The following is a 57,534-nucleotide window of genomic DNA, read 5'->3' as shown; positions in this document are numbered from 1 at the left end:
CACGGCCTGGGCCACGTCCGGCAGCGACAGCATCGCCCGGTCGATTTCGCCCAGCTCAATGCGCTGACCGCGAATTTTTAGCTGATCGTCGCTGCGGCCGAGATATTCCACCGCGCCGTTATCCAGCCAGCGGGCAACGTCGCCGGTGCGGTACATGCGCTCGCCGGGAGCGAACGGGTCAGCAATAAAGCGGCTGGCGGTGAGGTCCGGACGGCCCAGATATCCCTGCGCCAGCTGAATGCCGGTGAGATAAAGATCCCCCGCCACGCCGAACGGCACCGGGCGCATCATGGCATCCAGAATGCGCAGGCCCGTGTTCCACACCGGGAAGCCGATCGGCACGCTGTTGCCTGCAACTGCCGCCAGCTCAGGGCCATACGCCGGATACCAGCTGACGTCTACCGCCGCTTCCGTCGGGCCATAGAGGTTGTGCAGCGGCACGTGGGTCAGCTGTTCCCACTCGCGGCAAAGTTCCGTCGGCAGCGCTTCGCCGCTGCAGAACACCTGCTTAAGCGTTTTGCAGCAGTCGACGTTTTCCGGCGTCAGTGAGGCAACAAACGCCGCCAGCATCGACGGCACGAAGTGGGTGGTGGTCACGCCGTAGTGGGCGAAGAAGCTTTGCATTGCCTGCGGATCGCGGTGCGCGTCCGGCTCGGCCATCACCAGCTTCGCCCCGGCGATAAACGGCCACCAGAACTCCCACACCGACACGTCAAAGCTGCACGGCGTTTTCTGCGCCACCACGTCGCTCGCGTTCAGAGGGTAGCGATCCTGCATCCACTTCAGGCGGTTGACGATAGCGGTATGGCCGACCATGACCCCTTTCGGACGCCCGGTCGAACCGGAGGTAAAGATGATATACGCCGTCTGCTCCGGCTTCGCCAGCCGCAGCGGCTCAGCACCCGCGGTCGGTAATAGCGTGTTGTAACTAAACGTCTCGACGGAGAGATCGCTAAAGCGCGGAAGCTGTTCGTCAGTGGTAATGAGCAGCGACGGCTTCGCGTCCTCGAGCATCATCCGCAGGCGATCGTCCGGGTAGCCGGTGTCGAGCGGCAGCCATGCGGCGCCCGCCTCCACAATGCCGTGTAATGCTAACGTCAGGAATACCGAACGCGGCAGGGCCACCGCCACGCTGTCGCCCGGCTTCACGCCGCGCTCGCGCAGCTGGTTTGCCAGCGCGACGACCTGCTCGCGCATCTGGCTATAGTTCAGCTCAATATGCGCATCCGCCAGCGCCGGGGCGTCCGGCGTTTTGCTCGCTTGTTCCGCCACCAGATCCGCGAGCGTGGTGGACGGCAGCGCCAGTCCGGTATCGTTGATGCGCGCAAGCTGCGCGTATTCCTGTTCAGAAACGGTTTCCACTTCACCACAGCGCAGGTCCGGGTTGACCGCAAACTGAATCAGCATCGCGTTCAGGCGAGCGACGTGACGCTTCAGCGTCGCTTCATCGTAACGCTGCTTATTGGCGAGGATCTCAATGCTTAATCCACCCTGCTCGTCCGGGAACAACGCCAGCTCCAGATCGTTCACCGGTCCGGTCGCCAGCGTGTGGGTGATGGCCTCCACGCCGTCGATATCAAGCTGATAATCAAACACCTTAACGTTCAGCACGGGACCAAACAGCGCTTCATCACCCGCCGCTTTCCCGCTGTCTCGCACGATCTGCTCGGCGTCGTAGCGCTGGTGGCGGCGCATTTTTTTCAGCTGGTTCGCCAGGCGCAGCGCCAGCGAGGGCAGGCTCTCCTGCGCATTGATATTGACCGCCAGCGGCAGAACGTTAAGCACCGGGCCGGTCGCGGTCAGCGCGGCAGACCCCATGCGGCGCATAAAGATAAACCCGGCGGCGTAGTCCAGGCGTCCGGTAAGACGGCCCAGCCACAGCGCCACCAGCGCAAGCGCCAGTTCAGTACGCTGCGTCTGCCCTGCCGCCTGAGCAAGATGGCTAAAGGCTCGACCGTCGGCGTCAACCTTCAGGCGAAGAATATCGGTCGTGGCGGCGCGGCCCGGCAGCGGCGCGGAAGAGAGCGAGACCGGAGAAGGCAGCTGTTTACGCTGCTCGGCCCAGAAGGCGCCGTCGCGCCGGTACGCCTCGCTGTCGCGATAGCGCTGGTACTCGTCCACCACCTCTGCAAATGGGGTAAACGGGGATTCCGGCGTGGGTTCGCCCTTTTTCCACGCGGCATAAATTGCGGCGATCTGGCGGGTAATGGCCGGGAAGCTGAAGCCATCCACTACCAGATGATGATAGCGCTGATACCAGTACCAGTGGTTTTCACCGACCTGAATCAGCTGGTGAAATGCCAGCGGCTGGCCGCTGTCGACGCGCAGGTTCTGGTTAAGATCGGATTCCATCAGCGCCACGGCGGCGGCGTGGGAATCAACGCGAACAACGGGCGGTTCCGGCAGAATGAAGGTGTCATCCACCCACTGCCACACCTCACCGTTGTCTTCCGCAAAGCGCATGCGCAGGGTATCGGCCTGCATCATGCCTGCGGCAATGGCTTTTGCCAGCAGTGGCGCATCAATATCGCCTTTCAGCTCGGTGTAGTGCGCCACGCTCCAGGCGTTTGGCAGCGTGGACAGCTGTTCCGCCATCCAGATACCCGGCTGGGCAGCGACGAGAGGAAGACGGTTCATGCGTTCTCCCCCGCAAAGTGAGACGGCTCAAGCGTTTGCCAGCGTTCCGCCAGCCACTGCTGGCACGCCTCCTGAGACTGTGCTTCGCACACCACGCGCCACCCTGCCGGCAGTTCGCACTGCTGCGGCCACAGGCTGTACTGCCCCTGGTCATTTTGCAAAATGGCGAACTGTCCCTGCGGATTATCGAAAGGATTGCTGAATTCCATACAGACTCCGTTAGTGAATAAGCGGCTGCCAGAGGGTCATCAGCCCCTGCGTCAGCCCACCGCGCCAGCAAAGCGCGTCGTGTCCGCCGTCAACCTGACGCCAGATAACCGGTTGGTGCGTCTGCATCTCGGCGTAAATCGCCTGATTCGCGCGGAAGATGAGCGGCTCGTTGCGCCCGGCTTCAAGAATGATGCGTAGCCCGCGAGGGGATATTTCGCCGGCTTTAAGTTGTTCGATTAACAGCCCTTCCTGCTGCCCGCCGCGGTGCGGCCACCAGTAGGAGCCGGACTGGCTGAGCACGCAGCCAAAACGCTGCGGCCAGTTGAGGCCTGCATAAAGAGACGCGAGCCCGCCAAAGCTTTGCCCTGCGACCACCGTACGGTCGGCGCGGTCGCTGAACGGCGCGCGTTTTTGGACAAGGGGGAGAAGTTCTTCCTGCACCGCCAGCCAGAAATCGGGATTGCACGGCAGCTCGCGGTTGCGATGCTGCATGTCGATAACATCGATTAAGACGTAGACCGCAGGCGGTAATTTGCGCTCGGCGGTGAGAGACGCCAGCGCAGGCCAGACCGGCATGCTTTCGGCCCAGAACTGCCCGTCGAGCAGCACCGCCAGCGGACGTTCCAGGTTGTCGCCCCCGGTGGTGAAAATCCAGACGCGGCGGCGATTTTTCAGGCGCGCGCTTTCCCACTCAATGCAAATCGGAGGTTGATACGGCGTATCGGGATGATTCCAGCCCGGCTGAACCGGTGCTTGCGGCATCTCCAGCGCGGAGACGGCATGGCCGCGCCCGCCGCTCCAGCTCTGCGGATTCAGCGGGTCTGCAACCGCGTGCGGCAGCAGCCTGCGCCAGCCCTCGCGCAGCGCCATGCGGTCCGGCTGCTCGCCTTCAAACACGACGCTGGCAAAATCGTTTTCATTCACAGAGGGGATAAAGCAGTAGCTTCCGCGCCACTCGGGGCTGAACTCACCCTGCCACTGCCAGACGTCGGTATCGGGAATGCGTTTGAGGGACTGCGGACGGGTATTTTGGTGATGATCGGTCACGCCGGTGACGTAGAGCCAGACGCGTTTGATCGGTGACGTTCTTTGCGTTCCTGCCGGGTCACGCCACCAGAACGTGACGCGATATTTTCCCTTTTCCGGCTTCCATTCAGGCCCGTTTTTAGACTGCCACCACGCCTCACTTCCCGTTGTTAACGCCGTCACCCTTATAACCTCATGTTTAACAGTCTTTTTTGTTTCAGAGCAAATTTTATTGATAATATTATTGATAACTATTTGCATTTGCAATAGCGTAGTGCCCGCGCTGTGGGAAGCGCTCATAAAACAACCACAAAAGCAGGACGTACAATGAATAAGAAGATTCACTCTCTGGCCTTGCTGGTCAATTTAGGGATTTACGGCGTCGCGCTGCCCGCTCTGGCAGACGACAACACCGCCTCTGCGCAGCACGAAGACACGATGGTGATCACCGCCGCCGAGCAGAATCTGCAGGCGCCGGGGGTATCGACCATTACGGCCGATGAGATCCGCAAAAACCCGCCCGCGCGGGACGTGGCTGAAATCATCCGCACCATGCCGGGCGTTAACCTGACCGGTAACTCCACCAGCGGCCAGCGCGGGAATAACCGTCAGATTGATATCCGCGGCATGGGGCCAGAAAACACCCTGATCCTGATCGACGGCAAGCCGGTGACCAGCCGTAACTCTATCCGTCTGGGCTGGCGCGGCGAGCGCGACACCCGCGGTGATACCGGCTGGGTGCCGCCGGAGATGATCGAGCGTATCGAAGTGATCCGCGGTCCGGCCGCCGCGCGCTATGGCAACGGCGCGGCAGGTGGCGTGGTGAACATCATCACCAAAAAATTCGATGACCAGTGGCACGGCTCCTGGAACACCTACTTGAATGCGCCTGAGCACAAGGATGAAGGTTCCACCAAACGCACCAACTTCAGCCTGAGCGGCCCGCTGGGCGGCGACTTCAGCTTCCGCATGTTCGGTAACCTGGACAAAACCCAGGCCGACGCGTGGGACATCAACCAGGGTCACCAGTCTGACCGAACCGGTGCCTACGCCGACACGCTGCCCGCGGGCCGTGAAGGGGTGGAAAATAAAGACATCAACGGCGTGGTGCGCTGGGACTTTGCGCCGATGCAGTCCCTGGAATTTGAGGCGGGCTACAGCCGTCAGAATAACCTCTACGCCGGTGATACCCAGAACACCAACAACGACAACAGCTCCAGCGGCCTGGTGAAGAAGAACTACGGCAAAGAGACCAACCGTATCTATCGCCAGAACTTCGCGGTGACCTGGAACGGCGGCTGGGATAACGGCATCACGACCAGCAACTGGGCGCAGTACGAGCACACCCGCAACTCCCGTCTGGGCGAAGGGCTGGCGGGCGGTCTGGAAGGGCTGTTCAACAGCAATAAATTTACCGACACCGACCTGGCCGACGTGATGCTGCACAGCGAAATCAACCTGCCGATTGATTTCCTCGTTAACCAGAACCTGACGCTGGGCACCGAGTGGAACCAGCAGCGTATGAAGGACTCCACCTCCTTCACGCAAACCCAGCAGGGCGGCATCATTCCGGGCATGAGCAACGACCGCAGCCCGTACACCTCGGCAGAGATTTTCTCGCTGTTCGCCGAGAACAACATGGAGCTGACCGACAGCACCATGCTGACCCCTGCCCTGCGCTTCGACCATCACACCATCGTCGGCAACAACTGGAGCCCGTCACTTAATTTGTCGCAGGGTCTGGGGGATGACTTCACGCTGAAGATGGGGATCGCCCGCGCCTACAAAGCGCCGAGCCTGTACCAGACCAACCCGAACTACCTTCTCTACAGCAAAGGTCAGGGCTGCTACGCCAGCTCCGACGGCGTGGGCTGCTACATGATGGGTAACGACGACCTGAAGGCCGAAACCAGCATCAACAAAGAGATTGGCCTGGAGTGGAAACGCGACGGCTGGCTGGCGGGCGTGACCTGGTTCCGTAACGACTACCGCGACAAGATCGAAGCGGGCTACGCGCCGATCGGTCACACCTCGTCCGGTAAAGTGAAGACGGATATCTACCAGTGGGAAAACGTACCGAAGGCGGTGGTCGAAGGGCTGGAAGGCTCCCTGAACGTACCGGTCAGCGACACCATTAACTGGACCAACAATATTACATACATGCTGCAGAGCAAGAACAAGGAGACCGGCGATCGTCTGTCGATTATTCCAGAGTACACGCTGAACTCGACCCTGAGCTGGCAGGTGCATCAGGACGTGTCGCTCCAGTCGACCTTTACCTGGTACGGCAAGCAGCAGCCGAAGAAGTACAACTACAAAGGTCAGCCTGTGACCGGGTCTGAGAAAGACGAGGTCAGTCCGTACAGCATCGTTGGTCTGAGCGCAACCTGGGACATGACGAAGAACGTCAGCCTGACCGGCGGCGTGGATAACGTCTTCGACAAGCGCCAGTGGCGTGCGGGGAATGCCCAGACGACCGGGAACGCCACCACCGGCGCGTATATGTACGGTGCGGGGGCCTACACGTATAATGAACCGGGTCGAACCTGGTACATGAGCGTAAATACGCGTTTCTAAGGTAAAAACAAAACGGCAACCCAGTTGCCGTTTTTAGTGTTTGCTCCCTCTCCCCGTGGGAGAGGGCCGGGTTGAGGGCATCAGGCCGCACTATTTGTTGATAGAGGGGAAAACATGCGCACAACCCACACCACGTTCATTCTCGCCGGCCACACCGTCCACCACGTCACCTTCGACCCAACTACCTTCACCGACGCCGATCTTCTCTGGCTCCCCCATCACGCAGAGCTTTCAAACGCCGGACGCAAACGAAAAGCCGAGCATCTGGCAGGCCGCACTGCCGCCGCGCATGCCCTCAGTGCGATAAATGAACGCGTAATTCCCGGTATCGGCCCCAGCGGTGAACCGCTCTGGCCGGAAGGCGTCTCAGGGAGCATCACCCACAGCGGCACGCAGGCAATGGCGGTTGTCGTCAGTCATCCAGATGCGCTTGTGGGTATTGATTGCGAAGCCATTCTTCCAGACCGTGAAGCCCGCGAAATCCAGGACGGTATCATTGATGCACAGGAAGCGATGTGCCTGACGCACTCGGGCTACCCTTTTGCGCTGGCGCTGACGCTCACTTTTAGCGCCAAAGAAAGTTTGTTTAAGGCGTTCTTTCCGCAGGTGAAGACTTTTATGGGGTTTGAGTGGGCGAGAGTCACAGAGTTAACGGAAAAAACAATCACGCTGGCGCTTTCGCACCCGGCTGGAGACTATCCTGAGGGTAAACGCTTCACCCTCATCTGGCAGAATAATGATACGAGCGTGTGGACACTGCTAAAAGCCTGATGGCGCAACGCTTATCAGGCCTACAGTAAAGCGGTTTGTAGGCCGGGTAAGCGCAGTGCCACCCGGCATGAGGACAGCGGCGATGCCTTTATACGTTCTTCAGATCAAGGCTCAAACATCCGGGAACATCACGCTATTACCCGGCGCTTCCCTGTGGAGATGGATAAAGTTCAGGTGCCGTTCATACTGATCCAGAATGTCCGTAATCACCTGCTCCTTGCTGTAGTCCATCAAATCATTCCCCTGGCTTCCTTCCAGCAGGAAGGTCTCCAGCCGGTAGTAGGTCGACTTCCCGCTGCGCGCCCGGTAGGTAAACCCGGGCACCGAGTACTGCTGCGGCCAGATCTGGTAGACAAAGTTCTGCTCGTCGCCCATGTGCACCAGCAGATCCAGGTGACCCAGGGTCTCGCCCTCCTCCGGCGGCAGATTTTTGAGCTCCACGTAGGCGCCACGCAGCTTCAGCTCCTGCGCCACCTCTTCCATCGCAGGGAAGCAGACGGTCTCCATCATCTGTTTGGTGTAGCGCGTGCCCGGGTAGTTCATCAGTCGCGACAGGCGTTTCTTCCAGCTCAGCCTGTCCTGCGCTCCCATCGGACGCGGCGCGGTGTCGCGGCTGGCGCTGACGCGGCGGTAGTCTTCCACCTTGAGCGATTTATACAGCCCGGCCATGACAAAGAAGATGACGAAGCTGAACGGCAGCCCCATGATCACCGTGGTGTTCTGCAGCGCCGAGATGCCGTTGGTCATCAGCATGCCGAGCGTCAGCAGGCCGATGGCAACGGACCAGAAGATGCGCAGCCAGTTCGGCGCGTCGCTGTTGATGTCTTTGAGCTTCGAGGTGAAGTTGCCCAGCACAAGCGCGCCGGAGTCCGCCGAGGTGACGTAAAACAGCAGGCCGGTGATGGTCGCCACGGAGGCGCTAAAGGTAAACGCCGGGTACTGCGCCAGCAGGCTGTAGAAGCCGCGCTCCGGGTGCGCCATCGCTTCCTGCGCGAAGGTTGCATTGCCGTGGATGATCTCGTGCAGCGCGCTGTTGCCGAAAATAGACAGCCACAGCAGGGTAAAGGTGAACGGGATAATCAGCGTACCCATTACGAACTGACGAATGGTGCGGCCACGCGAAATGCGCGCGAGGAACAGGCCGACAAACGGCGACCACGCGACCCACCACGCCCAGAAGAACAGCGTCCAGTTGTTCATCCACTCCACCGGGCGGTCGAAGGCGAAGCTGTTCAGCGTCATGCCCATAAAGCGGTTCACGTAGTCGCCCACGTTCAGCACTAAGGCATTGAGCAGAAACGAGGTGTCGCCCATAAACAGCACGAACAGGATCAGGCCCAGCGCCAGCGCCACGTTCAGCTCGGACAGCACGCGGATGCCCTTATCAACGCCAGACGTCACCGAAATGGTGGCGATAATGACGGAGAGCGCGATCAGCGCCGCTTTCGCCGCCATCGAGTCCGGAATATCAAACAGCACGCTCAGCCCGTAGTTGAGCTGCACCACGCCGATCCCGAGCGTTGTCGCGATGCCGAAGATGGTGCCGATCACCGCCGCAATGTCGACGCTGTGGCCAATCGGGCCGTTAATCTTTTTACCGAAGATCGGGTAGAGCGCAGAGCGAATGGTGAGGGGTAAATTATAACGATAGCTAAAGTATCCCAGCGCCATGCCCATCAGGGCGTACATCGACCAGCCCGTCAGTCCGTAGTGGAACAGCGTCCAGACCATCGCCTGGCGCGCGGCCTCCATCGTCTGCCCCGCCCCTTCTGGCGGCTGCATATACTGCGTGACCGGTTCCGCCACGGAGAAGAACATCAGGTCGATGCCGATGCCCGCGGCAAACAGCATTGCGGCCCAGCTCAGCAGGCTGAACTCGGGCTTGGACTGCTCAGGCCCGAGCTTTACCGAACCAAAGCGCGAGCAGGCAATGCAGACCACGAAGACAATATAGAGCGTCGCCGCCAGCAGGTAGTACCAGCCGAAGGTCTTCGACACCCAGTTCAGGGTGCGCCCAATCCACTCGGCAGAAAAATCACGAAAGAAGATCGTCGTCAGGGAAAACAACAAAATCAGCCCGGCGGACGTATAAAAAACGACCGGGTTGATTTTGTCTTTTTCTCTGTCCTGTGAAAGGTCTGTCATCCAGTATCCTCACTGTTTTTGTAACTATTAAAATCCAAATCCGCAACAATTAAGACACATTTTATATTGAACGTCCAATCAAAAACCGCTTTAATGTATAACCAACGCTGATGAATGGAGTGGCAACAATGCCCAAAGTGGGGATGCAGCCGATCCGGCGCAGGCAGCTTATCGACGCCACGCTGGAAGCAATAAATGAAGTGGGAATGCATGACGCGACGATCGCGCAGATCGCCCGTCGGGCGGGCGTTTCCACGGGGATCATCAGTCACTACTTCAAAGACAAAAACGGTCTGCTGGAAGCGACCATGCGCGACATCACCGGCCAGCTGCGCGACGCGGTTTTGAGCCGCCTGCACGCCCTGCCGAACGGCAGCGCGGAGCAGCGTCTGCAGGCGATTGTCGGCGGCAATTTTGATGAAACCCAGACCAGCGGCGCGGCAATGAAGGCCTGGCTGGCCTTCTGGGCGAGCAGCATGCACCAGCCGATGCTCTACCGCCTGCAGCAGGTGAGCAGCCGCCGCCTGCTGTCGAACCTGGTGTACGAGTTCCGCCGCGAGCTTCCGCGCGAACAGGCCCAGGAGGCGGGCTACGGGCTGGCGGCGCTGATCGACGGGCTGTGGCTGCGCGCCGCGCTGAGCGGCAAACCGCTGGATAAGACCCAGGCCCAGTCACTGACCAGCCACTTTATCAGCCAGCATTTACCGACCGAATAACCGAGGAGAATTTATGTCCCGAATGGCAGAACAGCAGCTTTATATCAATGGTGGTTATACATCGGCCACCAGCGGTCGCACCTTCGAGACCATCAACCCGGCCAACGGTGAAGTCCTGGCGACCGTACAGGCCGCCGGGCGCGAGGACGTCGATCGCGCCGTAGAAAGCGCAACGCGCGGGCAAAAAGTCTGGGCGGCGATGACCGCCATGGAGCGCTCGCGCATCCTGCGTCGCGCCGTCGACATCCTGCGCGAGCGCAACGACGAGCTGGCGAAGCTGGAAACCCTCGACACCGGTAAAGCGTATTCCGAAACCTCAACCGTCGACATCGTCACCGGCGCGGACGTGCTGGAGTACTACGCGGGGCTGATCCCGGCGCTGGAAGGCAGCCAGATCCCGCTGCGTGAGACCTCGTTCGTCTACACCCGCCGCGAGCCGCTGGGCGTGGTGGCGGGCATCGGCGCGTGGAACTACCCGATCCAGATAGCCCTGTGGAAATCCGCCCCGGCGCTGGCGGCGGGCAACGCAATGATCTTCAAGCCGAGCGAAGTGACCCCGCTCACCGCCCTGAAGCTTGCAGAGATCTACACCGAAGCGGGCGTTCCGGACGGCGTGTTTAACGTCCTTCCGGGCGTGGGCGCGGAGACCGGTCAGTACCTGACCGAGCATTCGGGCATCGCCAAAGTCTCCTTTACCGGCGGCGTCGCCAGCGGAAAAAAAGTGATGGCCAACTCGGCGGCCTCGTCCCTGAAAGAGGTGACGATGGAGCTGGGCGGCAAATCCCCGCTGATTATTTTCGACGATGCCGATCTCGATCTCGCGGCGGACATCGCCATGATGGCCAACTTCTTCAGCTCCGGCCAGGTGTGTACCAACGGCACCCGCGTGTTTGTTCCGGCTAAGTTCAAAGCCGCGTTTGAGCAGAAAATCGTTGAGCGCGTGGGCCGCATCCGCGCGGGCGATCTGTTCAATGAAACCACCAACTTTGGTCCGATGGTCAGCTTCCCGCACCGCGACAGCGTGATGCGCTACATCGCCAAAGGCAAAGAGGAAGGCGCGCGCGTGCTGTGCGGCGGCGACGTGCTGAAGGGCGAAGGCTTCGATAACGGCGCGTGGGTAGCCCCGACCGTGTTCACCGACTGCACTGACGAAATGACCATCGTGCGCGAAGAGATCTTCGGCCCGGTGATGTCCATCCTGACCTATGACACCGATGAAGAAGCGATTCGCCGCGCCAACGATACCGACTACGGTCTGGCGGCGGGCATCGTCACGACAGACCTGAACCGCGCCCACGGCGCCATTCATCAGCTCGAAGCGGGCATCTGCTGGATCAACACCTGGGGTGAATCCGCCGCAGAGATGCCGGTCGGCGGCTACAAGCACTCCGGCATTGGCCGCGAGAACGGCGTGATGACGCTGCAAAGCTACACCCAGGTGAAGTCCATCCAGGTTGAGATGGGTAAATTCCAGTCCATATTTTAACCGGGAGGTTTATTTGCAATTTGACTACATCATTATCGGGGCCGGCTCTGCCGGCAACGTGCTGGCAACGCGACTGACTGAAGATCCGAACACCACCGTCCTGCTGCTTGAGGCAGGCGGGCCGGACTACCGCTTTGACTTCCGCACCCAGATGCCCGCCGCGCTGGCGTTCCCGCTCCAGGGCAAGCGCTACAACTGGGCGTACGAAACCGAGCCAGAGCCGTACATGAACAACCGCCGCATGGAGTGCGGTCGCGGCAAAGGACTGGGCGGCTCGTCGCTGATCAACGGCATGTGCTACATCCGCGGTAACGCGATGGACCTCGACCACTGGGCAAAAGAGCCGGGCCTGGAGCACTGGAGCTACCTCAACTGCCTGCCCTACTACCGCAAGGCAGAGACCCGCGACGTGGGGCCGAACGACTATCACGGCGGCGACGGTCCGGTGAGCGTCACCACCTCGAAGCCGGGCGTGAACCCGCTGTTTGAGGCGATGGTGGAAGCGGGCGTGCAGGCGGGCTATCCGCGCACCGACGATCTCAACGGCTATCAGCAGGAAGGCTTCGGCCCGATGGACCGCACGGTCACGCCGCAGGGCCGACGCGCCAGCACCGCGCGCGGCTATCTGGATCAGGCGAAACCCCGTCCGAATCTGACCATCCGCACCCACGCCATGACCGATCGCATTCTGTTTGACGGCAAGCGCGCCGTGGGTGTCGAGTGGCTGGAGGGCGAAAGCACCATTCCGTCCAAAGCAACGGCGAAGAAAGAAGTGCTGCTGAGCGCCGGGGCGATTGCCTCCCCGCAGATCCTCCAGCGCTCCGGCGTGGGCAATGCTGACCTGCTGAAGCAGTTTGATATCCCGCTGGTGCACGACCTGCCCGGCGTGGGGGAAAATCTGCAGGATCACCTGGAGATGTACCTCCAGTATGAATGCAAAGAGCCGGTCTCTCTCTACCCTGCCCTGCAGTGGTGGAACCAGCCGAAGATTGGCGCCGAGTGGCTGTTTGGCGGCACCGGCGTGGGCGCGAGCAACCACTTCGAAGCGGGCGGGTTTATCCGCAGCCGCGAGGAGTTCGAGTGGCCGAACATTCAGTACCACTTCCTGCCGGTGGCGATTAACTACAACGGCTCGAACGCGGTGAAAGAGCACGGCTTCCAGTGCCACGTTGGCTCCATGCGCTCCCCGAGCCGTGGGCATGTGCGTATTAAGTCGCGCGATCCGCACCAGCATCCGGCGATCCTGTTCAACTATATGTCCCACGAGCAGGACTGGCAGGAGTTCCGCGACGCGATCCGCATCACCCGCGAGATCATGCACCAGCCCGCGCTGGACAAGTACCGCGGCCGTGAAATCAGTCCGGGTATTGACTGCCAGACCGACGAGCAGCTGGACGAGTTCGTGCGTAACCACGCCGAAACCGCGTTCCACCCGTGCGGCACCTGCAAGATGGGTTACGACGAGATGGCTGTGGTCGACGGCGAAGGCCGCGTTCACGGGCTGGAAGGGCTGCGCGTGGTGGATGCGTCGATTATGCCGCAGATCATCACCGGCAACCTGAACGCCACCACTATTATGATCGGCGAAAAGATTGCCGACGCGATCCGCGGGCGCGAGCCGCTGGCAAAAAGTACGGCCGCGTATTATGTGGCGAACGGGGCGCCGGTAAGACGCTGAGGATATTTCCCCTCACCCGAGCCCTCTCCCTCAAGGGAGAGGGCGTTTATCTTCCCACCCAAAATTTTTTTATTTTCCTGCATCCAGTTTCCATCCTCCCCTCGTATATGCATATGTGAGCAACCCCTTTGCTCCCTAATCCGAGGAAAGATGATGAAAAAGCTAACCCGTGTTGCATTCGTAACCAGCGCTTTACTCTTCTGTGCAGGCGCATCAGCAGCCATGACGTCAGGCTCCGTGATGGTGGGCGGAGCGGAAATGTACCCGAGCAAAAATATTGTTGAAAACGCCGTGAACTCGAAAGATCACACTACGCTGGTGGCTGCCGTCAAAGCGGCCGGGCTGGTGGATACTCTCCAGAGCAAAGGGCCATTCACCGTGTTTGCCCCAACCAATGCGGCGTTTGCGAAACTGCCTGCCGGCACGGTCGAGAACCTGGTCAAACCCGAAAACAAAGCCACGCTCACCAGCATTCTGACCTATCACGTGGTCGCCGGTAATTACGATATGAAAACGCTGGAGCAGAAAATTAAACAGGGCGGCGGCCGCGCGGAGCTGAAGACCGTTAACGGTCAGCCGCTGTGGATCATGAGCAACGGCCCGCACAATATTCAGCTCAAGGATGGTAAAGGTAATGTGGCGAACATTAGCACCTATGACGTTCATCAAAAAAACGGCGTGATCGATGTGATTGATACCGTTCTGATGCCTAAGTAGTTGTCTATACTTCGGAAGTGTGACGTTGCCTTCCGGGAATAATATGGATAACGCGCTGGCTGAACAGCAGCTGAAATTAATGCAGGCGGTCGCAAACGGCGATCGCCGTGCATTTGAACAACTTTATCGACTCACATCGCCACACCTGTTTGCCGTCGCGCTGCGCATGCTGCACGACCGCGCATGGGCAGAAGAGATCCTTCACGACTGTTTTATCACCGTCTGGAGTAAAGCTGAAACCTACAACGCTGCACTGAGCTCCCCGATGACCTGGCTTACGCATATTGTGCGCAACCGGTGTATCGACTGGCTGCGCAGCGGGCAAACCCGGGCGGCCGACCGCGAGGCGCCGTATAACGAAGCGCTTTTGCCTTGCGAGAACGATGAGCAGAATAACTGGCACGACGATGGGCAGGCAGCACGGCTCAGGCAGTGTCTCGAACATTTGAGCAGCGAGCAGCGCCAGAGCATTACGCTCGCCTACTATCAGGGAATGTCTCACAGCGACATTGCCGACTGGCTCCAGCAGCCTCTTGGCTCGGTGAAAAGCTGGATACGTCGGGCAATGGACCATCTTCGGGAGTGTGTCGGGCTATGAATGACGCAGAAAAACGCGACGACATGCTGGCAGCAGAGTATGCCCTCGGCACGCTGCGGGGAGGAGCACGGCTTCAGTTCCAGAAACGGGTTGCCCATGAACCCGCCCTAGCCGCCCGCGTCGCGTACTGGCAGGAAATGTTCAGCACGCTGGATAGCCATCTTGTGCCCGTCCCTCCACCCGAGACGGTGTGGAAAAGAATCGCCCTCGATCTGCCGCCTAAAATGCCTTTACGCAAAAGTCGGCCTTATGTCGGCTGGATGGTTGCAGCCTCACTCGCCGCCCTGGCGGTCGTTGCCTGGTATGCCACCCGAGCCCCGGAACTCGTTCCGCTGATGGTCCTCAACGATGCCCAACAGCACGGGGAGTGGGTCATCAGCGCGGATGCCAGCCGCCAGCACTTGAGCATTGCCCCACTTCGGCCGACGGCCGTCGCGGCGCAACACAGCCTGCAGCTTTGGCTGATCCCAGGCGGGCAGGCGCCGGTCTCCATGGGGCTGCTGCATAACGACATACCGACACGCGTCACCCTCAGGAACACAACTCTCCCTCCTGACGCCATGATAGCCATAAGCCTTGAACCAGAGGGCGGCTCGCCCACTGACCTCCCGACAGGGCCGGTGCTTTACAGTGGCAAATTGTAATCCTCAGGCCCTGTTCGCAGGGCCGCTATCGTTAACCAATTTCATTTATATAATACCCTCGGTTACCTATAAGAATTAAATATTAGCCCTGCAATTAGTTTAATTATTAAAAAACGACATTGACAGACTCTTCCGCACTCCATTAAGTTTTACACGAACATCCTTTTATTCCTGATACACAATATATCAAAAAACGCGTTAATGAATTTGTCATTATTCATTAACGCTTCTCTGCCTTTTATTTTTTGCATCACTCAATAGCGAGATAAGATCATGAATAATAGTGCAAACAAAGTTGTTGTTATCACCGGCGCCAGCAGCGGTATTGGTGAGGCCATCGCCCTTCATCTGGCAGATAAACCTTTTTCACTGGTGCTTGTTGCCCGTCGTCTGGAGAGAATTAATGCCCTGGTGGACCGCATCATCCAGCAGGGTGGCCAGGCGATAGCCGTAAAGGCCGATGTCACCCGTCAGGAAGAGGTGCAGCGCGCCATTGACGCTGCCGTTGCCGCCTACCAGCGCGTGGATGTGCTGATCAATAACGCGGGCTTTATGGCTATCGCCCCGCTCAGCGAGCTGAAAACCGACGAATGGGACAAGATGATTGATACCAATCTGAAAGGGGTGCTGTACGGCATCGCCGCGGCTTTCCCGGTGTTCCAGCGTCAGGGCCGCGGGCATTTTATAAACGTTGCCTCCGTCGCGGGCATCAAAGTGCTGGCCCCTGGCGGCGTGGTGTATAGCGCCACGAAATTCGCCGTCCGCGCGCTGAGTGAAGGCTTACGTCAGGAGGCGGGTAAAACCATCCGCACGACGCTTATTTCTCCCGGTGCCGTCGAAAGCGAACTGCAGTTCGGCAGCTCTGATGCCCCAAGCAAACAGTTCCTGCATGAATTTTACAAGCAGGCTATTCCGGCTGACGCAATTGCCCGCTCCGTTTTATTTGCCATCGAACAGCCGGGCGACGTTGATATTAATGAAATTGTTGTTCGTCCGACGCAGGAAGAATTTTAGCCTGCGTTAAATAATGCTGAATGAGGTGTCATTATGATTAAATCATTAACGTCCTTATCAGATTTAAATATGCGATCGGGTGCCGACATTTTTCTTGACGTGCTGGAGAGTGAAGGGGTGGAATATATTTTTGGTAACCCCGGAACAACCGAACTTCCGCTCATTGATGCCCTGCTTCGCCATGAAAATATTCACTATATTCTCGCGCTTCAGGAAAGCACCGTGGTGGCCATTGCCGACGGCTACGCAAAAGCCTCCGGCAAAACGGGCTTTATTAATTTGCATACCGCCAGCGGCCTGGGACACGGCATGGGGAACCTCATTAATTCGCGGATCATGAAAACTCCGCTGGTGGTCACCGTCGGACAGCAGGACACGCGGCACTACGTCCGCGACCCGCTGCTGTATGACGATATTGTTTCCATAGGCTCCCCGGTCATGAAATGGGCGCAGGAGGTTACCAGCGCCGACCAGCTCCCGGTTCTTGTGCGCCGCGCGTTTCACGCGGCCAGCTACCCTCCGGGTGGCCCGGTCCTGCTTTCACTCCCGATGAACGTCATGGAAGAGCTGAGCGACGCCGGAATACAGACGGCATCCAGAGTGAACTACCACACCGTCGCGGGCTCGCTGGACGAGCTGGCGGAGGCGCTCAGCGAAGTCACCCCGGGCAGGATCATGATTGTGGCGGGAGATGAAGTTCACTCCAGCGGCTCGACGCAGGAGATTGTCCAGCTTGCTGAAGCGCTCAGCGCCCATGTCTACGGCTCCTCCTGGCCCCTGAATTTGCCCTTCCCTACGCAGCATGCGCTCTGGCGGGGCAATATGCCCACCACCGCCAGCGAAATCGCCAGCATCATCAACGCCTACGATGCCGTATTTATCATCGGCGGCAGAAGCCTGATCACCATTTTGTACAGCGAGGGCGAGGCCATTCCGGAAACCTGCGCGGTATATCAGCTTTCGGCGGATATGCACGAGCTTGGCCGCACCTATGCCACTCGCCTTTCAGTGATGGGGGATATCAAACTGTCCCTGCATGAACTGCTGCCAAAGCTTAAGCAGCGACTGATCGCCAGCACGCTGGCCCACCAGCGGCTGCTGGTTGCGGCCCGTGACGAACGGGAGAAGGAGTGGCAGCAGCAGGAAGAACGTCTGGCCGCCGAGCGGCTACGCCCGGCGATCTCCCCGATGGTGGCGGCCTGGGAAGTCATCCGGTCCATTCCGGCGGGTACCACCATCGTGGATGAGGCGATAGCGACCGCCAGGCATGTCCGCCGGTTCATCTCTGACCAGCAGCACCAGCGCTACTACTTTATGCGCGGCGGCGGACTGGGCTGGGGGATGCCTGCCTCAGTAGGGCACTCGCTGGGACGCGGACGGGAGCCGGTGGTCTGCCTGATAGGCGACGGGGCCTCCCTGTACTCGCCGCAGGCGCTCTGGACGGCGGCACACGAAAATCTGCCGGTCACCTTTATCGTCATGAATAACAGGGAGTACAACATCCTGAAAAACTTTATGAAGAGCCAGGCTGACTACAGCTCAACGCGGCTGGGGCGTTTTATCGGGATGGACCTGGTGAACCCGCATATTGATTTTCAGTCGCTTGCCACCGCCATGGGCGTCCACTGCTGCCGGGTAACCGAGGCTGCAGATATCGCCGAAGCGGTAACGCGCGGCCTGCAGTCAGGAAAAACCAACCTGATTGAAATCGCGATTTCCGCGGATTAATCGCGCGCTTACGCTGTACCCTACATAAAAAACTTATAACCGAAACGCCTCAAGCCGCTTTATCTGCCGCCCTTCATGGTCAAAATTCTCCGCCGCCAGCCAGGCGCGCAGCTCCGCGTCTCTTTGTGGCCATTCGCCGTCAATAACAGAAAGCATATCGCTGTCGCGGTTGCGCCCTTTGCGCACCAGCTTCTGGCGCAGGCGCCCTTCCCAGACAAACCCCAGCCGCTCCGCCGCCCTGCGTGAGGCAACGTTCATGGAATCACACTTCCACTCGAGGCGCCGGTAGCCGTGCTCAAACGCATTTTTCAGCAGCAGCCACACCGTTTCGGTGCCGATGCGGGATCCTTTCATTTTGCGCGACCAGGTGACGTGACCAATTTCCACCGAGCCCAACAGCCGCTCGTTAGCCATATAGCTCACCAGCCCCACCGCCCGTTCGGTGCGTAAATCAATGACGGCAAACGGCACCAGCGCATCGTCCATGACTTTCGCCACGATCCAGTGCGCGGTGGCTTCCACGCTCGTGGGCTGCGTGCTGGCAAGCCACGTCCAGTCGCTGTCGTCGCCCAGCGCGTAGGCCTCATAGAGATCGGCCGCGTGGCGATCGGCGTCCAGCGGCTCCAGGCGACAATACTGGCCGAACAGCGGGGTGCGGGTTAATACGCGCGCGCCTTTCCAGTCGGGAACGATATCGTTAACGGTTTGACCATGTTGATTGATTTCGGGCACGGCGGTGACTCCCTGAAAGGTAAGGCATTTGTTATAGCAGGTTAAAAAGCAGGCGAAAAGCAACGTGTTTTAATAGCCCGAGCGCATGCGATATTCCCGGAAGGCATAAGTAAAGCTGAATTTCGACTTTGCGGAATGTCACACTCGACCTAACGTAGCGGAGCATAAAACAATCACAATATATTCTTCTCAGGGATCGCTATGACGAAAAAACTGCTGCCGTTACTGGTACTGACTGCGCTCTCAGGCGCTGTCCACGCCGCTACTCCGCCCAACACGCTGGTGGTTGCCCAGGGGCTTGATGACATCGTGAGCCTCGACCCGGCCGAAGCCAACGAGCTCTCCAGCATCCAGACCGTCCCGAGTCTGTACCAGCGTCTGGTGCAGCCGGACCGCGATAACCCGGAAAAAATCACGCCGATTCTGGCAGAAAGCTGGGAAGCGGACGCGGCAGCAAAAACCCTGACCATCAAGCTCAAGCCCGATGCGAAATTCGCCTCCGGCAACCCGCTGCGCCCGGAAGACGTAATTTTCTCTTACACCCGCGCCGTGACGCTGAACAAATCCCCGGCCTTTATTCTCAACGTGCTGGGCTGGGACGCGAGCAACATCGCCAGCCAGCTGAAAAAGGTGGACGATCACACCCTCCAGCTTCACTGGACGGCGGACGTGAGCCCGTCGGTGGCGCTGAATATTCTCTCCACGCCGATTGCATCTATCGTGGATGAAAAAGAGGTCGCCGCGAACGTGAAGGATAATGACTTCGGTAACGCGTGGCTAAAAATGCACTCGGCGGGCAGCGGCGCGTTCAAAATGCGCGTCTATCAGCCGCATCAGGCCATCGTGCTGGAAGCCAACGACTCCGCCCCCGGCGGCGCGCCGAAGCTGAAAAGCATCATCATTAAAAACGTCCCCGATCCGGCTTCGCGCCGCCTGCTGATCCAGCAGGGTGATGCGGACGTGGCGCGCGATCTCGGTGCAGATCAGATAAGCGCCCTGGACGGCAAGCCGGGCGTGAAGGTGCTGAGCATCCCGTCTGCGGAGCAGAATTACCTGGTGTTTAACACCGGCAACAGCGCCAACCCGCTTCTGAACAACCCGGCGTTCTGGGAAGCCTCGCGCTGGCTGGTCGATTATGACGGCATCACGAAGAACTTGCTGAAAGGCCAGTATTTTGTTCATCAGAGCTTCCTGCCGGTCGGCCTGCCGGGCGCGCTGGAAGACAACCCGTTTAAGTTTGACCCTGCAAAAGCGAAAGACATCCTCGCCAAAGCGGGCATTAAGGACGCGCACTTCACGCTGGACGTGGAGAACAAGCCGCCGTTTATCACCATTGCCCAGTCAATGCAGGCGAGCTTTGCGCAGGGTGGCGTGAAGGTGGATCTGCTGCCTGCCGCCGGGAGCCAGGTCTATGCCCGCGTGCGCGCTAAGCAGCATCAGGCGGCGATTCGTCTGTGGATCCCGGACTACTTCGATGCGCACTCCAACGCCAGCGCCTTCGCGTGGAACGACGGTAAATCCAGCACCGTGGCCGGTCTGAACGGCTGGAAAATCCCGGAGCTGAACAAGGCAACGCTGGCGGCGGTTGCCGAGCCGGATCCGGCGAAGCGTCTGGACCTGTACAAGAAAATGCAGGAACAGCTTCAGCAGAGCTCGCCGTACGTGTTCGTCGATCAGGGCAAAACCCAGATCGTGGTGCGCGATAACGTGGAGGGGTATCAGCAGGGGCTGAACGCGGATATGGTCTGGTACGATCGCGTCACGAAGTAGCCCTTGTTGCCGGGTGGCGCTGCGCTGACCCGGCCTGTGTTATCGGTTTTTGTAGGCCGGGTAAGGCGAAGCCGCACCCGGCATGAAGAGATTTCCCATGCCACATCTTTCCACCCGCGTGCTTCAGGGCCTGCTGACCCTGCTGCTCACGCTCTTCGGGCTGCTGCTCGTCACGTTTGCGCTCTCGGCGTTTTCACCGGTCGATCGCGTGCTGCAGATCGTCGGCGATCACGCCAGCCAGTCGACGTACGATCAGGTTCGCCACCAGCTAGGCCTGGATCGGCCCCTGCCCGTGCAATTCTGGCATTACCTGCAAAACCTTGCCCACGGGGATTTAGGCACCGCCAGCGCCACCGGACAGCCGGTGCTGCAGGATCTGCTGCACGCATTCCCCGCCACGCTGGAGCTGGCAACGCTGGCGTTAATCATCGGCGCCGTGCTCGGCGTGACTGCCGGAGTGCTGTGTGCTCGCTACGCCGGTTCGCCGCTCGATTTAGCCATCAGAACCCTCACCCTGCTCGGCAACTCGGTGCCGATCTTCTGGCTCGGCCTGCTGATGCTGGCCCTGTTCTACGCGAAGCTGCAGTGGAGCGCGGGCCCCGGCAGGCTGGACGATATCTGGCAGTTCACCGTCGAGCCGCGCACAGGCTTTGCGCTGATAGATACCTGGCTTTCCGGCGATCGCGAGGCGTTCCGCAATGCCCTCAGCCACCTGGTGCTGCCGGTGCTGCTGCTGGCCTATTACTCGCTGGCAAGCATTACCCGCCTGACGCGCTCGGCCTGCCTGAGCGAGATGAACAAAGAGTACATCCTGCTTGCCCGCGCAAAAGGTGCTGGGGAGGTGACCATCCTGCTGCGACACGTGCTGCCGAACATTCGCGGCACCCTGCTGACGGTGATCGCGCTGGCCTACACCAGCATGCTGGAGGGCGCGGTATTGACCGAAACCGTCTTCTCATGGCCGGGGATCGGGCGCTATCTCACCACCGCCCTGTTCGCCGGAGACACCACCGCGGTCATGGGCGGCACGCTGCTGATTGGCGTCTGCTTTGTCCTGATCAATAACCTTACCGACCTGCTCGTGCGGGCAACCGATCCCAGGGTACGCTGATGCCGTTATATCTCTTCTTACGCCGGCTAAGCCGCTCCCCTGCCGCATTTTGCGGGCTGGTTGCCATCACGCTGCTGGGGGTTATTGCCCTGTTCGCGCCGTGGCTGGCCCCGGTTGACCCGAACTGGCAGGACGCCGCCGCGCGCCTGCAGGCACCGAACGGCCAGCACTGGCTGGGCACAGACAGCTACGGTCGCGATCTGCTTTCGCGCCTGATTTACGGCACCCGTCCGGCGCTCGGGCTGGTGGCGTTAGTCACCGTTATTACCCTGGCCGCCGGGCTGCTGGTGGGTATTTTGTCCGGCTACTACGGCGGCTGGCTGGAGCGCATCCTGATGCGTTTTACCGACGTGGTGATGTCAATGCCGCGCCTGATCCTCGCCTTCGCGTTTGTGGCGATGCTTGGCCCGGGGCTGGTCAACGGCGCGCTGGCGCTGGCCTTAACCACCTGGCCCGCCTACGCGCGTCAGGCCCGAAGTGAAATTCAGCGCCTGCGCCACAGCGATTACCTGGCCGCCGCGGAGATGATGGGCATCCGCGGCCTGCGCCTGCTGGTCGGGCATATTCTGCCCCTGTGTTTGCCGTCCGCGATTGTGCGGCTGGCGCTGGATCTGGCAGGCATTATTCTGGCCGCCGCCGGTCTCGGCTTCCTCGGCCTTGGCGCACGTCCGCCCATGGCCGAATGGGGAGCGATGATTGCCGACGGCATGCAGGTGATTTTCGACCAGTGGTGGATTGCCGCCATTCCGGGCGGGGCCATCCTGTTTGCCAGCCTGGCGTTTAACCTGCTGGGCGATGGCCTGCGCGACGTACTGGAGCCACAGCATGAATGAACCCCGCGTCATCGTCGATGCGCTGAATATCGACTACCCCGCCGCGCGCGTGGTCAACAACCTGAGCTTTACGCTTGGCAACGAGCGGCTGGCGCTGGTGGGGGAATCCGGCTCCGGCAAGTCCATGTCCGCCCGCGCGCTGATGGGTCTGGTGCGAAAACCCGGTATCGTGAGCGCCAACCGGCTTAACGTGCTTGGCAACGACCTGCTGACCCTGAACGCCCGCCGCTGGCAGGCGCTGCGCGGTAACGGGATTGCGATGGTCCTGCAGGACCCGCGCTACGCGCTGAATCCGGCGAAAAACGTCGTCGCTCAGCTTGATGAGGCGCAGACCCTGCATCAGCGCCTGCCCCGCGCTGAACGCCTGGCGCGCATTCACGACATCCTCCGCGCCGTCGGACTCAACGAACATGTCCTCCAGCGCTACCCCGGGGAACTCTCCGGGGGCATGGGCCAGCGGGTGATGATTGCGATGGCGCTGCTCAACAACCCGCAGGTGCTGATTGCCGATGAACCCACCTCCGCGCTGGACGCCCGCCTGCGCAACCAGATCCTCGAGCTGCTGGTGCAGCAGTGCGAAGAACGCCAGATGGCGATGCTGTTAATCAGCCACGATCTGCCGCTGGTGGCGGAGCACTGCGACCGCGTGCTGGTGATGTATCAGGGCGAAAAGGTCGATGAGATGGCGGCAAGCCATCTCCCGCAGGCGACGCATCCGTACACGCGAACCCTGTGGACCTGTCGTCCAGACGCCAATACCTATGGGCAGATGCTGCCGACGCTCGATCGTTCGCAGCCGTGGAAGGAGGCCAACGATGGCGCTCGTTGAGGTTAACCAGGTGCAGGTCACCTTCGGGGAAAAAACGGCGGTTTCGGCCGCCAGCTTTAGCATTGAGAGAGGCGAGACGTTCAGCCTGATCGGTGAATCCGGCTGCGGCAAATCGACCCTTCTGCGCGTGCTGGCTGGGCTGCAGCGCGAGTGGCGCGGCAGTATTGCGCTACTGGGAGAAGCGTTAACGCCAGGACGACGTTTTGAAGGCGAGCTTCGCCGCAACGTGCAGATGGTATTTCAGGATCCGTGGGCGTCGCTGCACCCGAACCACACCATTGCGCGCACTCTGTCGGAGCCGTTAAAAATCCACGGCGAAACGCAGATTGCCGAAAAGGTGGCGGATGCGCTGCAGCAGGTGGGGCTTTCCGCCGACGCGGGCAGGCGCTACCCGCACCAGCTTTCCGGCGGCCAGCGCCAGCGCGTGGCTATTGCCCGCGCGCTGCTGCTGCGCCCGCAGCTTCTGCTGCTGGACGAGCCGACCTCGGCGCTGGATATGTCGGTGCAGGCAGAGATCCTGAACCTGCTCAACCGTCTTAAGGCCGAGCACGAGATGACCTATCTGCTGGTGAGCCACGACGCGGACGTGATTGCCCATATGTCTGACCGGGCGGCGTTTATGGCGCACGGGGCGATCCAGAAGGTATTTGACCGTGAGGCTATGTTAAGAGGCGAGCACAGGATGGGGTAAACCGTGCGGCGGCGCGGGTTTTCCAGGCCGGGTAAGGCATCGCCGCCACCCGGCCTACAATTACTTCAGCAGCTTCACCGTGGCATCAATGTCGATCTCATCTTCGGTGAAGATCAGCGTCGTGTTCTGGAAGGTGGTGATCGCCAGCTTCTTCACCGTGCGCATTTCGCCCGGCTTTTTATCAGATTTCGGCTTGATGCTGTTCATCAGCAGCCCCACCGACAGCACCGCATTCTCTTTGTCGATTTTGGTATCGGCAGGCTCTTCTTCGCTGAACACCACGAAGGACTTGATCGAGCTGAGCTTCACGCGCTCGCCTGCGATATAGAGATGTTTGCTTTCGGGGATCACCTTCACCGCGTAGGCGGAAAGGCCTTTGTTGTTGGTCGTTGGCTCAAAGGTCACCGCGGCATCTTTCTTAATCAGATCGGGGTTCGCGACCTTAATCACATGAAAATAGCGGTTGTCGCCGTTTTCATCTTTGATAAATCCAAAGCCTTTATCTTTAAACCACGTTGTGATTGTACCGTTCATCGCTGTTACCGCCTGTCAGATCGTAATGACTAAAGTTTTGCAGCGCGCAGTGTAATGCACAATGACGGAGGAGACAAAAAAAAGCCCCTGCACGGGTGCAGGGGAAAACTCATGTCAGAGCTTATTAGAATTTAGTTGAACACCATCCCACCATCGATGAGCAGAGACTGGCCGGTCATGTAGTCGGAATCCGGTCCTGCCAGGTATGAAACGCAGGCGGCGACATCTTCCGGTTCGGAAAGGCGGCCAAGCGTAATGCGTTTGGCAAAAGTCTCGGTTCCGTAGCCGAGCGGTTTACCCGCCGCCTCGGAGACCTGACGGTCGATCTCCGCCCACATCGGCGTTTTCACGATGCCCGGGCAGTAGGCGTTAACGGTGATCCCCAGCGGAGCAAGATCCCGCGCGGCGGTCTGGGTTAGGCCGCGCACCGCGAATTTACTGGAACTGTAGACGGCCAGCTCCGGGTTACCGGTGTGGCCCGCCTGGGAGCAGGCGTTGATGATTTTGCCGCCGTGCCCCTCTTTGCGGAACGCGTCAATCGCCGCCTGAATGCCCCAGATCACCCCTTTCACGTTGATGTTGTAGACCTTGTCGACAATCTCCGGCGTGATGGATTCGATTGGCGTAGACGGCGCGATCCCGGCGTTGTTGACGATCACGTGGAAACCGCCCAGCGCGGTGCGGGCTTTCTCCACCGCCGCAAATACCTGTTCGCGGTCAGAGACGTCCACCTTCACGGCAACGGCGTTACCGCCGTTACGGATGATTTCATCGGCCACGGCTCTGGCCGTCTCCGCGTTATAGTCGGCGATGGCGACGGCAAAGCCATCCTTCACCAGACGAAGCGCAATCGCTTTACCAATCCCCTGGCCTGAGCCTGTTACGAGAGCAACTTTTTGCATTTCTCTGTCCTTATGTTGAGTCACAAAATCTGGCTGAGATGGAGCTGGCCCATCAGCAGCGGGTTATCGCTGTAGTCGACGGGAATGGCCACCACGGCCGGGCCATCCACATCCATCGCCGCACGCAGCGTGGGTTCGAGCGCGTCGGCGCTCTCCACGGCAAAGCCTTTCGCGCCAAAGGCGTCGGCATAGACTTTGAAATCGACCGGGCCGAACTCGACGCCGGAAAGACGCTGGTATTTTTTCTCTTCCTGAATGGCAACCATGTTGTAGCCGTTATCCACCCAGATGATGTGCAGCACGTTAGCGTTGAGGCGCACCGCGGTTTCCAGCTCCATGCTTGACTGCAGGAAGCCGCCGTCGCCGGAGACCGAAACCACCTTGCGGCGCGGGTTGACCAGCCACGCGCCAATCGCCCACGGCAGCGCGACGCCCATGGTCTGCTGACCGTTGGAGATCATCACCTGACGCGCACGGAAGCTGTAGAGGTAGCGGGCGATCCAGATGTGGAAGCTGCCCATATCCACGGTGAGCGTCACGTCGTTATTCACGATGTCCTGCATGGCCCGCACGATGCGCAGCGGGTGCAGGGCAAACTGGTTGAGCGAGGCGCCGCGACGATCGAGCAGATCGCGCTGATGCTGGCGATCGACCAGAATTTCGGAGGCCCGCTGGCTCAGCTCGAGCTTATGGTCGATACGGTTAGCGAGCAGGTTCAGCGTTTCGGCAATGTCCCCCACCAGCTCCAGATCCGGCACGTAGTTACGTTCTTCATAGGCAGGCAGCACGTCAATGTGCACCAGCGTGGCGTCGCCGCTGTTCCACATGGACGGCTCGTACTCCACCGGGCTGTAGCCGATGCAAATAATCAGATCCGCCAGATGGAGCAGCCGGTCGCCCGCCTGGTTATTGAACAGACCGACGCGTCCGGCGAAGCGGGTGAAGTGCTCCTGATTCACCGCCCCGGCGGCCTGATAGGTGCTGGTGACCGGAATACGGCTTTTTTCCAGCAGCTTGCGCAGCGCGGCGCTGTTGGCGGGCTGGCTCGCCATCAGCCCCAGCAGGATGACCGGGTTTTTGGCCTTTTCGATAAGCTTCGCCACGTCGTTAATGGCGGATTCCGGTGCCGGGCCCATCAGCGCCGGGCCGCTGGCAGGCAAAATCGCCCCCGTGGCGGGCTGATCGACAATATCCTGCGGCAGGCTGACGAACGCGCCCCCCGGCCTGCCGTGCTCGGCGGCGCGAAACGCGTTGGAAACCACCTCAGCAATCGCGTCCGGCGCACTCACTTCGACGGCGTATTTGGTGACCGGGCTGAACATGGCGACGGTGTCCATGCTCTGGTGCACCAGTTTGGCTTTATCTGCCCGCTTCACCGCCCCGCCCAGCGCCACGACCGGGTCGCCTTCGCTGTTGGCGGTGGCAATGCCGGTGATCAGGTTCGAACAGCCGGGCCCGGAGGTCACCAACGCCACCCCGGCCTTGCCGGTCAGACGCCCTACCGCCGCCGCCATGAACGCCGCGTTCGCTTCGTGACGCACCGGAATAATCTCGATGGAGGAATCCAGCAGGGAGTCAAAGACCTTGTCGATTTTCGCCCCCGGGATCCCGAACACCTGCTTCACGCCCTGCGCTTCCAGCTGGCCGACAACCAAATCGGCGCCGTGCGCCCACTGACGTGACTGTTTCTCACTGTTCACGATAGTTCTCCTGTTAGTTTTCGACGGAACGGATCGCTGCGTCCAGATTGCTGGGGTGAAGGTTGGCCTGTAAAAACGCGCTGTCGGCGGGCAGGTCGATCATCAGCTTGTGAATTTCACCGAAGGTGAGCACGCCGCTCTCCAGCTGGTAGTCGAGCAGATGCCCCCCGCCCTGACGGTCGTCGGTGATGAAATGTTCGTGGTAGCCCGCCACGTTGATGCCCTGCATATGCTGTGGCGTGCGGAACCCGACCAACACCCCTTCACGCTGGTTAAAGCGGAACACCGGCTGGTCGTCCAGCACGTCGGTCATCGCGCGGTACGGCGGCTTCTGGCGCGGTACGGTGCGGGTGTGGGCGTGGCGGAAATTGCCGTCAATGCGCAGCGCGCAGAACAGGTTATCGGAGGGGATCTGCTGGTCGATCGCGTCGTGGATCTGCTGACGGCTGACCGGCGCATTGAAGGTGATACGATACTGCGGCTGGAACCAGGTCATCACCGCGAACGGCGTTTTCTGCTCCGGCTTCGCGGCCCGGGCGCTGCCGTCGGCGCGCAGCTGGTATACCTTGCTGCTGAAGGCAATCATTTCGCCGTCCAGCTCGTTGAAGGTGCCCAGGCCAAAATCACCGTGCGCCAGCAGATCGGCGATGGTGGTCTCCCCTTCGTACACGCCGCTTAGCAGGGCGCTCATTAGCGATGTCTGGTAGATCACGCTGTCAGGATGCTGGGCGGAAAACCCGCGCAGGGTCTCGCACAAGCTGGCCTCACAGTCGCAGGCAGATGAATGCATCATCGTGCTCGTCCTCTTCAACTTTATTTAGAAAGGTTAAATAAATGTTGACCCGATTCAGCAGAGAGTTCCAATATAGAAACCATGCTGGTTTGAGACGTTTTAGATATGGAACTTCGTTATCTGCGGTATTTTGTCGCGGTTGCACGCGAGCGACACTTCACCAGGGCGGCCGAAGCGCTGGGTATTTCACAGCCTCCTCTGAGTCAGCAGATCAAACGGCTTGAAGAGGAAGTCGGCACGCCGCTGTTCAGGCGCCTGACGCGGGGCGTAGAGCTGACCGAGGCGGGAGAAGCCTTCTACGAGGACGCCTGCAAGATCCTGGCGCTGAGCGACGCCGCGCTGGAAAAAGCTCGCGGCATCGCGCGCGGGCTGAACGGAAACCTGTCGATTGGCATCACCAGCTCCGACGCTTTTCATCCCAAAATTTTCGCGCTGATTCGCCAGTTTCAGGTGCAGAATATGGCGGTGCAGGTTCACCAGGTGGAAGCCAATATGTCGTCGCTAACGACGATGCTGGCGGAGGGTGAACTGGATATCGCCTTCGTGCGCCTGCCGTGCGAGAGCAGCAAGGCGTTCGAGTTAAAAATCCTCGACCGGGAGCCGATGGTGGTGGCGCTGCATCGCGACCATCCGCTGGCGGCGTGCGGTTCGCTGGCGTTAGAGCAGCTTCGGGATACGCCAGTAGTGTTGTTCCCGCAGGAGGTCGCGCCGGGGCTGTACGAGCGGGTTCACGGCTGCTGCGAGCGGGCCGGAATCGACGTGCAGCACGCGCTGCAGTCGTCGCAGCTTTCCTCCTCCCTGAGCATGGTTTCCGCCGGCGGCGGGTTCGCGCTGGTGCCGAAATCCATGGCGGCCATTTCTCCGCCGAATGTCACCTACCACGCGCTGAGCTCGCCGGAGCTTTATACCGATATCGCACTGTGCTGGCGGCGGTTTGAACGCTCGCGGACGGTGAAGCGGTTTTTGACGATGCTGAACGAGGGGTGACGGCAGCGCGGCTGTGCCCGGCGGCGCTGCGCTTGCGCGGGCCTACGGTTGGGGACGTGGTCAGGTTGGGTTTCACACGCCTGATGCTCTCTGTTCAGCTCCCCGTTGACTTATTTACGCTGTGTTTTCATCATCCGTTTCCGGGACAACGCGAGTCCGTTCAGTCTGCAAAGATCGAACGTCACTTGACAACTGCAGCGCTAACCTTAAACAGCGGGACTATTTGCTATGAATCCAAGGGAAAATATTGTCAGTACATTCAGTGAGTTGTCTGCAGAATTACAGCGTGCTGCCGAGTTCTCGCTACAGAATACCAATCAACTGGTGGTGCTATCGATGCGCGCCTTCGCCAGTGAAGCCGGTGTAAAACCCGCCACGCTGCTGCGGTTGGCGCAACGATTAGGCTACAACGGCTGGGGTGAACTCAAGGACGCATTCATTGATGAACTCGGACTGCGCAATGATACATATGTATCAAAGGCCGAGAAGCTGATCGCCAAAGGCACTCAGCCGCAGCTGTATGAAGAGGTGTTTCAGGCGCATCAGGCAAATTTGGCTTTTACACAGCACGAAAACCATCAGGCGATGGAGCAGGCCGTATCGCTGCTGGACGCGGCCCAGAATGTCTATATTTGCGGCTTCCGGGCCAGCTTTCCTATCGCCTGGTCGCTGTTTTATGTCTATCGACTGTTTAATCGTCAAGCGTCGCTCATTGACGGTCTGGCGAGCAACATCGAAGTGTTCACGCGTGAATTAACAGCACAAGATTGCCTGTTACTCACCAGTTTTGCCCCCTATTCCCGTGAGTCGCTGGATGTCCTGCGTGCGGCCCGGCAGGCGGGCGCGACAATCGTCGCCATCACGGATTCTCCCGTCTCGCCATTAGCCCAGGCTGCCGATTGCACGCTGCTATTCTCTGTCGACAGCCCGTCATTTTTCCCTTCCGTAGTGTCCGGCATGGGGCTCGCCGAGTGTTTACTGGCGATGCTGGTCGCGCGACATGGTCGGGATGCAGTGAATAAAATCGAAAATGCTGAACGCTATCTTATCGACTCTGGTGCCTATGTGGTGCCCGGGAAACCCTGAAAAATGATTCATTTGCATTCGGCATAAGAAAACAGAATACATTTGTATCAAAATGAAATTGACGCGATACAAATGGATCCTGCAAGATGCGCTTTATTAGCACAGCGCATTCAGGAGCAGGACCCGCATGACCCATATCATTCACCGCAGTTTACGCAGCACGCCCGCCGTGGCGGTACGCGCCCAGGGGGCGTACATTTTTGATGCACAGGGAAAACAGTATCTGGATGCCTGCGGTGGCGCCGCCGTTTCCTGTTTAGGCCACGCGCATCCGGACGTGCTGGCTGCGATGCATCGCCAGATCGATCGGCTGGCCTATGCCCACACCAGTTTTTTTACCAGCGACACCGTTGAACAGCTTGCTGAACATCTGACGCGCACCGCACCTGGCGATCTTAACTATGCCTATTTCGTTTCGGGCGGTTCGGAAGCGGTTGAAACCGCGCTTAAGCTGGCGCGCCAGTATTTTGTTGAGATCGGACAACCGTCGCGCACCAAATTTATCGCCCGTAAGCAGAGCTATCATGGCAATACCCTTGGGGCGCTCGCGGTAGGAGGCAACGAATGGCGTCGCCGCCAGTTTGCCCCCTTGCTGATCGACGTGATCCGCGTTTCGGCCTGCAATGAATATCGCGACCGCCGCGATGACGAAACCCAGCAGCAATACACCACGCGCCTGCTCAACGAGCTGGAGCACGCCATTATTGAGGCCGGTCCCGACACCATTATTGGTTTCTGTGCTGAAACCGTGGTGGGGGCTACCACCGGCGCCACGCCGCCCACCCCGGGCTATCTTAAAGGCGTGCGCAACCTGTGTGATAAATACGGCATCCTCTATATCGCGGATGAAGTCATGTGCGGCATGGGACGCACAGGCACATTGCATGCGTTTGAACAGGATGATGTGGTGCCGGATTTGGTGACCATCGCGAAGGGGCTGGGGGGCGGCTATCAGCCGATTGGCGCAGTATTAGCGAGCGAGAAGGTTGTCTCAGCGCTGCAGGCCGGTAGCGGTCTGTTCCAGCACGGGCACACCTACATTTGCCACGCGACCGCCGCTTCCGCAGCCCTGGCCGTGCAGCAGGTGATTGAGCGCGATAATTTGCTGCAAGCGGTGAGGCAACAGGGGGCTTACCTGCACAACGCATTGCGTGAAGTACTGGGGGAATTACCCCACGTCGGTGATACGCGCGGGCGCGGCTTGTTTGCGGGCGTTGAGCTGGTGCGCGATAAAGCCAGCAAAACCCCCTTCGATCCTGCCCTGAAGCTGCATGCAGCAATCAAAGCAAACTGTATGTCACGTGGGCTGATGGTCTATCCAATGGGTGGAACCATTGACGGGCAGTACGGCGACCATATCCTGATCGCACCACCGTTTATCGTCACGCCTGGCCAGCTCGACTTTGTGGTAGACACGCTGAACACCGTGATTCGCGAAGAGACCAGCAAATTATGATCAATCGTTTACCGCCGCTGGCGGAGCATGAGTGGGACGACCAGCAGCGCGCTTTGGCCGAAGAGATGATCAACGGGCCTCGCGGTGCGCTGCTGCCACCTTTCGAGCCGCTGCTGCGCAGTCCAGAGCTCATGGCGCATGCGCAACGCATGGGGGAATATCTGCGTTATCGCAGCGCGCTGGGACAGCGCCTGTCGGAACTGGCGATTTTGATGACCGCGCGGCACTGGTCGCAGCCTGTTGAGTGGGCGATTCACGCGCCGATAGCGCGCGAGAAGGGTATTTCTGCCGCGTCGGTGCAGGCGATTAATGAAAAGCGTCTTCCAGAGGATCTGCAGCCGGATGAATGGGCGGTCTATCACTTTTGCAAGGAGTTACAGGAGCAGCAGAAGGTCAGCGATGCCACCTGGCAGCACGCTATCGCGCTCTGGGGCGAGAAAGGCGTGGTGGATCTGATCGGCATCAATGGCTATTACAGTTTTCTCTCAATGGTAATGAACGGCGCACAGACGCCGGTACCCGACAGCCGGGATGAGATTATTCCCGCATAAGCTTTCACTTTAAATCTGGCGCATGAAAGTGCGCCCTGCATATCAACGTTTTATTTTCCCATTCCGCCGATGTATTTCGCCGGGTGACATTCATGCACGCTACTTCACTGACGCCGAGGGTTATCATGTCTGGATTATTCACTAAATTAAAAGTTACGTTAGCGCTGGTCGCTTGCTCCGCCAGTTTTGTGGCACAAGCGCAGGATAAATTAACGGTTGGCGTGGATACCGCCTTTGTCCCCTTTGAATTTAAACAAGGCGATAAATACGTCGGCTTTGATATTGATTTGTGGGATGCCATAGCTAAAAAAATGGATGTCAGCTACGAATTACGCCCGATGGATTTTGGGGGACTGATCCCGGGTTTACAATCACGCAATCTGGATGTCGCCATGGCGGGCATTACGATAACCGACGCGCGTAAACAGGTCGTCGATTTCAGCGACGGTTATTATGATGCTGATTTATTAATGGCGGTGAAAAGCAGCGATAACACCATTACTAAATTCAGCGATTTAGCAGGAAAGAAAGTGGGATTAAAGCAGGGAACGGCGGCGGCCAGCTTTATGAAAAGCAAATATAAGGCGAACTATGTTGAATTCCCGAATATCGACAACGCCTATCTTGATTTGCAGGCAGGTAACCTTGATGCCGTGGTGCACGATTCCCCCAACGTGCTCTATTACGTAAAAACGGCGGGCGATGGCAAAGTGAAATCGACCGGCGAGACTGACAGCATTCTGCCGCAGCACTACGGTTTTGCGATGCAGAAGAACAGCAGCCTGACGCCGAAGATCAACGCTGCGCTGCAGGCGTTACGTGCGGACGGGACGTACAGCAAGATTTACGTGAAGTGGTTTGCTAAACAGCCAAAATAATCCCGCCAGGTCGGAGCGATCCGACCTCGTTGCATCTTAACGGGTAACATATGAATTTCGACAGTAAATATATTTGGGAGTCCCTGCCGCTGCTGTTGCAAGGACTACAGCTGACGCTGATTATTTCATTATCAGGTTTATTGGGTGGTTTTGTTATTGGCCTGCTGGCGGGAACCTGCCGGGCGCTCGGAGGAAAAATATCAAAGACAGTATCTTTAGTCTTTGTCGAGTTAATCCGCGGAACGCCTATTATGGTGCAAGTGATGTTTATTTACTTCGCACTCCCCATGGTGTTACCGATTCATATCGACCCGGTAACGGCGGCCATTACGACCATTGTGATTAACTCGGGTGCTTATATTGCAGAAATCACCCGAGGAGCGATCCTCTCAATTAATAAAGGTTTTAGAGAGGCCAGCCTGGCAATGGGATTATCCCAGCGCAGCACGCTATGGCATGTCATTATGCCGCTGGCATTACGCCGTATGATCCCTGCGTTAGGTAATCAGTGGATTATCAGTATTAAAGATACCTCGCTGTTTATTGTGATTGGTGTGGCGGAATTGACTCGTCAGGGGCAAGAAATTATTGCCGGTAATTTCCGCGCGCTGGAAGTCTGGACCGCAGTGGCAATGATCTACCTGCTGGTGACGCTGTGCCTGAGTTTCCTGCTGAAGCAACTGGAGAAGAGGATCCATATTTTATGAGCATGGTTGAATTTAGCGCGGTGTCGAAAAATTTCGGTGCCACTCGGGTGCTGCACGACATCAATTTAAAAATTGATGCTGGCGAAGTCGTGGTGATCATCGGACCTTCCGGTTCGGGCAAATCGACGCTGCTGCGCTGCATTAACAAGCTGGAGGAAATTTCCTCCGGCACGCTGCTGGTAGCGGGAATGCATATTACCGATCCTCACGCTAACGAATGTGATATCCGCCGTGAAGCCGGGATGGTGTTTCAGCAGTTCCATCTGTTTCCCCACCTGACGGCGCTGGAGAATGTGATGTTTGGTCCGGTTCGCGTACGCAAACAGAGCAAAGCCGCCGCGCGGGAACAGGCGCTGGCGCTGCTGGACCGCGTTGGCTTACGCGAACGCGCCAGTCACTACCCATCAGAGCTATCTGGCGGTCAGCAGCAACGCGTGGCCATCGCCAGAGCCCTGGCGGTGAAGCCGAAAATGATGCTGTTCGATGAGCCGACCTCAGCCCTGGACCCCGAATTACGGCATGAGGTGCTGAAAGTCATGCGCTCGCTGGCCGAAGAAGGCATGACCATGGTGATTGTGACCCATGAAATCGGCTTCGCCCGCGATGTGGCATCGCGGCTCATCTTTATTGATGGCGGTACCATTGCCGAAGATGGTCCACCTGATATGCTGCTGAATAGCAGTCGCAATCCACGCCTGAAAGAATTTTTGCAACACGTATCCTGAACAGAAGTGAATGATAACCCTATGAAAAAAATCGACATTCGTGGTTCCGCTTTTGCAGTAGGTCAGGCGCTTGGCGCGTTCGGACGCGAGGCCTGGCATGCAAAACTGACGCAAACGGCGCTGTGGCAAACCGTTACCGCCATGAAAGACGCAGAACAGACCCGGAGCATGCGCTCGCGGGTGCAGTCTGCGTATCCACTAATCTGGCAGGAGCTGGAGGGATTGGCCGAGGGCCTGGATGCACCGTTTGATGAGGTGTTTGCCTGGAACTGCCGCGGCGATCTGGTGCGCTCAACCTCTGATGGCTGCACCACGGTAGCGGGAAGCACCGCTGTGGGAGAGCTGATTATCGCGCATAATGAAGACGGTTTCCCGCAGCTTCGCAATGACTGCGCCATCGTCAGCATCACCCCGGATGACGGCCTGGCGTTCACCAGTTTTGCTTATCCGGGATCGATTTGCGGACATACCTTCGCCGTAAACGAAAAGGGCGTAGTGAATACGGTGAATAACATACGCGCTTTGCACCGTCCGGACGGCATGCCGCGCCAGATACTTGCCCGCGCTGCGCTGAATGCCGCCAGCCTGGATGAAGCTATCACTATACTGACCTCATCACCACGCGCCGGAGCCTTTCATCATACGCTGGGACAAATGGGAGACAACCGGCTGTTCAGCGTGGAGGCGACGGGAACAGGCTGTTCCGTCACGCCGCTGCGGGATGTTTTCGCCCATGCTAATCACCTTATCCACCCTCAGCTTGATGCGGTTGAGCAGGTAATCACTGACAGCTCCCGGTCACGCCAGCAGCGGCTAAACGCCTGGCTGGATACGCAATCTCACCTTGATGGTACAGCGGCTCTGGGAATTCTTTCAGACCAGCATGATCCCGCGCTCCCGATTTATCGTCTCTCGCCACACGACCCGGATGAAGAGAACACGCTGGCCACGGCCATTTTTACCCTGAGTACGTCGCAGATAAAATGGCAGATATTCACACACGATCGGCAAAAACCCATTTTACAGCAGGAAGGCCCGGCGGCGCTGCGCTAGCGCGGGCCTACAGGGCTGTGATTTTTGTAGGCCGGGTCAGGCGTAGCCGCCACCCGGCAATGCCGTTCTGGAAGCCGCCTCGCAAACCTGCAAGCAACCTTATGTAATTCAGGGGCACCCCCTTTCCTTCATTTTTTCACCGCCGTAAAGTGCCTGCGTTGCGGCACATCCGTAACCGGGCGTAGGAACCCGTTAGCATGACATGACATTTTTGGACAAAGAGGATGCTAAATGGCGACTACCCCTGAATTTTCCTACGCGCTTTCTGAGGAAAGCGCTGTTCATCATCTCATCAACCACCCAATTTCCGATTCCGCGGATCTCTTCGAACTGGCCGATGCCTGCGCCGCTTACGTAAGCGTACTGGTGGAAACTGACGACGCGGTGACGTTTGCCATGCTCTGTACGCGATTACTGGCTGCGCTGAAACGGCTGCGCGAGTGCTGTGACTCGGAACTTCCGCCGTATCTGGTTGAACAGTTGGTTGCGGGGGAAAAGATTACCTCCTGCGTGCCGGACTGCTGGCAGGAAACGACGTTGCAGGTGGATTATGCCGTAGCGTTAACGCTGGCGGTGATGGGCGGAACGCTGCCCATGAGCGTGGCGAAAGAACTGACCGGGCTGCTGCATGATATGGTCTGGCTGCTGGCGGAGTTTGTGAAGGAGCCGTATATCACGGCACACTGAGGCGGGTGATGGAAGGCTGGAATTCTGCTGGGTAAGAAGCAGAATTTCGGCCTCATACAAAATACAATGTTATTTATTGATTGTCTGTTAAGAGCGAAGAGCGGACATCTTTAATGGGTTGATTTTGGTGTTCTTACCTCTATGTAGCCATTTTCTATGGCTACATTTATACAGAAGTAAGGATTAGTCTTTTCCCGGACCATAATTAAATTTTGTACCTTTGCCAATGGCGTAAAACTGTCCGCCAGCTACGTAATGGACAGTACGTAGTTCATCAGGCGCATCATCAAAAATCCAGTGCCCATTCCTGAAAACGCGGTCATCACTCCATGCTCCGACAATTTCCCCCATGAACAAGTTGTGCTGCTTTTCATTTTCTTCATTGGGTATAACCTTACAGACTAGCCAGCCAGCGCAACCTACAACTAAAGGCAGATCAAACTCTTTCTGATAAAAAAGTGGGATTTTATTGTTTTTTTCGGGTGTGTCAGAATAACTGTGACCGCCTGCATATAAAACCATTTCCATCTGATTTACTACTGGGACCTGGACAATGTAATATCCACTTTTTTCGACAAGGCCGCGTGTAAATGCCTGTGGACCTATAAAAGCCATCACTTTGTTATTGCCTACTAATCCCACCCAGGCAGCTGCCATGACATTTTCAATACCATTATTTTTAGCCGATATCATCGTCGTTGGCCCGAGCTGCAATAAACGATAGGCTTTGTTTAATTCTACTGGTTGTATTGCCATAAATTACTCTTCAAAGTTCTGATAAAAGGATACGATAGATTACTTGTTTGATGGTTTGATTATACGATTGGAATAATTGCAAATTAATTGCTAATATCAAAAAACATTATTGCAACTTTCACAACAATCATGAACAAACTTGATGCTCTAAAGTTTTTTATCATCGCAGCTGAGACCCTCAACTTCCGCGAAGCCTCTATAAAGCTTTCGGTTTCACCATCGGTTGTAACACGAACAATCGCTGAGCTGGAGAAACAGCTTGATGAACCCCTTTTCAGACGCAATACTCGCTCGATCTTTCTCACAAGCTTCGGTGAGCTTTTTTTACCTCAAGCCAGGCGACTGCTTGAGGATTCGGAAAAACTATTTCAGACGGCGAAAGATGATAATGAAATGAAGGGCATTGTCCGTATCACGTCGCTTCGATTTCCAAAGCATGAACAAGTATTATATGAACTATTGACTGCGCTACGCCCATATCCTGAATTATTTATCGACTGGCGTTTAGATATGATGAAACTTGATACTATCGAGCATCGTATCGATATAGGTATACGCGTCGGGCGAGAACCTAATCCAAACTTTATCATTAAAAATATCACGCAGGTGGAACATATTTTAGTAGCATCCCCAGAACTCGTTGCGCGCCTGGGAGCTCCAACGGATTTAGAAGATCTTCGGCAACGTTATCCATTCAGTGGTTTACTTAATCCTGAAACGGGAAAAATCTTTGAATTTATGAGTGACGCAGTGAATACCTTTGTCCCTCGTCATATTGAATTTTATACTACGGACCCATACGCAGAAATTCAGGCCGCTTTGGCTGGCAAAACGGTTGTACAGTCCAGCGATTTTATCTGTAGAGAGTACTTAGCAAATGGTCAACTCATAAAACCCCTGCCAGAACTGCGACAGGAGAAATGGCAATTTTATTTATATCGGCCTTATCAGACGGTTACTCCAAAAAGGGTCACAGTAATTTTTTCACTATTAGAAAAAATCTTACGCAAACATTTCGTATCATAACTAACATACCGCGCAACGTCCGCTGCTGGCACAAAGCGGACGCATCTTTCACACACTTCCATATACTCCTGTATGCAAAACCTTCACCCACAGAAATCCTTCTCATCCAATAATTACTGAATACGCTACGCAAATCAAATAAATACCCAAAACCTAACCATGCCATTCACTTTAATTTCTCACCACTACCTCTTAAAGTGTGCGCACTCAATAGATGAGAACCGTAATCACGAGCATGTGGAAACTGCAGCCCATCGTTGTTTCCACATTGTCAACTCACCAACCACAACCTATAATGTTTCCAATCTGGAAACAAAGGGCAAGGATGTACGTAGTCTCAAGAGCGCCTTTCGATACGGCGGCCAGACATTTTCCCAATCGATCACTCGCCCTGGACGACCTTTACCGGGTACTAAAGAAGGAACACTACTCGTCACCAGGCGATATGCGAAAAGCGCTTTCCCAGCCAGGACCGGATGAAATACCGGGAAAAATGATGGGTCATCGATGTGGGCGCGGACATTTAAGAGTAATGTTTTTTCCTGATTTTGAGCGGGGAAAGATCTTCATTAAACACATCAGCACGCACGCAGAGTATGACAAGCTCACGGACCTCTACCGGAGAACGAAAGAATGAATTATGCAGCAGCCATCAAAGCGGCAAACGATCTGACAGACGAGCTCCCCTTCCTGGGCTCAAGCCCGTCGCAACAAGATTACGAGGATGCGCTGGCGCTGGTGGAGTATCTTATCGAGCACGAACCCGATAGCCCGCTGGTGGAGATGCTCACCGCGAAAATCGACAGGTACGAAAGCGAGTCCCCGGAGTTTGCAGAATTTAACGCGCGTATTGCCCGCATTCCGTCAGGCGTTGCGTTATTGCGAACGCTGATGGATCAGTACCAACTCACTCAGAGCGATTTCGAGAATGAGATTGGTAAGAAGTCTCTGGTGAGTCGGATCCTTAATGGACAGCGCACATTGACACTGGATCATATGCGTGCGCTGGCGAAGCGTTTCGGTTTGCCTGTGAGTGCGTTTGTGGGGAAGTGATCGCGAGCAGACTCTGTGCACCCATTTTGCGAAAATGAGTGGTTCACATAAAATAACAAAGGAATGCTGATGAAAACGATTGAAGAACTACGAAACGAGCTTCTAAAAATAGGTGAGCAACTTGGGGGAGGCACAAGACCAAATCATTACTTCTTTATCCCTGATCAACCTGATGGGGTTGCAACTCCCTATCTGGAAATTCATGGGAAAGAATATCATTTTATCATCAGTGAAAGGGGTCTTGAAATACAGCGAAAAGTAACGCTCAGTGACGATGAAATTCTTTATTGGTTTGTGGAGAGTGCCGTGGCGGGGCTGGCCTCAACCTATGCAGCAAAACATTCATCTGAACGGGAATACAGAGAAGTTTATTTCAGAAAGGAATACAGTTTAATGCTCTCAGTCAAGCCCGAATGGGCAACAAGAAAGCGCAAAGAAATCACTCAGCTTCTCCATTCGCAAAGAAGCGAACATCGTTAACCCAACCGGCTTGTTACATTTACTGCCCTACCCCCCTCTCTTTTCCTGGTGATTGCCTGCAGCACGCCATCTGATACTCTGGCTGCACTCAAGGGATGACAAGGAAGAGAAATGCTGAATCCTGGATTCGTAACCCGCAAAGCGCTTGCTCAGTGGCAGGATGTCCCGGCTTTTTTACCTCAGTTCCAGTTTCATGAAAAACACCGAACGGTCATTCATACTGCGCATCCTGAAAATATACTGCCGTTGATTGCCAAGTTTGACGTCCGGCAAGATGCTGTGATTCGTCGGTTGATGGCTTTGCGGCAATTACCGCAAAAACTTCTGCGCGATCAGCAGGCTGATTCAATCAGCAACTTTGGTCTACACAGTTTCACCCTTTTGAAAGATTCAGCATCGGAGCTTTGCTATGGCTTAAGAGGGCAATTCTGGCGTGCAGATTTCGGTCTGGAAAGCGTGCCGGATGCCAGCGCGTTTCAGACGCCTGCCGTGCCGGGCAGCGCGACACTGTTGCTGCGCTACCAGGTAAAGGAACTGGCGCCAGGCCAGCATGAACTCAGTACGGAAACGTTCGTCTTTTGCCCGGACAGGAGCACCCGGCTCATGATGGTGGCTTACTGGCTGGTAATACGGGCGGGCAGCGGCTGGATCCGCAGGAGAACGCTGAAAGCGGTTAGGATGAGTATCGAGAAGCTGGACTGAAGTGCAACAGAGAACCTTATGGTGTTCAGCGGTAGCACTTTACTTTAAATATTCGTTTCCGGTCAGGAACTGTCGGAAAGAAATGTTTTAGGAACCGTTATTAGCAAAGCGCGGTCCCTGGTAGGAACTTAGAATGAATATCTGTGCTGCGGGAATCCCCCTTAACACAAATTTACTCGAAAAAGTTACCTGCACAGCATACTTATTTATCAGTCAGTTGCGTTTGTAATAGACTTCGTTTAATCTATTTAAAATTATAAAATACTTCAAAGGTCCATATATGGAATGGGGATGCATAAAGTGTGGGGTCGAAATACCTCAGGACAGAGAGTTTTGCGACAGTTGTGAAGATAAAAATTTCAAGAAAATTGGAGGATTTCTTTTTCTCCCCCTTATAGGATTAGTGGTTACTGCTGCTTCCTATCTTTTTGCAATGACAGATGCATTTAAATTTACGACAGATAATTATTCGCATCTGAATGCAAATGCAAAAATTTTCTTCATAGTTTCCCTGGTTATTTATATTGGCGAGTTTCTTTTTACAATCACCGTTCTTTCATTTTTCCTAAGAAAGAAGAAATTGCTACCGAAGCTTTACATTTTGTTTTTAATATCAATCGTGACGACAATGTCATTTAATACCTATCTGCTTTACATATTAATTCCTGGCACTGAAATTGGATATAATGAACTTGTACCTGTTTTTAGAAACGTAATTACGGCTTTAATTTGGATTCCCTATTTCATAACCTCTGTTCGCGTAAAAAGAACGTTTATCCGATAAAAGCACGAGTGGCTTCATCATTTTGATGACAGAAGATGCATGGCTATACTAATGCACATACAGTCATCAACATTGAGCGGACGCTATCACCGTCTGCTCATGATACGGAAAGGGCAGAAAAGTGGGTAAGGTCCGCACTGAGTTAAGAACGGACACTCCTGTAGAAAGCATGGCGTCGGATTACAGTGAGAGCATTGATTGATAAGTGAGTAGAATCAGAACAGTAGCCAATGAAACAAAAACTTCGCAGACGTAACCAGGACTGGATATCAAGGCAATTACAACGTGCGCGCAAAGAGAAAATGCCGTTAAGTTTCTTTATTAATTTTCCTTCAATACGAGCAACTGCGTGTAATGGTCAGCGCCTTAAACGGCGTGGTCGTCTCAAGCCTGACTGGAGTCGCGCATTGTTTTACCCGGGGTGGGGAGAAGTGCCGATTATTGGACAGCAAGGCTCTGTGTATTGGTTTGAGGGGTTTGATAAGGAACAATTACCTGAAGAATTGATGCCGCTATGGGAAGATGTCTGATTGTATTGACTTTGAATTAATAACTTTCAGCGTAACGCTTAGACAGTGAGGAGTAGAGGCCAATTCTACGCAAAAACTAACTTATTCCTGTTAGCCATTAAACGATTTTATCTGGTTAAAGATAATCTACATAGCTGACCGAATCTGCGTATCCCCAAATTCTATAACCGGTTGATACCTCGATTCCAGGGAGATGAATAGCGCGAAGAATAGTACCTACCATGGTATGTTGTTCAACTGAGTGTGTCATAATATCAAGATACCTGATATCCAAATAGCCACCTTCACAGAAATGGTAAAACCACTCGCCATCAACTGCAGATTCATAGCCATTGAGAAAAGTGATTTTCCATAAGGGGGGAGATTCCATGCTAACCATTGCCATGCGGATCTCATTCCATTTTGTATTATTCATGCAGCTATAAAGCATTTGAACCTCCCGGGTTCTGCTCCCGACAGATTAACACGCTACCAGGATAACCACGTAAAATTATGGCACAAAGCTGAAATTCATATTCACTTATCTTCCCGCCTCTCTATCGCCCCCCCCCCCCACTCTCAGGTACGAATCCGTGAACGCGTTTATCACCATGTTCAGAAAAGCGATGGGCAGCACGCCCGCCCATTACTTTGCCGAACGGAAAAACAGTAACCGTTAACCCGGCCCCTCGCTCCCCGCCGCCAGCAGCGGTACCACCACGTCGCTGATGGGCACCGCAATGCCGTGTTTGCGGCCAGAGCGCTGAATGACGCCGTTGCGGATGTCCCACTCCATCGGGCGATCCGCCTGACGGTCGGCCAGGATCGACGTGCCGAGGTCCTCAGGCGCGCGCTGGAAGTTCGCCAGGATCTCCTGCGCTACGTCATCGTTCAGCTTCGCCCCTTCGGCGCGGGCGACGCTCAGCCCCTCGCGCAGGTAGGCCAGCGAAAGTTCGCTGATATCCTCGCGCCTGAACATCCCGGCGCGGCGGTTGGCGAGCACCATCAGCCCGGCGACCGCGTTTTGCAGCAGCTTGCGCCAGGCGACGGTGGGGAAATCTGCCGAGAGTTCAACTTCACAGCGCGTACCGCGAAGCGCCTCCACCACCCGCTGTGCCTGCGGCACATCCGGCAGGGTCAGGCGCGGTTTGGCGCGCAGCCAGACGGAGGCATCCGGCTCGCGCTGCGCCGGGAACCAGACTACCGACGGCAGCACCGTTGCGCCACTGACCAAAGGCTCAAGCTGCGCCTTCTGCTCTACGCCATTTTGCAGGGCGCAGACCACCGTATTTTCATCGCACAGCGCGCGCAGCCACCCGGCGCTGTCGGCGTTTTGCGTCGTTTTCACCGCGATAAACACGAGATCAACGGGACGCGTAATGGCCGTCGGGTCGGTTAGTACCGGACCGGGCACCACCGTTTCACCTTCGTCGTGGCGCAGGCGTAATTTCGGATGCGCGGTCCGTCCGCAGAGCAATGGCGTGCGGCCAGCGTCATGCAGTACCGCGGCAACGGTGGTGCCAATCGCACCGGGTCCTATCAGCGCAATGGTTGGATAGTCAGACATGATACACTCCCCTTTTGCTAAGCCTGCTATCAGTTATACCACCCTGAGACGAGCGCGCCACACCCGTTGTCTATACTCAACATTCACAGACAACGGAGTGCGCCATGCCTTTACCCGATTTCAAATCCTCTGAACCGTTCACCCTTGGCATCGAGCTCGAACTGCAGGTGGTTAACCCGCCGGGGTACGATCTCAGCCAGGACTCCTCCGCGCTCATCGCCGCCGTCAAAGACGACATCAAAGGCGGTGAAGTCAAACACGATATCACCGAAAGCATGCTCGAAATCGCCACCGGCGTGTGTCAGACCATCGACCAGGCGGCGGCGCAGTTCTCGGTGATGCAGCAGAGCATCCTGCGCGCGGCGGCGGAGCAGCATATCCAGATCTGCGGCGGCGGGACGCACCCGTTCCAGAAATGGCAGCGCCAGGAGGTGTGCGACGACGAGCGCTATAACGTCACGCTGGAGCGCTTTGGCTATCTGATTTTGCAGGCGACGGTATTCGGTCAGCACGTTCACGTCGGCTGCCGGACCGGGGATGACGCCATTTACCTCCTGCACGGCCTGTCGCGCTTTGTGCCGCACTTTATTGCCCTGGCGGCCGCCTCGCCGTACATGCAAGGCACCGACACGAAGTTCTCCTCGTCGCGGCTCAATATCTTCTCCGGGTTCCCGGATAACGGACAGATGCCGTGGGTCAACAGCTGGCAGGAGTTTGAAGGGCTGTTCCGCCGCCTGAGCGCCACCAGCATGATCGACAGCATCAAAGATCTGCACTGGGATATTCGCCCCAGCCCACATTTTGGCACCGTGGAGGTGCGGGTGATGGATACGCCGCTGACGCTCGGCCACGCGATTAACATCGCCGGGCTGATTCAGGCCACGTCACACTGGCTGCTGACCACGCGGCCTTATAAACATCAGGAACGGGATTTTCTGCTCTACCGCTTTAACCGCTTTCAGGCGTGTCGCTATGGGCTGGAGGGGATCCTGACGGATGTGCATACCGGCGAGCAACGAACCGTGGCGGAAGACATCGCCTGGCTGCTGGAGCAGGTGGCGCCGTCGGCTGATAAGCTCGGTGCCACAAGCGCAATCAATGAAATTGCCCTGCTGTTAAAGCAGGGCAAGAGCGAGGCGCAGCGCATGCGGGACTTTATCGCCGACGGCGGCTCGCTGATTTCTCTGGTGCAGAAGCACTGCGAGCTGTGGGCGACGAGTCCGTAAGGCCGTGGCCCCACTCCCGCAGGCGCTGGAACAGCACGAACAGCGCGGGGATGAACAGAATCCCCACCACGGTCGCTACCAGCATGCCGCTGAAGACCGTGGTGCCGATGATGCGGCGGCTCTGGGCGCCTGCGCCGGTCGCCAGCATCATCGGCAAAACGCCGATAATGAACGACACGGCGGTCATCATCACCGCGCGGAAGCGGCGCGAGGCCCCTTCCCGCGCGGCATCGACAATCTCCATTCCGTCCAAACGCCGCGCGCGGGCGAACTCGACGATAAGAATCGCGTTTTTGGCCGCTAATGCTATCAGCAATACCAGACCAATCTGCACGTACACGTCGTTGGCGTATCCCGCCAACCACAGCCAGACCAGCGCCCCGCCGAGGGCGAACAGCACCGAGAGCATCACGCTTGCCGGGAGCGTCCAACTCTCGTACTGTGCGACGAGGAACAGCCACGCCATCACCACCGCCGCCAGCACAATCCAGATCGCCTGATTGCCTGTCTGCTGCTCCTGATACGACATGCCGCTCCAGGCGTAGTCGTATCCGGCCGGCAGGCTCTCTGCCAGAATATCGCCCATCACCGCCATCGCGGTGCTGCTGCTCACCCCAGTTGCTGCAGAGCCGCTCACCGAAACGGACGGGAACTGGTTGTACTGCTGCAGGAACGGCGCGCCGACGGTCGGCGTGATGGTGACGAGGTTGCTCAGGCGCACCCGCTCGCCGCTGTTGCTGCGCACGAACAGCTCGCTGATTTGTTCGGCGCGCTCGCGCCACTGCATCTCGTTCTGCATCACCACGTGGTAGACGCGGTTGTTGATGCTGAAATCCCCGGCGCGCGTGCCGCCAAAGGCGGTTTGCAGGCTGCTGAAGATACGTGACACCGGCACGTCGAGGCGGGCGGCACGCTCGCGGTCAACGGTCAGCGTCAGCTGCGGCACGTTGCTGCTCCAGGTGGTGAACACGCGGGTCAGCTGCGGGTGCTGGTTGGCTTTCGCCAGCACCTCACGCGTCACGCGCTCCAGTTCTGCCGGGCTCTGCCCCGCCTGAGCCTGGATGCGCAGGTCAAAGCCGGAGGCGTTGCCCAGCCCCGGCAGCGTCGGCGGCGCGAAGGTCATGATGGTGGCTTCAGGCAGGGCCAGCAGCTGGCGCTGCAGGGTGCCCATCACCTCCTCCAGCGGCGGACGCTCGCTCCAGTCCTTCAGCATGATGGAGATAAACCCACCGTTGGAGGCGCTGGTGCCGTTGAGGATGTTAAATCCGGAGACCTGAATGACGTCCTCCACCGCCGGATTTTGGGCGATCAGCTCCCGTGCGGTGGTCATCACCGCTTCGGTGCGCTCCAGCGAAGCCGCTTCCGGCAGCTGAACGCTGGCGAAGAAGTAGCCCTGGTCCTCCTGCGGCAGGAAGCCTTTTGGCATCGACGTAAAGCTGAACAGCACGACTGCCGCCGCGCCTGCGGTGGCCAGCAGCGCCAGCCACGGACGCAGGTTTAAGACATGCACGAGGCGGGTGTAGAAACCGCGCGTAGCGTCCAGCCCGCGGTTGAAGGCGCGATAAACGGCCGCAGGTTTCTCCGGACGCGGACGCAGCAGCATCGCGCACAGCGCGGGCGTCAGGGTCAGCGCCACCAGGCTTGAGAGCGTCACGGCGGTGGAGAGCGTCACCGCGAACTGGCGGTAGAGTTCGCCGACAATCCCCGGCAGCAGCGCCACCGGCACAAATACCGCCAGCAGCACCAGCGTCGTCGCGATGACCGGCCCGGCAATCTGGCGCAGCGCCAGCGCGGTTGCCGCCGTGCGGCTCTGTCCTTCCGCCATCAGCGTTTCTACGCTCTCCACCACCACGATGGCGTCATCCACCACCATGGTCAGCGCCAGAATGATGGCAAACAGGCTGAGCGTGTTGGCGGAGTAGCCGAGCGTGTAGAGCACCGCGAAGGTGCCCACCAGCGACACCGGAATGGCGAGGGCGACAATCAGCGTCGCGCGCCAGCTCTGCAGGAACAGGGAAACGACCACCACCACCGCCAGCATCGTCAGCGCCAGCGAGACGCCGATCTCCTTAATGGTCGCGGCAACAAAGGAGGTGGTGTCGAACTTCAGCTCGTAGACCAGGTCGTCCGGGAAGCGCGTCGAGAGGCGCTCAAGCTCCGCGCGCACCGCGTCGGCCACGCGCAGGGCGTTGGCGGACGGCGTCGGGTAGATGCCGAGGTAGGCGGAATCGTGCCCGTTCAGCTGCGCGCCGGAGCTGTAGCTGCGCGAGCCGAGCTCGATGGTGGCGACGTCCTTCAGGCGCACCAGCTGGCCCATCTCGCCCGAGCGGATGATGATGTCGGCAAAGTCGTCGGCCTGGCTTAAGCGCCCCAGCCCGTTGATGGTCAGGGTCTGCTGCTGGCCGTTGAATACCGGCGGCGTGCCCACCTGGCCCGCCGCCCCCTGCACGTTCTGCTCGCGCAGCGCCTGCGCCACGTCGTCGGTGGTGACGTTCAGGGCGTTCATGCGATCCGGGCGCAGCCAGATGCGCATGCTGTAGTCGCGCGCGCCGAACATCTGCACCTGCCCCACGCCGGGCAGACGCGACAGCGCCTCGCGCACCTGGGTGCTGGCGTAGTTGCTGACGAACAGCGGCGTGTGGGTGTTGTTCGGTGAGTAAAGACTTACCCCCATCATCAGGTTGGTGGCACGCTTGCGCACCTGCACGCCATTTTGCTGCGCCTCGGTCGGCAGCTGCGCCACGGCCTGCGCCACGCGGTTTTGCACGTCGATGGCCGCGAGATCCGGATCCGTGCCCGCCGCAAAGGTAATGTTCAGGCTGTAAGTGCCTTCGTCCGAACTGGTGGACTCCATGTAGAGCATATGGTCCACGCCGTTCAGCTGCGTCTCCAGCGGCGTGGCGATGGCCTCCACCACGTCAGCCGAGCTGGCGCCCGGCCAGCTGGCAGAGACGTTCACCACCGGCGGCGCGATCTGCGGGTACTGCTCCACCGGAATAATCCTCAGCGCAATGGCCCCCAGCAGGGTGATGACCAGCGCAATCACCATCGCGAAGCGCGGGCGTTTGATGAAAAACGTCAGCATGATGGCTCCTTAATTCAGTATCTGGACGGCAGCGCCGGGCTGCACGCGCTGCGCACCGTCAGTAATCGCTCGCTCACCGGACTTCACGCCGGATAAAATCCGGAACTGCTGGCCGATCTGTCCGGCGACCTTCAGCGGGCGCATTTCGGCTTTGCCGTCGGCATTAACCACCCAGGCAAAGAACCCGTCGCCGTTCTGCTGCACCGCTGCGGCAGGCAGGGTCAGCACCGGCTGCTCGCTTGCCGGACGCAAAAACACGTTCACATTGCCGCCGGGCAGCAGCTGATGGCGCGGGTTGGCAAACTCGGCGCGCAGCATCACGCTGGCGGTACGCGGGTCAATGCGGTTATCCACTGACGTCAGCTCGCCGCTGACGCGCTGTCCGTTGCTGTCGATCAGCGCCTGCCAGGCACGCTTCATAGCGTTGATATCCGCATGCTGTCCGGCTTTGGTGGAAAATGCCCCCTCTTCCAGCGCAAAGGCGATACGGATCGGGTCAAGCTGCACCACCTCCACCAAAACGCCGCTCGCCGGGTTGACCAGGCTACCCACGTGAAAGCTGCTGTGGCCCACGCGGCCGTCAATTGGCGAGGTGATTCGGGTATAGCTCAGGGTGACGTTGCGGGCTTCGAGCCGGGCCTTCGCCTGCTCGAGAGCGGCACTGGCGACGTCGCGCTGCATGCGGGCGTTGTCCACGTCGTGACGGCTGATGGCGTTGCTGCTGCCGAGACTTTCAAAGCGGGAAAGCTGCTGCTGCGCCTGGCGCAGCGTGGCTTCGGTGCTTTTCACTTCGGCCTGCGCCAGGCGCAGGGCAGCGCGCGGCTCGGCGTCGTCCAGCTCAAACAGCACGTCGCCTTTTTTCACGTACTGCCCGTCGCGGAAGTTAATTTTGGTAATCATGCCTTCCGTACGCGCCCGTAGCTCAACGGTGTGGATGGCTTCGATGCGGCCCGGGATCTGGCGCTCGGCGGCGTGGGCGGTTTGCTCCACGGTGGCGACCCGAACGGGGATCGCAGCGGCGAAGACGGGTTGCAGGGTACTGACAAGAAGTGCGAACAGGAGTGGAAGTTTCATGGGAGTACCTCAGCGTTGTCTCCCCTCACCCCGGCCCTCTCCCCTGAGGGGCGAGGGAGAAAACCGAGCCCAGGGGAGAGTACCAGACTGTCCCCTCTCCCCTGTGGGGAGAGGGTTAGGGTGAGGGGTAAGGTTTTAGTTATGCAGACTTACGGAACCTGCGGGTCAGTCGCTTCTCAATTTCGACGACGAAGAACATCACGCCTGCAACGGCCAGGGTCACAAACCAGTAGCGCAGCGGCAGGGCTTCGGTACCGAACAGCATCTGCATAAACGGCAGGTAGATAATCGCCGCCTGGAGCAGGAACAGCACGCCCGTCACCAGCCAGATCCCTTTGTTTGCCAGCAGACCACGGTTGAGGGAGAACCCTTCGGTGTTGCGGCAGTTAATCATGTATACCCACTGGGCGCAGACCAGCATCTGCAGCAGCACGGTGCGGATGAACTCCGCGCTGTGGCCGCGCGGGGCGAGCCAGGCTTCCAGCGCAAAGGCGGCGATGGCAATCATGGTACCGACGAAGGCCACGCGCCAGACGGCGTAGGCGTCCATCACGTGCTGCCCGGTCTGACGCGGCGGGCGGCGCATGATGTTGCGCTCGGCAGCTTCGAAGGCCAGGCCAAAGGAGAGCGTGGCTGAGGTGGCCATGTTCATCCACAGAATCAGCACCGGCGTCAGCGGAATAATGTTCCCCGCCAGCAGCGCAATCACAATCAGCAGCCCCTGCGCCAGGTTGGTCGGCATGATGAACAGGATGGTCTTCTTCAGGTTGTCGTAAACGCGACGCCCCTCTTTCACCGCGCTGGCGATGGTGGCGAAGTTATCGTCCGTAAGGACCATATCCGCCGCCTCTTTGGTCACTTCCGTGCCCTTGATGCCCATCGCGATGCCCACGTCCGCCTGACGCAGCGCCGGGGCGTCGTTTACGCCGTCGCCGGTCATGCCAACGATTTCGCCTTTGTCCTGCAGCGCTTTCACCAGGCGCAGCTTATGCTCCGGGCTGGTACGGGCGAAGATGTCATACTTCACCGCGGCTTCCGCCAGCGCGGCGTCGTCCATCTTCTCCAGCTCGTAGCCGGTGACCGCCTGCTCGCTGTTGGCGATCCCCAGCATCTGGCCGATGCTCATCGCCGTCTGCGGGTGATCCCCGGTGATCATCTTCACGCGGATCCCCGCCTGCTGGCAGGCGTTAATCGCGTCAATCGCTTCCGGACGCGGCGGATCCATCATCCCGGCGATGCCGAGGAAGATCAGGCCGTGGCTCAGGTCATCGTGCGTCAGTTCCTGCTCGCCGTTCGCCGGCTTGAACGCCGCGGCGACCATGCGCAGCCCCTGACGCGCATAGCGCTCCATCTCACTTTCCCAGTACGTGCGGTTGAAGGGTTCCGCACCGTGACGGGTCTGCTGCTGCGAACACAGGGCAAAAATCACGTCCGGCGCGCCGGTGATCAGGATCTGCTCCTCGCTGCCAATCTGGTAGTGGGTGCTCATGTACTTGTACTGCGAGTCGAACGGGATCTTGTTAACCAGCGTGGTCATTACCGGCTCAAGGCTGGCCTTCGCCGCCAGCACCTTCAGCGCGCCCTCGGTCGGCCCACCGGTGATGCCCCACAGGCCGCGCTCGTCCTGAATCAGCTGGCTGTCGTTACACAGGTCGATGGTACGCAGGTACTGCTCCAGCACGGTGCCCGGCTGGATGTGGACCGGCTCGTCGCTACCTTCCAGATAGATGTTGCCTACCGGCTCGTAGCTGTTGCCGTCCACGCGGTAGCAGGCGTCGGCGGTGATGATCGCTTTAACCGTCATCTCGTTCATGGTCAGGGTGCCGGTTTTATCCGAGCAGACCACGGTCATCGCGCCGAGCGTTTCAACCGTCGGCAGCTTGCGGATAATCGCCCGCTTGCGCGCCATCGCCTGCACGCCCAGCGAAAGGATGATGGAGATAATGGCCGGCAGACCTTCCGGTACGGAGGCCACCGCCAGGCTAATCAGGGAGAGCAGGAGCTCGCCCATCGGGATCTCGCGGAACGCCAGGCTGAAGACAAACAGCGCGGCCATCATCGCCAGAATAATCACGAAAATCGCTTTACCCAGCTTGTCCATCTGCACCAGCAGCGGCGTACGGTGCTTTTCGATACCCGCCATCATCTGGTTGATGTGGCCGAGTTCCGTATCTTTACCGGTCGCGGTGACCACACCGATACCGCCGCCCGCGCTGACGGTCGTCCCGGAGAAGACCATGTTGGTGCGATCGCCCAGCGGTAATTCCCCGCTAAGTGGATTAACGTGTTTATCCACCACGGTGGATTCACCGGTCAGAATCGCCTCTTCCACGCGTAAATTATGCGCTTCGATTAAACGCATATCCGCCGGAATACGATCCCCCGCGCGTAATACAATAATATCGCCCGGGACGATTTCAGTTGTGGGGATTGTTTCGTGACTGCCGTTACGAATAACGCGCGCCTCGCTGGCGAGCATATTACGAATACTCTTCAGGGATTTTTCCGCGTTGCTTTCCTGAATATGACCAATTAGGGCATTGATTACCGCGACGCCCAAAATAACCAGCGTATCAACCCAGTGGCCCATTACTGCCGTTAATACGGCGGCGGCCAGCAGGACATAAATCAGCACATCATTAAAATGGGCTAAGAAACGCAGCCAGGCGGGTTTGCCTTTTTTCTCCGGCAGCGCGTTCGGACCTGTTTTTTGCAGACGCGCCTGCGCCTCTGCACGGTCCAGACCGCTTGCCTGGCTCTGCGCATGTGCAAGAGCCTGCTCTACGGTCTGCTGGTATGCCAGCCCGCCGGAAGGCGGCACGTTAGGAGTCAATTTTTTTTCAGTCATCGTATTTTTCCTTCAATTTCCGGTGAACAGAAGCCTGAATTCCTTTCGGGCTTAAATAAATTCATTTTAAAGTCTTGCGGGTAAAATTGATCTACCGCAATATAATGACTTCTCGGTTATTCAAAACTGATTAAAACTATTTCGATGATCTGATTTTTACAAAATATTTCTAAACCAAAACTAAACGAGGGGGAACCATGTGGGGTATTTATCGCTGGCGCAGACTGGTGTTATACGTTATCGCGGCCATTGTTATTGCCACGTTAATTGGTTATAGCACCTATACATTTGTAAAATTATTTTCCTGATACGGACGTTTATTTACATAACGCGATATTAATATAAACGCCGGGTCGTATGTTGTTATTTGTGCGCAGTAATAATGTCTTTGTTTTATTCAAAAGGGTCAGCGGGGCTGATATTGCTTTACGTTACAGAATGCCGGACAATGACATTTTTAACTGACGATTAACATTACGATGAAACACCCGCTAGAATCGCTGCTCACCGCAGGCGGCATTTTATTACTGGCCCTGCTTTCGTGCCTGCTGCTCCCGGCGCCTTCGCTTGGGCTGGTGCTGGCGCAGAAGCTGGTTCAGACCTTTCACATGGTCGATCTTAACCAGCTTTACACCATTCTGTTCTGCGTGTGGTTTTTACTGCTCGGGGCGATTGAATTCTTCGTGCTGCGTTTCGTCTGGCGACGGTGGTTTTCCCTGGCATCCTGATCCCATAAAAAAGCCGGGTGGCGGCTTCGCCTGGCCCGGCTTGTTTTGGTTTGCGTTCAATGCGTCCGGCTGTGGTTCTCCTTGCGGTACGCTCCAGGCGGCTGGTTGAACGTACGGGTGAAGATACGGGTAAACGTCTGCTGCGAGTCAAACCCGTAACGCAGGCAGATGTCGTACACCCGGGCGTCGGATTCTCGCAGATCGCGCGCCGCCAGCAGCAGCTTACGTTCACGAATATAACGCCCCAGACTCTCCCCTTTGTACTGCATAAATAGCCGCTGCAGGTGCCATTTCGAGTAACCCGCGTGGCGGGCAATCTCTTCAATTCGTAATGGCTGGTGCAGATTGTCGTCGATCCATTCGACGATAGTGTCGATGACTTGAGCGGAAATGGTCATACTGCTGTCCCCCTCTGCTTCTCGCTTAAACATTATTCCCACCACGCACGAAAGGTTTGTGCGCTGTCGCTTACCCGGACGGGCTCGCCCAGTTCCGGCGTCAGCAACCGATAATTTTTATCCTTGCTGGCTTTTGCCAGCTGGATCAGCGGATCGTTCCAGGCGTGTTTCGCCAGCACGAAGCGTCCGTTATGCCCCGGCACCACGGCTTTCGCGTTCAGGTCCGCCGAGGCCTGCGCCGTTTCCTCCGGCAGCATGTGGATGTACTTCCAGTCCTGGTCGTACTGGCCGTTTTCCATGATGGCGACGTCCACTTCGCCAAACTGTTCACCGATGGCCTTGAAGTGCGGGCCGTAACCGGAATCCCCGCTGTAGTAAACCTTCTGCTCTGGCGTGACGAACATGAAGCTGCCCCACAGGGTGCGATCGCGTTTGATGCCGCGACCGGAGAAGTGACGCGCTGGCAGAACGTGCACCGTCAATTCATCGCTGATGCTTACCGACTGGTTCCAGTCGCGCTCGTCAATAATCTCGGACTTCATCCCCCAGTAGCGCAGGTGGGATCCTACGCCCAGCGGCGTCACCACGCGCTTTACCTTCGGCAGTAGCGCCCTGATGGTGGCGTAATCCAGATGATCGTAGTGATCGTGCGAGATAATCAGCAGGTCGATCTCCGGCATGCGTTCAGCGCGCCACGGATACTCCCCGGCAAAGGCCTTATTGAGGAACGAAAACGGCGCGGCATAGTTGCCAAGAACCGGGTCAATCAGGATGCGTTTACCCGCGAGCTGCAGATACCACGATGAGTGACCGAGCCACACCAGGGTGTCCTGCTCCAGCGGCAGGCTCGCAAGATCGGTTTTCACCAGCGGCAGCGGCCGGGTCGGGCGGGCGTTTTCGGTTTTTTTGGTCAGAAACTCCCACATCGCGACCAGCATATTTTTGTCACCGTTATAACCCGGCGTCGGCAGCGTATTGTGGAATTTCCCCTCGCGATACTGTGGGGAGGCCTCCACTTCAGTAAGTCGTTCACCCTGCGGCGGCTGGCCGAATCCGGCATTCAGAACAAACGGTAAACTCGCGGCTGAAGCAATAATCATGATTAACACCACGCAGATGAAGAGAGTTTTTTTCATATCCTGACCCGAAAACGCGCCCCATCCGATAGCATGCGCAGGGTAAACTTGATTATGAGTGAGTAAGCACTCATTATAGATGTGATGATAAAGTCGTCAAGACGTTTTCGATCTTTGACATTCCGCGTTGCAGCGTGTCAAAGCACGTGTTTCAATCAAGGTTTTTATAATTGACAGGAGGAAAAATTTAGTGGCACGTCCGAAGAGTGAAGATAAAAAACAGGCCTTACTGGAAGCCGCAACGGTGGCGTTTGCACAGTCAGGTATTGCCGCCTCAACGGCGCTTATTGCCCGTAAGGCGGGCGTCGCCGAAGGCACCCTGTTCCGCTACTTTGCTACGAAAGACGATCTGCTGAATGCCCTCTATCTGCACCTGAAGCAGGATCTCTGCCAGACCATGCTGGCAAACCTCGATCGCACCATCACGCTGCCTAAAGAACATACCCGCAATATCTGGAACAGCTATGTGGACTGGGGTATTCGTAACCCCGTTGCGCATGCGGCGATCCGCCAGATTGGCGTCAGTGAAAAGCTGAGCACCGAAACGGAACAGGCGGTGAAAGAGATGTTCCCGGAGCTGCATGAACTCTGCCGCCGCTCGGTGCGTCAGGTGTTTATGTCTGATGAGTTTAAAACGTTTGGCGATGCGCTTTTCTTATCGCTGGCCGAAAGCACGATGGAATTTGCCACCCGCGATCCGTCCCGCGCCGTTGAGTTTAAAGCGCTCGGCTTTGAGGTAATGTGGCGCGGGCTTGCCCAGGAAGAGAGCGATGGACAGTAAAACGTTGCAGGAGCACGCAAAACGCGTGGCGCTGGAGCTGCCGTTTACCGAACACTGCTGGCCGTTCGGGCCGGAGTTTGACGTGTTTAAAGTGGGTGGAAAAATTTTCATGATTGTGGCCGTCGCGCACGGGCGGCCGCACGTCAGCCTGAAGTCAGACCCGGAGAAATCGCTGTTAAATCAGCAGATTTATCGCGGCGTTGAACCGGGCTATCACCTCAACAAAAAGCACTGGATTTCCCTTTACGGCACTGAAGACGTGACGCCGGAACTGGTTACCGATCTCATTAATGATTCCTGGCATCTGGTGGTGGATAAACTGCCGAAAAAAGACCAGAAGTGGATCCGGCCGGTCTGATTGTTCGTCTGAGACGAACAGATTAAGCGCTCGAATTGCCCTTATCTTTTTCCGAGTCCCGCTGTAATCTGCTCACCTTTCGCGCCCGCACGCGGGCGAATTTCATCATCAGGAGTTGTTATGGATATCATTTCTGTTGCGCTGAAACGCCACTCCACCAAGGCGTTCGACGCAAGCAAAAAACTGACCGCTGAAGAAGCGGAAAAAATCAAAACCCTGCTGCAGTACAGCCCGTCAAGCACCAACTCCCAGCCGTGGCACTTCATCGTGGCCAGCACCGAGGAAGGAAAAGCGCGCGTGGCGAAATCCGCTGCGGGCACCTATGTGTTCAACGAACGCAAAATGCTGGATGCCTCTCACGTGGTGGTGTTCTGCGCGAAAACCGCGATGGACGATGCATGGCTGGAGCGCGTTGTCGACCAGGAAGAGGCCGATGGCCGTTTCAACACGCCGGAAGCTAAAGCCGCGAACCATAAGGGCCGCACCTACTTCGCCGACATGCACCGCGTGGATCTGAAAGATGACGACCAGTGGATGGCGAAGCAGGTTTACCTGAACGTCGGTAACTTCCTGCTGGGCGTTGCTGCGCTGGGCCTGGACGCAGTACCGATTGAAGGTTTCGACGCCGCGATCCTCGACGAAGAGTTTGGCCTGAAAGAGAAGGGCTTCACCAGCCTGGTGGTGGTGCCGGTTGGGCATCACAGCGTGGAAGATTTCAACGCCACGCTGCCAAAATCTCGCCTGCCGCTGAGCACGATTGTGACCGAGTGCTGATCCCTTCTGGCACGTCGGGTTCCGGCGTGCCTGCTTTCAGTGACGCTTTCTTTGGGTTATGATTCTTCCTTCGATAAAGTTCACAAATACCCCCAGCAATTTGTAACAGCATAGAAATACTTATTCATAAAATCCATCATATATTTTTTATATTATATTTTTTCCGTAATCCTTTTTTTATTAATGCATATCAATACTCCCCTTTAGTTTCATAAACACCACGAATCCATTGCGCAAAATTCAAACAAATCAATTTAGTTTTATCACTAAAGGCACACCGTAATAAAAAGACATATTGAAATAAATAATTACATGTCTTTTAAAGGATTTTTGATTTCGCATGATTCCATTTAAAACCCATTTTAACACACGATGGGCGTTATTATTTCAAGGAATACAAGGATAGAGATATGAAAAATAAATGTGCAGTAAGCACCCACCTCACACGTCAGGTTTTGCACGCCAAACTCGCGCCGACCTGTTTCGCTACTATGTTAGCTCTGGGCATGATCATGCCTGTTCACGCTGCCGTTGTTGCAGGAAATATGGAACAACCCGGTATCCACACTAATTCAAACGGTACAACGATTGTTGATATTAATAAAGCCAGCGCAGAAGGTGTCTCTCATAACGTTTACTCTGAATTTAATGTTGACACTCACGGTGTTATTCTTAATAACAGTGGCGCGGCGTCTAACACTCAGCTAGCAGGTATGATTGATGGCAATACAAATATGGCAAGCGGTAGCGCAAAAGTTATTCTAAATGAAGTACGCTCTTCCGACCCAAGCCAGTTAAATGGCATGATTGAAGTCGCTGGAAAATCTGCTCAGGTTATTATTGCTAACCCATCCGGGATTACCTGTGATGGATGCGGTTTTATTAATACGAATCACGCGACCTTAACCACCGGTACCGCCAATTTTGATGCAAACGGTAATGTAACAGGACTGGATATTAGCAAAGGCGAGGTTAACATTACCGGAAAAGGTATGGATACCCGCGCGGTTCAATATACAGACATTATCTCCCGGTCAGTCAAAGTTAACGCGAAGCTGCAGGCCAATGAGCTGAATATTATCACGGGTAACAACCATATTGATAAAAAGGGTCGAGTTCAGAAAAGATATGATGACAGCAAAGCTCCCGAATTAGCACTAGATGTATCTGCGCTGGGTTCAATGTATGCCAATAAAATCTTTATGGAAGGTACGGATACCGGTGTCGGCGTTCGTCTTGACCATACCGATCTTACCGCAAACGACACGCTTTCGATCGACGTTAATGGTACCGTCGAAAACAATGGCGGCCATGTGAATGCTGGAAACGCGGCAATGATCAAGGGTACCAGCGTAATAAACCATAACGGTCAAATTACCTCCGACGGCGTTGTCTCCATCACAGCAGATGAAATGGTTGATAACAGCCATGGCCTTATCAAAGCGGATATGGTTAACCTGGCGGGTAAAACTACTCTCAACACAGCCGGCTCCGTACAGGGAAATGCCAGCACCCTGGTGATGGCTGATTCACTGGATAATGCGCAGGGGGAAATACTCAGTAATGGCGACCTGTCTGTTCAACGCGCGTCTTATGGCTATAGTAATTCGGACGCCCGTGGCATAAACAATACTCATGGCAAGATTGTCGCGAAGGGTGCTCTTAGCGTAGATACCACCAACCTCGATAATACATCTGGACAGCTCGCCAGTAACGCGTCAATGAACGTAACTACCCGCGCGCTAAACAACGAAAATGGGCTGATCTCAGCCGGTAATGGCTGGAATACGCTCAGCGCCAATGTACTCAATAACAATGATGGTATTATTCAGTCCTTTGGTCACGATGGCCAACTGCAGTTGAGTGGCGACGATCTGCTTTCTAACCATAATGGGTCTATTCATAGTGAAGGTTCACTTTCCATAAATGGCGCACTGGATAATAGCTCGGGTGCCATCACCGCTGACAATGATATTTTCATGTATGCAAGGGCCTATAGCTCTGACCTCAACAGCACACTTCGGGCAGGTCATAATATTGATATGACCGTTACCGGTACGTTCCAGAATGCAGGGACTATCGCTGCTGGCCAGGACCTGGCTTTGAACATTGGTTCGAATGGCTGGAATAATTACGCTGGTCCAGTGACCAATAGCGGTAATATTACTGCAAAGGGTCATCTTGCAATTCAGATGAACAGCAGCGTACTGGAAAATAGCGGTACCTTGACTGCCGATCAGATGGATCTTCAGCTGTCCGATCTGAATAACAGTGGTT

Annotated in this window: 54 protein-coding genes and 1 pseudogene (2 of these 55 running past the window's edge); 38 read left to right on the top strand and 17 right to left on the bottom strand. The window is 57.0% G+C overall.

The annotated features are described in order from the left end of the window. The 3 genes in view from entF to fes are tightly spaced (at most 10 nt apart) and all read right to left on the bottom strand, a layout consistent with a single transcriptional unit that may run on beyond the window. Window positions 1–2,637 carry the 5' portion of an enterobactin non-ribosomal peptide synthetase EntF gene (gene entF, locus LRM19_RS01680; protein ID WP_271367068.1) on the bottom strand. 1,221 nt of this gene lie to the left of the window's left edge, so only the first 2,637 of its 3,858 coding nucleotides appear in the window; its start codon is at window positions 2,635–2,637; its stop codon lies off the left edge, out of view. Then, entirely contained in the window at window positions 2,634–2,846 is a 213-nt protein-coding gene (locus LRM19_RS01675) for an MbtH family protein (RefSeq protein WP_249575732.1), read from the bottom strand. The genes entF and LRM19_RS01675 overlap by 4 nt, the downstream gene beginning before the upstream one ends. 10 nt (window positions 2,847–2,856) lie before the next feature. Next, window positions 2,857–4,056: an enterochelin esterase gene (gene fes, locus LRM19_RS01670; RefSeq protein WP_271367066.1), complete on the bottom strand. Its 1,200-nt coding sequence runs from the start codon at window positions 4,054–4,056 to the stop codon at window positions 2,857–2,859. Between the two features lie 144 nt (window positions 4,057–4,200). On the opposite strand from fes, the gene LRM19_RS01665 reads away from it, so the two are divergent. Next, window positions 4,201–6,450 carry a TonB-dependent siderophore receptor gene (locus LRM19_RS01665; protein ID WP_115874453.1) on the top strand — a complete coding sequence of 750 codons (2,250 nt, stop codon included), beginning with the start codon at window positions 4,201–4,203 and terminating at the stop codon, window positions 6,448–6,450. 114 nt (window positions 6,451–6,564) lie between these two features. Further along, entirely contained in the window at window positions 6,565–7,221 is a 657-nt protein-coding gene (gene entD / locus LRM19_RS01660) for an enterobactin synthase subunit EntD (protein WP_248172891.1), read from the top strand. A 111-nt stretch (window positions 7,222–7,332) separates the two neighbouring features. On the opposite strand, the gene betT is transcribed toward entD, so the two are convergent. Beyond that, window positions 7,333–9,366, bottom strand: coding sequence for a choline BCCT transporter BetT (betT, locus tag LRM19_RS01655; RefSeq protein WP_029741651.1), 2,034 nt, complete (start codon window positions 9,364–9,366; stop codon window positions 7,333–7,335). 128 nt (window positions 9,367–9,494) lie between these two features. On the opposite strand from betT, the gene betI reads away from it, so the two are divergent. From betI to LRM19_RS01615, 8 genes are all read left to right on the top strand, one after another. Next, window positions 9,495–10,082, top strand: a complete 588-nt coding sequence (gene betI / locus LRM19_RS01650) for a transcriptional regulator BetI (protein ID WP_111964437.1) — start codon at window positions 9,495–9,497, stop codon at window positions 10,080–10,082. A gap of 13 nt (window positions 10,083–10,095) precedes the next feature. Then, on the top strand, window positions 10,096–11,568 hold the full coding sequence (gene betB, locus LRM19_RS01645; RefSeq protein WP_271367062.1) for a betaine-aldehyde dehydrogenase: 1,473 nt from the start codon (window positions 10,096–10,098) through the stop codon (window positions 11,566–11,568). A 13-nt stretch (window positions 11,569–11,581) separates the two neighbouring features. Continuing rightward, window positions 11,582–13,246, top strand: a complete 1,665-nt coding sequence (gene betA / locus LRM19_RS01640) for a choline dehydrogenase (protein ID WP_127729938.1) — start codon at window positions 11,582–11,584, stop codon at window positions 13,244–13,246. Between the two features lie 153 nt (window positions 13,247–13,399). Continuing rightward, complete coding sequence (locus LRM19_RS01635; protein WP_271367060.1) at window positions 13,400–13,963, top strand: fasciclin domain-containing protein; 564 nt, start codon at window positions 13,400–13,402, stop codon at window positions 13,961–13,963. 43 nt (window positions 13,964–14,006) lie between these two features. Then, window positions 14,007–14,561 carry an RNA polymerase sigma factor gene (locus LRM19_RS01630; RefSeq protein WP_111964441.1) on the top strand — a complete coding sequence of 185 codons (555 nt, stop codon included), beginning with the start codon at window positions 14,007–14,009 and terminating at the stop codon, window positions 14,559–14,561. Then, window positions 14,558–15,205 (top strand): anti-sigma factor, encoded by a 648-nt coding sequence (locus LRM19_RS01625; protein WP_271367059.1) that lies wholly within the window; start codon window positions 14,558–14,560, stop codon window positions 15,203–15,205. Before LRM19_RS01630 ends, LRM19_RS01625 begins: the two co-directional genes overlap by 4 nt. A 273-nt stretch (window positions 15,206–15,478) precedes the next feature. Next, window positions 15,479–16,219, top strand: coding sequence for an SDR family oxidoreductase (locus tag LRM19_RS01620; RefSeq protein ID WP_271367058.1), 741 nt, complete (start codon window positions 15,479–15,481; stop codon window positions 16,217–16,219). A gap of 33 nt (window positions 16,220–16,252) precedes the next feature. Further along, window positions 16,253–17,947, top strand: coding sequence for a thiamine pyrophosphate-binding protein (locus LRM19_RS01615; RefSeq protein ID WP_271367057.1), 1,695 nt, complete (start codon window positions 16,253–16,255; stop codon window positions 17,945–17,947). Window positions 17,948–17,980: 33 nt separating this feature from the next. On the opposite strand, the gene LRM19_RS01610 is transcribed toward LRM19_RS01615, so the two are convergent. Then, complete coding sequence (locus LRM19_RS01610) at window positions 17,981–18,679, bottom strand: GNAT family N-acetyltransferase (RefSeq protein WP_249575737.1); 699 nt, start codon at window positions 18,677–18,679, stop codon at window positions 17,981–17,983. A 201-nt stretch (window positions 18,680–18,880) separates the two neighbouring features. Here LRM19_RS01610 and LRM19_RS01605 point away from each other — a divergent pair, with 201 nt between their 5' ends. From LRM19_RS01605 to LRM19_RS01585, 5 genes are all read left to right on the top strand, one after another. Continuing rightward, window positions 18,881–20,449 carry an ABC transporter substrate-binding protein gene (locus tag LRM19_RS01605; protein ID WP_271367055.1) on the top strand — a complete coding sequence of 523 codons (1,569 nt, stop codon included), beginning with the start codon at window positions 18,881–18,883 and terminating at the stop codon, window positions 20,447–20,449. 97 nt (window positions 20,450–20,546) lie between these two features. Beyond that, window positions 20,547–21,560 (top strand): ABC transporter permease, encoded by a 1,014-nt coding sequence (locus tag LRM19_RS01600; RefSeq protein ID WP_127729927.1) that lies wholly within the window; start codon window positions 20,547–20,549, stop codon window positions 21,558–21,560. Then, window positions 21,560–22,393, top strand: a complete 834-nt coding sequence (locus LRM19_RS01595; RefSeq protein ID WP_271367054.1) for an ABC transporter permease — start codon at window positions 21,560–21,562, stop codon at window positions 22,391–22,393. Before LRM19_RS01600 ends, LRM19_RS01595 begins: the two co-directional genes overlap by 1 nt. Continuing rightward, a complete protein-coding gene (locus tag LRM19_RS01590; protein WP_271367053.1) occupies window positions 22,386–23,222 on the top strand; it encodes an ABC transporter ATP-binding protein in 837 nt (278 codons plus the stop codon). Before LRM19_RS01595 ends, LRM19_RS01590 begins: the two co-directional genes overlap by 8 nt. Beyond that, window positions 23,209–23,913: an ABC transporter ATP-binding protein gene (locus LRM19_RS01585; RefSeq protein WP_115874440.1), complete on the top strand. Its 705-nt coding sequence runs from the start codon at window positions 23,209–23,211 to the stop codon at window positions 23,911–23,913. Before LRM19_RS01590 ends, LRM19_RS01585 begins: the two co-directional genes overlap by 14 nt. Before the next feature lie 60 nt (window positions 23,914–23,973). Here LRM19_RS01585 and LRM19_RS01580 read toward each other — a convergent pair whose 3' ends face one another. The 4 genes from LRM19_RS01580 to budA form a co-directional block, all read right to left on the bottom strand. Then, window positions 23,974–24,447, bottom strand: coding sequence for a cold-shock protein (locus LRM19_RS01580; protein WP_111964451.1), 474 nt, complete (start codon window positions 24,445–24,447; stop codon window positions 23,974–23,976). A gap of 131 nt (window positions 24,448–24,578) precedes the next feature. Further along, complete coding sequence (locus LRM19_RS01575; RefSeq protein WP_023618768.1) at window positions 24,579–25,349, bottom strand: (S)-acetoin forming diacetyl reductase; 771 nt, start codon at window positions 25,347–25,349, stop codon at window positions 24,579–24,581. A gap of 20 nt (window positions 25,350–25,369) precedes the next feature. Beyond that, window positions 25,370–27,049, bottom strand: coding sequence for an acetolactate synthase AlsS (alsS, locus tag LRM19_RS01570; RefSeq protein ID WP_115874439.1), 1,680 nt, complete (start codon window positions 27,047–27,049; stop codon window positions 25,370–25,372). A gap of 13 nt (window positions 27,050–27,062) precedes the next feature. Beyond that, window positions 27,063–27,842, bottom strand: a complete 780-nt coding sequence (gene budA, locus LRM19_RS01565; protein ID WP_115874438.1) for an acetolactate decarboxylase — start codon at window positions 27,840–27,842, stop codon at window positions 27,063–27,065. Between the two features lie 105 nt (window positions 27,843–27,947). On the opposite strand from budA, the gene LRM19_RS01560 reads away from it, so the two are divergent. The 9 genes from LRM19_RS01560 (at window position 27,948) to LRM19_RS01520 (ending at window position 35,972) form a co-directional block, all read left to right on the top strand. Then, window positions 27,948–28,829, top strand: coding sequence for a LysR family transcriptional regulator (locus LRM19_RS01560; protein ID WP_115874437.1), 882 nt, complete (start codon window positions 27,948–27,950; stop codon window positions 28,827–28,829). Between the two features lie 228 nt (window positions 28,830–29,057). Continuing rightward, window positions 29,058–29,915, top strand: coding sequence for a MurR/RpiR family transcriptional regulator (locus LRM19_RS01555; RefSeq protein WP_271367050.1), 858 nt, complete (start codon window positions 29,058–29,060; stop codon window positions 29,913–29,915). A 127-nt stretch (window positions 29,916–30,042) separates the two neighbouring features. Then, window positions 30,043–31,371: an aspartate aminotransferase family protein gene (locus tag LRM19_RS01550; protein WP_271367048.1), complete on the top strand. Its 1,329-nt coding sequence runs from the start codon at window positions 30,043–30,045 to the stop codon at window positions 31,369–31,371. Further along, complete coding sequence (locus tag LRM19_RS01545; RefSeq protein ID WP_271367047.1) at window positions 31,368–31,922, top strand: carboxymuconolactone decarboxylase family protein; 555 nt, start codon at window positions 31,368–31,370, stop codon at window positions 31,920–31,922. The genes LRM19_RS01550 and LRM19_RS01545 overlap by 4 nt, the downstream gene beginning before the upstream one ends. A gap of 125 nt (window positions 31,923–32,047) precedes the next feature. Next, window positions 32,048–32,800 carry a glutamine ABC transporter substrate-binding protein GlnH gene (glnH, locus tag LRM19_RS01540; protein WP_271367045.1) on the top strand — a complete coding sequence of 251 codons (753 nt, stop codon included), beginning with the start codon at window positions 32,048–32,050 and terminating at the stop codon, window positions 32,798–32,800. 50 nt (window positions 32,801–32,850) lie between these two features. Further along, a complete protein-coding gene (gene glnP, locus LRM19_RS01535; RefSeq protein WP_024906945.1) occupies window positions 32,851–33,507 on the top strand; it encodes a glutamine ABC transporter permease GlnP in 657 nt (218 codons plus the stop codon). Window positions 33,508–33,509: 2 nt separating this feature from the next. Next, a complete protein-coding gene (glnQ, locus tag LRM19_RS01530; protein ID WP_111964479.1) occupies window positions 33,510–34,232 on the top strand; it encodes a glutamine ABC transporter ATP-binding protein GlnQ in 723 nt (240 codons plus the stop codon). 21 nt (window positions 34,233–34,253) lie between these two features. Beyond that, window positions 34,254–35,285: a C45 family autoproteolytic acyltransferase/hydolase gene (locus tag LRM19_RS01525; protein WP_271367042.1), complete on the top strand. Its 1,032-nt coding sequence runs from the start codon at window positions 34,254–34,256 to the stop codon at window positions 35,283–35,285. A 231-nt stretch (window positions 35,286–35,516) separates the two neighbouring features. Continuing rightward, window positions 35,517–35,972, top strand: coding sequence for a hypothetical protein (locus LRM19_RS01520; protein WP_127729902.1), 456 nt, complete (start codon window positions 35,517–35,519; stop codon window positions 35,970–35,972). 183 nt (window positions 35,973–36,155) lie between these two features. On the opposite strand, the gene LRM19_RS01515 is transcribed toward LRM19_RS01520, so the two are convergent. Further along, window positions 36,156–36,728: a flavin reductase family protein gene (locus tag LRM19_RS01515; RefSeq protein ID WP_271367041.1), complete on the bottom strand. Its 573-nt coding sequence runs from the start codon at window positions 36,726–36,728 to the stop codon at window positions 36,156–36,158. A 129-nt stretch (window positions 36,729–36,857) separates the two neighbouring features. Between LRM19_RS01515 and LRM19_RS01510 the strand changes: the two genes are divergently transcribed. The 7 genes from LRM19_RS01510 (at window position 36,858) to LRM19_RS01480 (ending at window position 41,303) form a co-directional block, all read left to right on the top strand. After that, the gene (locus LRM19_RS01510) at window positions 36,858–37,754 is read left to right on the top strand and encodes a LysR family transcriptional regulator (protein ID WP_271367039.1); all 897 of its coding nucleotides are present in this window, start codon (window positions 36,858–36,860) and stop codon (window positions 37,752–37,754) included. Between the two features lie 214 nt (window positions 37,755–37,968). Next, window positions 37,969–38,391, top strand: coding sequence for a type II toxin-antitoxin system HigB family toxin (locus tag LRM19_RS01505; protein ID WP_442876238.1), 423 nt, complete (start codon window positions 37,969–37,971; stop codon window positions 38,389–38,391). Continuing rightward, window positions 38,388–38,807: a helix-turn-helix domain-containing protein gene (locus tag LRM19_RS01500; RefSeq protein ID WP_271367038.1), complete on the top strand. Its 420-nt coding sequence runs from the start codon at window positions 38,388–38,390 to the stop codon at window positions 38,805–38,807. Before LRM19_RS01505 ends, LRM19_RS01500 begins: the two co-directional genes overlap by 4 nt. Before the next feature lie 69 nt (window positions 38,808–38,876). Continuing rightward, complete coding sequence (locus LRM19_RS01495) at window positions 38,877–39,287, top strand: Imm63 family immunity protein (protein ID WP_271367037.1); 411 nt, start codon at window positions 38,877–38,879, stop codon at window positions 39,285–39,287. Between the two features lie 111 nt (window positions 39,288–39,398). After that, window positions 39,399–39,989, top strand: coding sequence for a hypothetical protein (locus tag LRM19_RS01490; protein ID WP_271367036.1), 591 nt, complete (start codon window positions 39,399–39,401; stop codon window positions 39,987–39,989). A gap of 280 nt (window positions 39,990–40,269) precedes the next feature. Next, entirely contained in the window at window positions 40,270–40,773 is a 504-nt protein-coding gene (locus LRM19_RS01485) for a DUF2569 family protein (RefSeq protein WP_271367035.1), read from the top strand. Window positions 40,774–41,003: 230 nt separating this feature from the next. Then, window positions 41,004–41,303 carry a hypothetical protein gene (locus tag LRM19_RS01480; protein WP_127729884.1) on the top strand — a complete coding sequence of 100 codons (300 nt, stop codon included), beginning with the start codon at window positions 41,004–41,006 and terminating at the stop codon, window positions 41,301–41,303. A gap of 115 nt (window positions 41,304–41,418) precedes the next feature. Here the strand turns inward: LRM19_RS01480 and LRM19_RS01475 are convergent, their stop codons facing one another. Continuing rightward, window positions 41,419–41,733: a DUF6678 family protein gene (locus tag LRM19_RS01475; RefSeq protein WP_271367034.1), complete on the bottom strand. Its 315-nt coding sequence runs from the start codon at window positions 41,731–41,733 to the stop codon at window positions 41,419–41,421. Window positions 41,734–41,860: 127 nt separating this feature from the next. On the opposite strand from LRM19_RS01475, the pseudogene LRM19_RS01470 reads away from it, so the two are divergent. Further along, window positions 41,861–41,962, top strand: a pseudogene (locus LRM19_RS01470) (AraC family transcriptional regulator); the annotation flags it as partial. Here the strand turns inward: LRM19_RS01470 and LRM19_RS01465 are convergent. Next, window positions 41,959–42,849 (bottom strand): oxidoreductase, encoded by an 891-nt coding sequence (locus LRM19_RS01465; protein WP_271367032.1) that lies wholly within the window; start codon window positions 42,847–42,849, stop codon window positions 41,959–41,961. The pseudogene LRM19_RS01470 and the gene LRM19_RS01465 sit on opposite strands and share 4 nt — an antisense overlap. 104 nt (window positions 42,850–42,953) lie before the next feature. Here LRM19_RS01465 and LRM19_RS01460 point away from each other — a divergent pair, with 104 nt between their 5' ends. Continuing rightward, complete coding sequence (locus LRM19_RS01460) at window positions 42,954–44,075, top strand: YbdK family carboxylate-amine ligase (protein ID WP_048226000.1); 1,122 nt, start codon at window positions 42,954–42,956, stop codon at window positions 44,073–44,075. Here LRM19_RS01460 and LRM19_RS01455 read toward each other — a convergent pair. The 3 genes from LRM19_RS01455 to LRM19_RS01445 form a co-directional block, all read right to left on the bottom strand. Beyond that, complete coding sequence (locus LRM19_RS01455; protein ID WP_271367030.1) at window positions 44,005–47,160, bottom strand: efflux RND transporter permease subunit; 3,156 nt, start codon at window positions 47,158–47,160, stop codon at window positions 44,005–44,007. The two genes, LRM19_RS01460 and LRM19_RS01455, sit on opposite strands and share 71 nt — an antisense overlap. A gap of 9 nt (window positions 47,161–47,169) precedes the next feature. Beyond that, entirely contained in the window at window positions 47,170–48,234 is a 1,065-nt protein-coding gene (locus LRM19_RS01450) for an efflux RND transporter periplasmic adaptor subunit (protein ID WP_271367029.1), read from the bottom strand. Window positions 48,235–48,373: 139 nt separating this feature from the next. Then, the gene (locus LRM19_RS01445; protein ID WP_271367028.1) at window positions 48,374–51,082 is read right to left on the bottom strand and encodes a cation-transporting P-type ATPase; all 2,709 of its coding nucleotides are present in this window, start codon (window positions 51,080–51,082) and stop codon (window positions 48,374–48,376) included. Between the two features lie 479 nt (window positions 51,083–51,561). On the opposite strand from LRM19_RS01445, the gene LRM19_RS01440 reads away from it, so the two are divergent. Next, window positions 51,562–51,810 (top strand): DUF1158 domain-containing protein, encoded by a 249-nt coding sequence (locus LRM19_RS01440; RefSeq protein WP_013097677.1) that lies wholly within the window; start codon window positions 51,562–51,564, stop codon window positions 51,808–51,810. Between the two features lie 56 nt (window positions 51,811–51,866). Here the strand turns inward: LRM19_RS01440 and LRM19_RS01435 are convergent, their stop codons facing one another. Together LRM19_RS01435 and LRM19_RS01430 are read right to left on the bottom strand one after the other, a co-directional pair. Further along, entirely contained in the window at window positions 51,867–52,208 is a 342-nt protein-coding gene (locus LRM19_RS01435) for a RamA family antibiotic efflux transcriptional regulator (RefSeq protein ID WP_047650664.1), read from the bottom strand. A gap of 32 nt (window positions 52,209–52,240) precedes the next feature. Continuing rightward, the gene (locus LRM19_RS01430; protein ID WP_271367026.1) at window positions 52,241–53,344 is read right to left on the bottom strand and encodes an MBL fold metallo-hydrolase; all 1,104 of its coding nucleotides are present in this window, start codon (window positions 53,342–53,344) and stop codon (window positions 52,241–52,243) included. Window positions 53,345–53,534: 190 nt separating this feature from the next. Here LRM19_RS01430 and LRM19_RS01425 point away from each other — a divergent pair, with 190 nt between their 5' ends. From LRM19_RS01425 to LRM19_RS01410, 4 genes are all read left to right on the top strand, one after another. Then, the gene (locus LRM19_RS01425) at window positions 53,535–54,125 is read left to right on the top strand and encodes a TetR/AcrR family transcriptional regulator (RefSeq protein WP_133293937.1); all 591 of its coding nucleotides are present in this window, start codon (window positions 53,535–53,537) and stop codon (window positions 54,123–54,125) included. Continuing rightward, window positions 54,115–54,483, top strand: a complete 369-nt coding sequence (locus LRM19_RS01420; RefSeq protein ID WP_133293936.1) for an MmcQ/YjbR family DNA-binding protein — start codon at window positions 54,115–54,117, stop codon at window positions 54,481–54,483. The genes LRM19_RS01425 and LRM19_RS01420 overlap by 11 nt, the downstream gene beginning before the upstream one ends. A 120-nt stretch (window positions 54,484–54,603) precedes the next feature. Further along, window positions 54,604–55,257, top strand: coding sequence for an oxygen-insensitive NAD(P)H nitroreductase (nfsB, locus tag LRM19_RS01415; protein WP_021241586.1), 654 nt, complete (start codon window positions 54,604–54,606; stop codon window positions 55,255–55,257). A gap of 410 nt (window positions 55,258–55,667) precedes the next feature. Beyond that, window positions 55,668–57,534, top strand: the 5' portion of a protein-coding gene (locus LRM19_RS01410; protein ID WP_271367023.1) for a filamentous hemagglutinin N-terminal domain-containing protein. The gene runs 791 nt beyond the window's last position; only the first 1,867 of its 2,658 coding nucleotides appear in the window; it begins with the start codon at window positions 55,668–55,670; the stop codon falls past the right edge of the window.

Origin of the sequence: Enterobacter sp. PI-10 (assembly GCF_027947695.1) — a bacterium.
Taxonomy (GTDB): domain Bacteria; phylum Pseudomonadota; class Gammaproteobacteria; order Enterobacterales; family Enterobacteriaceae; genus Enterobacter; species Enterobacter vonholyi.
The sequence above is the reverse complement of the archived record's forward strand: the minus strand, read 5'-3'. Positions and strand labels throughout refer to the sequence as shown.

Bases quoted from the DNA above. Each gene is read 5' to 3' on its own strand.
- LRM19_RS01605 (WP_271367055.1), top strand. From the start codon at position 18,881: ATGACGAAAAAACTGCTGCCGTTACTGGTACTGACTGCGCTCTCAGGC.
- LRM19_RS01615 (WP_271367057.1), top strand. From the start codon at position 16,253: ATGATTAAATCATTAACGTCCTTATCAGATTTAAATATGCGATCGGGT.
- LRM19_RS01515 (WP_271367041.1), bottom strand. From the start codon at position 36,728: ATGGCAATACAACCAGTAGAATTAAACAAAGCCTATCGTTTATTGCAG.
- LRM19_RS01520 (WP_127729902.1), top strand. From the start codon at position 35,517: ATGGCGACTACCCCTGAATTTTCCTACGCGCTTTCTGAGGAAAGCGCT.
- glnH (WP_271367045.1), top strand. From the start codon at position 32,048: ATGTCTGGATTATTCACTAAATTAAAAGTTACGTTAGCGCTGGTCGCT.
- LRM19_RS01600 (WP_127729927.1), top strand. From the start codon at position 20,547: ATGCCACATCTTTCCACCCGCGTGCTTCAGGGCCTGCTGACCCTGCTG.
- LRM19_RS01480 (WP_127729884.1), top strand. From the start codon at position 41,004: ATGAAACAAAAACTTCGCAGACGTAACCAGGACTGGATATCAAGGCAA.
- LRM19_RS01595 (WP_271367054.1), top strand. From the start codon at position 21,560: ATGCCGTTATATCTCTTCTTACGCCGGCTAAGCCGCTCCCCTGCCGCA.
- LRM19_RS01500 (WP_271367038.1), top strand. From the start codon at position 38,388: ATGAATTATGCAGCAGCCATCAAAGCGGCAAACGATCTGACAGACGAG.
- LRM19_RS01625 (WP_271367059.1), top strand. From the start codon at position 14,558: ATGAATGACGCAGAAAAACGCGACGACATGCTGGCAGCAGAGTATGCC.
- glnQ (WP_111964479.1), top strand. From the start codon at position 33,510: ATGGTTGAATTTAGCGCGGTGTCGAAAAATTTCGGTGCCACTCGGGTG.
- LRM19_RS01510 (WP_271367039.1), top strand. From the start codon at position 36,858: ATGAACAAACTTGATGCTCTAAAGTTTTTTATCATCGCAGCTGAGACC.
- LRM19_RS01505 (WP_442876238.1), top strand. From the start codon at position 37,969: ATGAGAACCGTAATCACGAGCATGTGGAAACTGCAGCCCATCGTTGTT.
- LRM19_RS01475 (WP_271367034.1), bottom strand. From the start codon at position 41,733: ATGCTTTATAGCTGCATGAATAATACAAAATGGAATGAGATCCGCATG.
- LRM19_RS01545 (WP_271367047.1), top strand. From the start codon at position 31,368: ATGATCAATCGTTTACCGCCGCTGGCGGAGCATGAGTGGGACGACCAG.
- LRM19_RS01550 (WP_271367048.1), top strand. From the start codon at position 30,043: ATGACCCATATCATTCACCGCAGTTTACGCAGCACGCCCGCCGTGGCG.
- LRM19_RS01440 (WP_013097677.1), top strand. From the start codon at position 51,562: ATGAAACACCCGCTAGAATCGCTGCTCACCGCAGGCGGCATTTTATTA.
- LRM19_RS01450 (WP_271367029.1), bottom strand. From the start codon at position 48,234: ATGAAACTTCCACTCCTGTTCGCACTTCTTGTCAGTACCCTGCAACCC.
- glnP (WP_024906945.1), top strand. From the start codon at position 32,851: ATGAATTTCGACAGTAAATATATTTGGGAGTCCCTGCCGCTGCTGTTG.
- LRM19_RS01575 (WP_023618768.1), bottom strand. From the start codon at position 25,349: ATGCAAAAAGTTGCTCTCGTAACAGGCTCAGGCCAGGGGATTGGTAAA.
- LRM19_RS01665 (WP_115874453.1), top strand. From the start codon at position 4,201: ATGAATAAGAAGATTCACTCTCTGGCCTTGCTGGTCAATTTAGGGATT.
- LRM19_RS01585 (WP_115874440.1), top strand. From the start codon at position 23,209: ATGGCGCTCGTTGAGGTTAACCAGGTGCAGGTCACCTTCGGGGAAAAA.
- LRM19_RS01630 (WP_111964441.1), top strand. From the start codon at position 14,007: ATGGATAACGCGCTGGCTGAACAGCAGCTGAAATTAATGCAGGCGGTC.
- LRM19_RS01620 (WP_271367058.1), top strand. From the start codon at position 15,479: ATGAATAATAGTGCAAACAAAGTTGTTGTTATCACCGGCGCCAGCAGC.
- LRM19_RS01460 (WP_048226000.1), top strand. From the start codon at position 42,954: ATGCCTTTACCCGATTTCAAATCCTCTGAACCGTTCACCCTTGGCATC.
- entD (WP_248172891.1), top strand. From the start codon at position 6,565: ATGCGCACAACCCACACCACGTTCATTCTCGCCGGCCACACCGTCCAC.
- betB (WP_271367062.1), top strand. From the start codon at position 10,096: ATGTCCCGAATGGCAGAACAGCAGCTTTATATCAATGGTGGTTATACA.
- LRM19_RS01635 (WP_271367060.1), top strand. From the start codon at position 13,400: ATGAAAAAGCTAACCCGTGTTGCATTCGTAACCAGCGCTTTACTCTTC.
- betT (WP_029741651.1), bottom strand. From the start codon at position 9,366: ATGACAGACCTTTCACAGGACAGAGAAAAAGACAAAATCAACCCGGTC.
- LRM19_RS01445 (WP_271367028.1), bottom strand. From the start codon at position 51,082: ATGACTGAAAAAAAATTGACTCCTAACGTGCCGCCTTCCGGCGGGCTG.
- LRM19_RS01435 (WP_047650664.1), bottom strand. From the start codon at position 52,208: ATGACCATTTCCGCTCAAGTCATCGACACTATCGTCGAATGGATCGAC.
- LRM19_RS01490 (WP_271367036.1), top strand. From the start codon at position 39,399: ATGCTGAATCCTGGATTCGTAACCCGCAAAGCGCTTGCTCAGTGGCAG.
- LRM19_RS01495 (WP_271367037.1), top strand. From the start codon at position 38,877: ATGAAAACGATTGAAGAACTACGAAACGAGCTTCTAAAAATAGGTGAG.
- nfsB (WP_021241586.1), top strand. From the start codon at position 54,604: ATGGATATCATTTCTGTTGCGCTGAAACGCCACTCCACCAAGGCGTTC.
- LRM19_RS01580 (WP_111964451.1), bottom strand. From the start codon at position 24,447: ATGAACGGTACAATCACAACGTGGTTTAAAGATAAAGGCTTTGGATTT.
- LRM19_RS01555 (WP_271367050.1), top strand. From the start codon at position 29,058: ATGAATCCAAGGGAAAATATTGTCAGTACATTCAGTGAGTTGTCTGCA.
- LRM19_RS01675 (WP_249575732.1), bottom strand. From the start codon at position 2,846: ATGGAATTCAGCAATCCTTTCGATAATCCGCAGGGACAGTTCGCCATT.
- LRM19_RS01525 (WP_271367042.1), top strand. From the start codon at position 34,254: ATGAAAAAAATCGACATTCGTGGTTCCGCTTTTGCAGTAGGTCAGGCG.
- LRM19_RS01430 (WP_271367026.1), bottom strand. From the start codon at position 53,344: ATGAAAAAAACTCTCTTCATCTGCGTGGTGTTAATCATGATTATTGCT.
- betI (WP_111964437.1), top strand. From the start codon at position 9,495: ATGCCCAAAGTGGGGATGCAGCCGATCCGGCGCAGGCAGCTTATCGAC.
- LRM19_RS01420 (WP_133293936.1), top strand. From the start codon at position 54,115: ATGGACAGTAAAACGTTGCAGGAGCACGCAAAACGCGTGGCGCTGGAG.
- LRM19_RS01560 (WP_115874437.1), top strand. From the start codon at position 27,948: ATGGAACTTCGTTATCTGCGGTATTTTGTCGCGGTTGCACGCGAGCGA.
- LRM19_RS01455 (WP_271367030.1), bottom strand. From the start codon at position 47,160: ATGCTGACGTTTTTCATCAAACGCCCGCGCTTCGCGATGGTGATTGCG.
- LRM19_RS01590 (WP_271367053.1), top strand. From the start codon at position 22,386: ATGAATGAACCCCGCGTCATCGTCGATGCGCTGAATATCGACTACCCC.
- budA (WP_115874438.1), bottom strand. From the start codon at position 27,842: ATGATGCATTCATCTGCCTGCGACTGTGAGGCCAGCTTGTGCGAGACC.
- LRM19_RS01485 (WP_271367035.1), top strand. From the start codon at position 40,270: ATGGAATGGGGATGCATAAAGTGTGGGGTCGAAATACCTCAGGACAGA.
- LRM19_RS01465 (WP_271367032.1), bottom strand. From the start codon at position 42,849: ATGTCTGACTATCCAACCATTGCGCTGATAGGACCCGGTGCGATTGGC.